Origin of the sequence: Janthinobacterium sp. GMG1 (assembly GCF_034427795.1) — a bacterium.
Lineage (GTDB): Bacteria > Pseudomonadota > Gammaproteobacteria > Burkholderiales > Burkholderiaceae_D > Janthinobacterium.
On the sequence record NZ_JAXQNT010000005.1, the window covers coordinates 344439 to 402109 of the forward strand.

At 64.2% G+C, this 57671-nt stretch carries 49 protein-coding genes; 26 read left to right on the plus strand and 23 right to left on the minus strand.

Annotation, left to right across the window (positions count from 1 at the left end):
• Positions 1–75 precede the first annotated feature (75 nt).
• From phaC to SJI03_RS16300, 4 genes are all read left to right on the plus strand, one after another.
• The gene (gene phaC / locus SJI03_RS16285) at positions 76–1788 is read left to right on the plus strand and encodes a class I poly(R)-hydroxyalkanoic acid synthase (protein ID WP_322427890.1); all 1713 of its coding nucleotides are present in this window, start codon (positions 76–78) and stop codon (positions 1786–1788) included.
• A 225-nt stretch (positions 1789–2013) separates the two neighbouring features.
• The gene (gene phaR / locus SJI03_RS16290; RefSeq protein WP_010399000.1) at positions 2014–2577 is read left to right on the plus strand and encodes a polyhydroxyalkanoate synthesis repressor PhaR; all 564 of its coding nucleotides are present in this window, start codon (positions 2014–2016) and stop codon (positions 2575–2577) included.
• Positions 2578–2771: 194 nt separating this feature from the next.
• Positions 2772–4127, plus strand: coding sequence for a 30S ribosomal protein S12 methylthiotransferase RimO (rimO, locus tag SJI03_RS16295; protein ID WP_322427929.1), 1356 nt, complete (start codon positions 2772–2774; stop codon positions 4125–4127).
• A gap of 189 nt (positions 4128–4316) precedes the next feature.
• Entirely contained in the window at positions 4317–5483 is a 1167-nt protein-coding gene (locus SJI03_RS16300; RefSeq protein WP_322427891.1) for a cystathionine beta-lyase, read from the plus strand.
• Positions 5484–5519: 36 nt separating this feature from the next.
• Here SJI03_RS16300 and SJI03_RS16305 read toward each other — a convergent pair whose 3' ends face one another.
• A complete protein-coding gene (locus SJI03_RS16305) occupies positions 5520–5882 on the minus strand; it encodes a DUF4870 family protein (RefSeq protein WP_099377507.1) in 363 nt (120 codons plus the stop codon).
• Between the two features lie 84 nt (positions 5883–5966).
• Between SJI03_RS16305 and SJI03_RS16310 the strand changes: the two genes are divergently transcribed.
• On the plus strand, positions 5967–7844 hold the full coding sequence (locus SJI03_RS16310; protein ID WP_322427892.1) for a serine hydrolase domain-containing protein: 1878 nt from the start codon (positions 5967–5969) through the stop codon (positions 7842–7844).
• A 4-nt stretch (positions 7845–7848) separates the two neighbouring features.
• On the opposite strand, the gene SJI03_RS16315 is transcribed toward SJI03_RS16310, so the two are convergent.
• The 7 genes from SJI03_RS16315 to SJI03_RS16345 all read right to left on the minus strand — a co-directional run bounded on the left by SJI03_RS16315 (position 7849) and on the right by SJI03_RS16345 (position 16070).
• Complete coding sequence (locus SJI03_RS16315) at positions 7849–8106, minus strand: hypothetical protein (protein WP_322427893.1); 258 nt, start codon at positions 8104–8106, stop codon at positions 7849–7851.
• Entirely contained in the window at positions 8103–8957 is an 855-nt protein-coding gene (locus SJI03_RS16320; protein ID WP_322427894.1) for a DUF692 domain-containing protein, read from the minus strand. Before SJI03_RS16320 ends, SJI03_RS16315 begins: the two co-directional genes overlap by 4 nt.
• The gene (locus SJI03_RS16325; RefSeq protein ID WP_322427895.1) at positions 8947–9873 is read right to left on the minus strand and encodes a TIGR04222 domain-containing membrane protein; all 927 of its coding nucleotides are present in this window, start codon (positions 9871–9873) and stop codon (positions 8947–8949) included. Before SJI03_RS16325 ends, SJI03_RS16320 begins: the two co-directional genes overlap by 11 nt.
• The gene (locus SJI03_RS16330; RefSeq protein ID WP_099377502.1) at positions 9870–10598 is read right to left on the minus strand and encodes a nucleotidyltransferase domain-containing protein; all 729 of its coding nucleotides are present in this window, start codon (positions 10596–10598) and stop codon (positions 9870–9872) included. The genes SJI03_RS16325 and SJI03_RS16330 overlap by 4 nt, the downstream gene beginning before the upstream one ends.
• Before the next feature lie 98 nt (positions 10599–10696).
• Positions 10697–11539: a phosphoserine phosphatase SerB gene (serB, locus tag SJI03_RS16335; RefSeq protein ID WP_099377576.1), complete on the minus strand. Its 843-nt coding sequence runs from the start codon at positions 11537–11539 to the stop codon at positions 10697–10699.
• 55 nt (positions 11540–11594) lie between these two features.
• Complete coding sequence (gene mfd / locus SJI03_RS16340; protein WP_322427896.1) at positions 11595–15038, minus strand: transcription-repair coupling factor; 3444 nt, start codon at positions 15036–15038, stop codon at positions 11595–11597.
• An 87-nt stretch (positions 15039–15125) separates the two neighbouring features.
• A complete protein-coding gene (locus SJI03_RS16345) occupies positions 15126–16070 on the minus strand; it encodes a 5'-nucleotidase (protein WP_099377500.1) in 945 nt (314 codons plus the stop codon).
• A 340-nt stretch (positions 16071–16410) separates the two neighbouring features.
• Here SJI03_RS16345 and SJI03_RS16350 point away from each other — a divergent pair, with 340 nt between their 5' ends.
• From SJI03_RS16350 to SJI03_RS16365, 4 genes are all read left to right on the plus strand, one after another.
• A complete protein-coding gene (locus SJI03_RS16350) occupies positions 16411–18186 on the plus strand; it encodes a methyl-accepting chemotaxis protein (RefSeq protein WP_322427897.1) in 1776 nt (591 codons plus the stop codon).
• Between the two features lie 344 nt (positions 18187–18530).
• On the plus strand, positions 18531–20129 hold the full coding sequence (locus SJI03_RS16355; RefSeq protein WP_322427898.1) for a methyl-accepting chemotaxis protein: 1599 nt from the start codon (positions 18531–18533) through the stop codon (positions 20127–20129).
• The gene (locus tag SJI03_RS16360) at positions 20129–21058 is read left to right on the plus strand and encodes an EAL domain-containing protein (protein ID WP_322427899.1); all 930 of its coding nucleotides are present in this window, start codon (positions 20129–20131) and stop codon (positions 21056–21058) included. Before SJI03_RS16355 ends, SJI03_RS16360 begins: the two co-directional genes overlap by 1 nt.
• Before the next feature lie 51 nt (positions 21059–21109).
• Complete coding sequence (locus tag SJI03_RS16365; RefSeq protein WP_322427900.1) at positions 21110–23887, plus strand: ATP-binding protein; 2778 nt, start codon at positions 21110–21112, stop codon at positions 23885–23887.
• Between the two features lie 3 nt (positions 23888–23890).
• On the opposite strand, the gene SJI03_RS16370 is transcribed toward SJI03_RS16365, so the two are convergent.
• On the minus strand, positions 23891–24811 hold the full coding sequence (locus SJI03_RS16370) for a lipase secretion chaperone (RefSeq protein ID WP_322427901.1): 921 nt from the start codon (positions 24809–24811) through the stop codon (positions 23891–23893).
• 10 nt (positions 24812–24821) lie between these two features.
• Positions 24822–25736, minus strand: coding sequence for a lipase family alpha/beta hydrolase (locus tag SJI03_RS16375; protein WP_099377494.1), 915 nt, complete (start codon positions 25734–25736; stop codon positions 24822–24824).
• Between the two features lie 319 nt (positions 25737–26055).
• Between SJI03_RS16375 and SJI03_RS16380 the strand changes: the two genes are divergently transcribed.
• Positions 26056–26754, plus strand: coding sequence for a TetR/AcrR family transcriptional regulator (locus SJI03_RS16380; RefSeq protein ID WP_099377493.1), 699 nt, complete (start codon positions 26056–26058; stop codon positions 26752–26754).
• Positions 26755–26800: 46 nt separating this feature from the next.
• Here the strand turns inward: SJI03_RS16380 and SJI03_RS16385 are convergent, their stop codons facing one another.
• On the minus strand, positions 26801–29125 hold the full coding sequence (locus SJI03_RS16385; RefSeq protein WP_322427902.1) for a PBP1A family penicillin-binding protein: 2325 nt from the start codon (positions 29123–29125) through the stop codon (positions 26801–26803).
• Positions 29126–29335: 210 nt separating this feature from the next.
• On the opposite strand from SJI03_RS16385, the gene SJI03_RS16390 reads away from it, so the two are divergent.
• Entirely contained in the window at positions 29336–31603 is a 2268-nt protein-coding gene (locus SJI03_RS16390) for an OPT family oligopeptide transporter (protein WP_099377491.1), read from the plus strand.
• A 56-nt stretch (positions 31604–31659) separates the two neighbouring features.
• On the opposite strand, the gene SJI03_RS16395 is transcribed toward SJI03_RS16390, so the two are convergent.
• Both SJI03_RS16395 and SJI03_RS16400 read right to left on the minus strand, forming a co-directional pair.
• A complete protein-coding gene (locus SJI03_RS16395; protein ID WP_322427903.1) occupies positions 31660–32589 on the minus strand; it encodes an AAC(3) family N-acetyltransferase in 930 nt (309 codons plus the stop codon).
• Complete coding sequence (locus tag SJI03_RS16400) at positions 32582–33775, minus strand: hypothetical protein (RefSeq protein ID WP_322427904.1); 1194 nt, start codon at positions 33773–33775, stop codon at positions 32582–32584. The genes SJI03_RS16395 and SJI03_RS16400 overlap by 8 nt, the downstream gene beginning before the upstream one ends.
• A 145-nt stretch (positions 33776–33920) precedes the next feature.
• Between SJI03_RS16400 and SJI03_RS16405 the strand changes: the two genes are divergently transcribed.
• Both SJI03_RS16405 and SJI03_RS16410 read left to right on the plus strand, forming a co-directional pair.
• Positions 33921–34148, plus strand: coding sequence for a hypothetical protein (locus SJI03_RS16405; protein WP_034755374.1), 228 nt, complete (start codon positions 33921–33923; stop codon positions 34146–34148).
• Between the two features lie 98 nt (positions 34149–34246).
• On the plus strand, positions 34247–34768 hold the full coding sequence (locus tag SJI03_RS16410; RefSeq protein WP_176390275.1) for a GNAT family N-acetyltransferase: 522 nt from the start codon (positions 34247–34249) through the stop codon (positions 34766–34768).
• Here the strand turns inward: SJI03_RS16410 and SJI03_RS16415 are convergent.
• From SJI03_RS16415 to SJI03_RS16430, 4 genes are all read right to left on the minus strand, one after another.
• On the minus strand, positions 34755–35135 hold the full coding sequence (locus SJI03_RS16415) for a hypothetical protein (protein WP_322427905.1): 381 nt from the start codon (positions 35133–35135) through the stop codon (positions 34755–34757). The two genes, SJI03_RS16410 and SJI03_RS16415, sit on opposite strands and share 14 nt — an antisense overlap.
• Positions 35136–35148: 13 nt before the next feature.
• Entirely contained in the window at positions 35149–36849 is a 1701-nt protein-coding gene (locus SJI03_RS16420) for a hypothetical protein (RefSeq protein ID WP_322427906.1), read from the minus strand.
• 12 nt (positions 36850–36861) lie between these two features.
• On the minus strand, positions 36862–37548 hold the full coding sequence (locus tag SJI03_RS16425; protein ID WP_322427907.1) for a UPF0149 family protein: 687 nt from the start codon (positions 37546–37548) through the stop codon (positions 36862–36864).
• 131 nt (positions 37549–37679) lie between these two features.
• Entirely contained in the window at positions 37680–39185 is a 1506-nt protein-coding gene (locus tag SJI03_RS16430; protein WP_099377485.1) for a peptide MFS transporter, read from the minus strand.
• A 311-nt stretch (positions 39186–39496) separates the two neighbouring features.
• On the opposite strand from SJI03_RS16430, the gene ppnN reads away from it, so the two are divergent.
• The 11 genes from ppnN to SJI03_RS16485 all read left to right on the plus strand — a co-directional run bounded on the left by ppnN (position 39497) and on the right by SJI03_RS16485 (position 49990).
• Positions 39497–40867, plus strand: a complete 1371-nt coding sequence (gene ppnN / locus SJI03_RS16435) for a nucleotide 5'-monophosphate nucleosidase PpnN (protein ID WP_035819612.1) — start codon at positions 39497–39499, stop codon at positions 40865–40867.
• Positions 40868–41055: 188 nt separating this feature from the next.
• Positions 41056–42105, plus strand: coding sequence for a LacI family DNA-binding transcriptional regulator (locus tag SJI03_RS16440; RefSeq protein ID WP_322427908.1), 1050 nt, complete (start codon positions 41056–41058; stop codon positions 42103–42105).
• A 198-nt stretch (positions 42106–42303) separates the two neighbouring features.
• Complete coding sequence (locus tag SJI03_RS16445) at positions 42304–43110, plus strand: transporter substrate-binding domain-containing protein (protein WP_322427909.1); 807 nt, start codon at positions 42304–42306, stop codon at positions 43108–43110.
• 90 nt (positions 43111–43200) lie between these two features.
• Positions 43201–43893 carry an amino acid ABC transporter permease gene (locus SJI03_RS16450; RefSeq protein ID WP_099377482.1) on the plus strand — a complete coding sequence of 231 codons (693 nt, stop codon included), beginning with the start codon at positions 43201–43203 and terminating at the stop codon, positions 43891–43893.
• A 1-nt stretch (position 43894) separates the two neighbouring features.
• Positions 43895–44545, plus strand: a complete 651-nt coding sequence (locus SJI03_RS16455; protein ID WP_099377481.1) for an amino acid ABC transporter permease — start codon at positions 43895–43897, stop codon at positions 44543–44545.
• Entirely contained in the window at positions 44532–45266 is a 735-nt protein-coding gene (locus tag SJI03_RS16460; RefSeq protein WP_035819604.1) for an amino acid ABC transporter ATP-binding protein, read from the plus strand. Before SJI03_RS16455 ends, SJI03_RS16460 begins: the two co-directional genes overlap by 14 nt.
• The gene (locus tag SJI03_RS16465; protein WP_322427910.1) at positions 45263–46009 is read left to right on the plus strand and encodes a sugar phosphate isomerase/epimerase family protein; all 747 of its coding nucleotides are present in this window, start codon (positions 45263–45265) and stop codon (positions 46007–46009) included. Before SJI03_RS16460 ends, SJI03_RS16465 begins: the two co-directional genes overlap by 4 nt.
• On the plus strand, positions 46006–46947 hold the full coding sequence (locus SJI03_RS16470) for a sugar kinase (RefSeq protein ID WP_322427911.1): 942 nt from the start codon (positions 46006–46008) through the stop codon (positions 46945–46947). The genes SJI03_RS16465 and SJI03_RS16470 overlap by 4 nt, the downstream gene beginning before the upstream one ends.
• 25 nt (positions 46948–46972) lie before the next feature.
• Positions 46973–47932, plus strand: a complete 960-nt coding sequence (locus tag SJI03_RS16475; RefSeq protein ID WP_322427912.1) for a D-glycerate dehydrogenase — start codon at positions 46973–46975, stop codon at positions 47930–47932.
• A 27-nt stretch (positions 47933–47959) separates the two neighbouring features.
• Positions 47960–48976, plus strand: coding sequence for a porin (locus tag SJI03_RS16480; protein ID WP_322427913.1), 1017 nt, complete (start codon positions 47960–47962; stop codon positions 48974–48976).
• Positions 48977–48988: 12 nt separating this feature from the next.
• A complete protein-coding gene (locus SJI03_RS16485; protein WP_322427914.1) occupies positions 48989–49990 on the plus strand; it encodes a Gfo/Idh/MocA family oxidoreductase in 1002 nt (333 codons plus the stop codon).
• Between the two features lie 191 nt (positions 49991–50181).
• On the opposite strand, the gene lysS is transcribed toward SJI03_RS16485, so the two are convergent.
• The 4 genes from lysS to SJI03_RS16505 all read right to left on the minus strand — a co-directional run bounded on the left by lysS (position 50182) and on the right by SJI03_RS16505 (position 53742).
• A complete protein-coding gene (gene lysS, locus SJI03_RS16490) occupies positions 50182–51711 on the minus strand; it encodes a lysine--tRNA ligase (RefSeq protein ID WP_322427915.1) in 1530 nt (509 codons plus the stop codon).
• A gap of 18 nt (positions 51712–51729) precedes the next feature.
• Positions 51730–52431, minus strand: a complete 702-nt coding sequence (locus SJI03_RS16495) for an HAD family phosphatase (RefSeq protein ID WP_322427916.1) — start codon at positions 52429–52431, stop codon at positions 51730–51732.
• A 2-nt stretch (positions 52432–52433) separates the two neighbouring features.
• Positions 52434–53538 (minus strand): peptide chain release factor 2 gene (prfB, locus tag SJI03_RS16500; protein ID WP_138829122.1). Its coding sequence is split into 2 segments (ribosomal slippage): positions 52434–53456 and positions 53458–53538, totalling 1104 coding nucleotides; the frame shifts between segments, so codons are not numbered across the junction.
• Positions 53455–53742 (minus strand): hypothetical protein, encoded by a 288-nt coding sequence (locus tag SJI03_RS16505; protein WP_199534309.1) that lies wholly within the window; start codon positions 53740–53742, stop codon positions 53455–53457. The genes prfB and SJI03_RS16505 overlap by 84 nt, the downstream gene beginning before the upstream one ends.
• Here SJI03_RS16505 and SJI03_RS16510 point away from each other — a divergent pair.
• Positions 53741–55774: a bifunctional 2',3'-cyclic-nucleotide 2'-phosphodiesterase/3'-nucleotidase gene (locus tag SJI03_RS16510; protein ID WP_322427917.1), complete on the plus strand. Its 2034-nt coding sequence runs from the start codon at positions 53741–53743 to the stop codon at positions 55772–55774. The two genes, SJI03_RS16505 and SJI03_RS16510, sit on opposite strands and share 2 nt — an antisense overlap.
• Complete coding sequence (locus SJI03_RS16515; RefSeq protein WP_322427918.1) at positions 55771–56259, plus strand: hypothetical protein; 489 nt, start codon at positions 55771–55773, stop codon at positions 56257–56259. Before SJI03_RS16510 ends, SJI03_RS16515 begins: the two co-directional genes overlap by 4 nt.
• A 12-nt stretch (positions 56260–56271) precedes the next feature.
• On the opposite strand, the gene SJI03_RS16520 is transcribed toward SJI03_RS16515, so the two are convergent.
• Both SJI03_RS16520 and SJI03_RS16525 read right to left on the minus strand, forming a co-directional pair.
• A complete protein-coding gene (locus SJI03_RS16520) occupies positions 56272–56670 on the minus strand; it encodes a hypothetical protein (protein ID WP_322427920.1) in 399 nt (132 codons plus the stop codon).
• Between the two features lie 9 nt (positions 56671–56679).
• Positions 56680–57555 (minus strand): hypothetical protein, encoded by an 876-nt coding sequence (locus SJI03_RS16525; RefSeq protein ID WP_322427921.1) that lies wholly within the window; start codon positions 57553–57555, stop codon positions 56680–56682.
• Between the last annotated feature and the right edge of the window lie 116 nt (positions 57556–57671).

The following is a 57671-nucleotide window of genomic DNA, read 5'->3' on the forward strand; positions in this document are numbered from 1 at the left end:
CAGTAGGTTTTGTTCGGCGCCCCTCAATCTTGAATGGACTTACATACATCTATGAATATGCCCGATCCTCAAGCAATGACCAAAGAATGGATGGCGCAGATCAGCAATCCTGAGCAGTGGAAGACGTGGTTCAACATGGTACCGCAGCCCCAGGGCAATCCGATTGCCGGCATTTTGCAGGATGCGGGTGCCAGCATCAAGCCGGAAGTGATCGAGCAACTGAAAAATGCCTACGTGGCCAAACTGACGGGCTTGTGGGCTGATTTTATAGCCGGCAAGACGCCGGAGCTGAAAGACCGCCGCTTTGCCGCGCCCGCCTGGCACGCCAGCCCCCTGTCGGCCTTCAATGCTGCAGCCTATCTGCTGAACGCGGAGTTTCTCAGCGCCATGGCCGATGCCGTGGAAGCGACGCCGCACCAGAAGCAAAAGATTGCGTTTGCCGTGCAGCAAATCGTCGACGCCATGTCGCCCGCCAATTTTCTTGCGACCAATCCCGACGCCCAGCAAACCCTGATCGAGACCAAGGGCGAGAGCCTGGCCAAGGGCTTGAGCAATATGCTGGCCGACATGCAAAAGGGCCGCATTTCGCAATCCGACGAATCGGCCTTCGAAGTGGGGCGCAACGTGGCCACCACGCCAGGCACGGTGGTGTTCGAGAACGCGCTGTTCCAGCTGATCCAGTACACGCCGACGACCCCCACGGTACACCAGCGGCCGCTGCTGATGGTGCCGCCATGCATCAATAAATTCTATATCCTTGACTTGCAGCCAGAAAACTCGCTCGTGCGCTATGCGGTGGAGCAGGGCAATACCGTGTTCCTGATGTCCTGGCGCAATCCTGACCTGAGCATGCAGCACCTGACGTGGGACGATTACGTCGAGCAAGGCGTGATCGAAGCCATTCAGGTCACGCAGGACATTTCCGGCCAGGACAAGCTCAATATGTTCGGCTTTTGCGTGGGCGGCACCATCGTCTCGACGGCGCTGGCCGTGCTCAAGGCGCGGGGCGAAAATCCGGCCGCCAGCCTGACCTTGTTGACCACCTTCCTCGATTTCTGCGATACGGGCGCGCTCGACGTCTTCATCGACGAGCCGCAAGTGGCGCTGCGCGAGCAGTCCCTGGCCAAGGGCGGCCTGATGTCGGGCCGCGACCTGGGCAGCACTTTCTCCAGCCTGCGGCCGAACGACCTCGTGTGGAACTACGTGCAGTCGAATTACCTGAAAGGCAAGGAGCCGCCCGCGTTCGACTTGCTGTACTGGAATGGCGACGGCACGGGCTTGCCGGGTCCCATGTTCTGCTGGTATCTGCGCAACACTTACCTGGAAAACAGCCTGAAAGTGCCGGGCAAGCTGACGGTGGCCGGCGAAAAGGTCGACCTGAGCAGCATCGACGCGCCCGCTTTCATCTACGGTTCGCGCGAAGACCATATCGTGCCCTGGGGTGCAGCGTATGCCAGCACGGCCTTGCTGAACCCGAAAAAGCCGAAAGCCAACCGCTTCATCCTCGGTGCTTCGGGCCATATCGCCGGCGTGATCAATCCTGCTTCGAAGAAAAAGCGCAGCTACTGGAGTAATGACCAGCCCCGCACGGCCAAATCGAAGCCGCAAAGTGCCGAGCAGTGGATGGAAGGCGCGACCGAGCACGTGGGCAGCTGGTGGCCCGAATGGGCGGCCTTCCTGGCCGAACACGGCGGCGCGCAGGTGAAGGCGCCAGGCAAGCCGGGCAACAAGCGCCACGCAGCAATCGAGCCGGCGCCGGGGCGGTATGTTAAAGTCAGGGCGGACTAGTTTACAAAAGCTTCTCGCCAGGCAAGACCGGCGTAATCCCCGGTCTTGTCAGGAATCTACTTTTAGTTGCGTTGCAATAAATATGGGAATCTACTACCCTGATGTGCAATGGAGCCATTTTCCACTCTATAATGGAAAAAGTAGGCAGGTGCGAAAGCGGACCCACGTTCGCTTTTTTTTCGGATTAACTCTGTACGCGCTGCGGCGCAATAAGTGGAACTTGTGATGAGTAGTGCAAAAAAAAGTATAGACCGCCTGATTAAAAAATATCCCAACCGCCGTCTGTATGACACGCAAACCAGTTCCTACATCACCTTGACGGACGTCAAGCAGCTGGTGTTGGACAATGAGGTGTTTACCGTCGTTGATGCCAAATCCAATGAAGATTTGACGCGCAGCATCTTGCTGCAAATCATTTTGGAAGAGGAAGCGAACGGCGCGCCCATGTTCTCGAGCAGCGTGTTGTCGCAGATCATCCGCTACTATGGCCACGCCATGCAGGGCATGATGGGATCCTACCTGGAAAAGAACGTGCAAGCGTTCACCGATATCCAGCACAAATTCACGGGCACGTCGGCCGGCAGTTTCGAAGGCAAGCCTTTCAGCCCGGAAATGTGGACCCAGTTCATGAATGTCCAGGGCCCGATGATGCAAGGCATGATGAACAACTACATCGACCAGAGCAAGAGCCTGTTCGTGCAGATGCAGGAACAGATGCAGAGCCAGAGCAAGAATCTGTTCGGCACGTTCCCCTTCGTTCCGCCGGTCCCGCCAACGGACAAAAAGTAATCCATGCCACACGCTCACCGGGCGCTTTGATCGCCCGTGAGTTGTATCGGCGTCATCAAAACAGCATAGTTCTGCCAGCAAGGGTCGGCTCGGGGTACAATAGCCGATTCGCCTCACCATTTTACTAGCTGCCAACTATGTCTGAAATTCACCGTATTCCCGTTCCTTCCGCCCAGCCCGAGGCCATGCTGGCCATGCCAGGTGCGGCGCCGAAAGTGGGCTTTGTCTCGCTCGGCTGCCCGAAAGCGCTGGTCGACTCCGAGCAAATCCTGACCCAACTGCGCGCCGAAGGCTACGAAACGGCGAAATCCTACGCTGGCGCCGATCTGGTGATCGTCAACACCTGCGGTTTTATCGATGCTGCCGTGCAAGAGTCGCTCGACGCCATCGGCGAAGCGCTGGCTGAAAACGGCAAAGTGATCGTGACCGGCTGTCTGGGCGCCAAGAAAGATGCTGCCGGCGACGACATCATCATGAAGGTGCACCCGAAAGTGCTGTCCGTCACGGGCCCGCACGCGCTGGCCGAAGTGATGGATTCCGTCCACTTCCATCTGCCGAAACCGCATGCGCCATTCCTCGACCTGGTGCCGCCGCAAGGCGTCAAGCTGACGCCGAAGCACTATGCCTACCTGAAGATTTCCGAAGGCTGCAACCACCGCTGCAGTTTCTGCATCATCCCATCGATGCGTGGCGACCTCGTCTCGCGCCCGATCGGCGAACTGATGATCGAAGCGGAAAACCTGTTCAAGGCTGGCGTCAAGGAATTGCTGGTCATTTCGCAAGATACCTCCGCATATGGCGTGGACGTAAAATTCCGTTCCGGCTTCTGGAATGGCCGTCCCGTGAAAACCCACATGACGCAGCTGACGGAAGCGCTGGGCGAACTGGCCAAGTCCTACGGCGCCTGGGTGCGCTTGCACTATGTGTATCCGTACCCGCACGTGGACCAGATCATCCCGATGATGAGCGGCGGCCACATCCTGCCATACCTCGACATTCCGATGCAGCATGCGCACCCTGACGTGCTCAAACGCATGAAGCGTCCGGCCAGCGGCGAGAAAAACCTCGACCGCATCCAGGCCTGGCGCGCCATCAACCCGGACCTGACGATACGCTCGACCTTCATCGCCGGTTTCCCTGGCGAAACGGAAGAAGAATTCGAATACTTGCTCGACTTCCTCAAGGAAGCGCAGATCGACCGCCTGGGCTGCTTCGCCTATTCGCCTGTCGAAGGTGCGACGGCCAACGCCATCGCCAATCCCGTGCCGGAAGAGCTGCGCGAAGAGCGCCGCGGCCGCGTCATGCTGCTGCAGGAAGAAATTTCCAAGAAACGCCTGCAAGCCAAGGTCGGCAAGACCGTGCGCGTGCTGATCGATGAAGTCACCCGCTCCGGCGGCGTGGGCCGCTCGTCCGCCGACGCGCCGGAAATCGACGGCGTCGTGTATGTGAAGCCGCCATTCGAGCCGCACCGCAAGCTGGCGGTTGGTCAATTCGTCGACGTGACGATCACCTCGGCCGATGCGCACGACCTGTGGGGCGCTGCCGAGTAAAAAACCGCCATGCCGGCGTTGCGCTGCCTTGCCGTACAGTAAGGTACTGTCTTCGGCAGCGCGCCTTGGCCTGAACGTTTTTTATGCAGGTGTAACACTCTGTCAGGTGTACGGCGTGCAGGGCGCAAAGCCCTTACAATCAAGGCGGATCAGCAATTGCTGATCCGCCTTTTTTTATTTCCCGACGCCATGACACAGACCAAATCTCCCCAGACCGCGCTGATCCACAGCGATTACCAGGCGCCGCAAGGCTTTGCCGCGTTTCCGAACGCCATCCATCACGCATCGACCGTGCTGTTCAAGGACGTGGCGGCCATGCGTTCGGGCGACTGGAAAGAGAAAAACGCCTACACCTACGGCTTGCACGGCACGCCCACCACCTTTACCCTGGAAGCGCGGCTGGCCGAGATCGAAAGGGGGAAATACTGCCTGCTGGCGCCGTCGGGCCTGGCGGCCATCGCCATGGCGGATTTTGCCCTGCTGAAAACGGGCGACGACGTTTTATTGCCGGAAAATATCTACAACCCGAACCGCGAACTGGGGCGTTGGCTGGCGCAGGATTTCGGCATCACGGCCCGCTATTACGATCCGCTCATCGGCGCCGGCATCGCCGCCCTGATCCAGCCCAACACCAAACTGATCTGGACGGAAGCACCCGGTTCCGTGACGATGGAAGTGCCGGATTTGCCCGCCATCTGCGCGGCCGCCCATGCGCGCGGCGTGCTGGTGGCTTTGGATAACACCTGGTCGGCGGGCCTGGCCTTGCGCGGTTTCGACCTGGGCGTGGACATCATCATGCAGGCGCTGACGAAATACCAGTCGGGCGGCTCCGACGTGCTGATGGGCGCGCTCATTACGCGCGAGCGGGCGCTGCACGAGCGCCTGGCGCTGGCGCACATGCGTCTGGGCATGGGCGTTGGGGCGGACGACGCCTACCTGGTGCTGCGCGGCTTGCCGACCATGAAGTTGCGTTTCGACGTTCACGATGCGGGCGCGCGCGCGGTGGCTGCCTGGCTCAAGGGAAGAAGCGAGATTGCCACCGTGCTGCATCCGGCTTTCGACGATTGCCCCGGCCACGCCATCTGGCAGCGCGATTTCACGGGCGCGGGCGGCCTGTTTTCCGTACTGTTCGATGCCCGCTACACGGAGGCGCAGACGGACCGCTTCGTCGATGCCTTGCAATTGTTCAAGATTGGTTACAGCTGGGGCGGCGCCAACAGCCTGGTGATGCCGTACCGCATCGCCGCCATGCGCAAGGGCTGGCAGTTGCCGGGCCAGCTGGTGCGCCTGAATGTGGGACTGGAAGATCCGCAGGATTTGATCGCCGATATCGAACGGGCGTTCGCGGCGATGTAGGAAACGGCAAGCCGTTGGCTTGCCGTGAAGCACCTTTTACATGGGCACGGGCTTGTTGTTGTTCAGGTCGAGGAAGCCGCGCAGCAAGCGGTAGGCCTTCCACAGCCAGGCCACGCCCCACACGAGGAACGCCAGCGGAATGCCGATCAGCGTGATCCACAGGATGGCGCCGACGACGATCCAGGCCACATACCACCAGAAGGAACGGATCATCCAGCTGTGATGGCTGTACACGAAGGTCCCGGCCGCCTCGTCCCGCTTCACATAATTGATGATGAGCGGAATGAAGGAAAACGCGCCCAGCGAAAACACAAAGCTGGCGCCATGTATCAGGTACAACCACCAGGCCAGGTTTTTGGTCTGCTGGAGTTGGGTATCCAAAATAATATCTTGTGACATGAAAGCTCCCGTCGTTGCTCAATTTTTAATTGTAACAAGCAAAGCGGCCCGGCAGCGCAGTCCATGCAAAAAGGCAGAATACATTTGAAACGAGATCGCTATCCCACCCTGGCCGCGCGCGCCAGGTCATGGCTGCGTAAGGCCTTGCCGGCCTTGCTGCTGTGCGCCACCGTGGCCCATGCCGCCGGCGCGCCCCTGGAAGCGGAGTTTACCGCCGGCTTGAAGGAAGAGGGCTTGGCGGGCGCCGTCTGGAGTGAAGTCTTGCCTGACGGAACGGTCAAGGTCGGCGCGTCCGGCTTGCGCGATGCCGCCAAGCAGATACCCATGCAGGCGGACACGCGCATGCAGGTGGGGTCCGTGGGCAAGGTGGCGCTGGCGCTGGGCATCTTGCGCCTGGTCAGCGAAGACCGGCTCACGCTCGACACGCCCTTGCAGCAAGTGCTGCCGGAACTGGCGCTGAACAACCCGTGGCAAGCCAGCGACCCCGTGCGCATCCGCCACCTGCTGGCGCACACCTCGGGCCTCGATAATGTGCGCTTCTGGCAGGCGTTCAGCCTGAAGCCGGCACCGGACACGCCGCTGGCCGCCGCCTTTGACGGCGACCGCAATCTGCTGCGCGTGCGCGCCCGGCCCGGCAGCCGCTATGCGTATTCGAACATGGGCTATGGCTTGCTGGGCATGGTGATCGAGAAGGTCACGGGCCAGCCGTACGAGCGTTATCTCGATGCGCAACTGCTGCAGCCGCTGGGCATGGCGGACAGCACGTTTACCTATGTTACGCAAATGAGTACGCAAATGAGCGCGCAGGCGGATCCGCGCCTGGCCATGGGCTACTTCGAGCATGGCGTGGCGCAGCCGGCCGTGCCGCAATACCTGCGTCCGGCCGCGCAATTTACCACCACGGCGGCCGACATGGGCAAGCTGGCGCAGTTTTTGATGGGCGACGGCAAGCTGCAGGGCAAGCGCTTCATCGACCTGGCGCTGATGGGCGCCTTGTCAGAACCGGCCGGCACGGATGCGGCGCAAGCGGGCCTGGCAACGGGCCATGGCCTGGCGCTGGCCGTGCGCGACCGCCACAACGTGGTGGGCGCCTGCCACCCTGGCACGGCCGTGGGGTTCCGCGCCATGCTGTGCCTCTATCCGGAGCAGGACAGCGCCTTCTTCGTGGCCTTCAACACGGATGCCGAGCAGGCCGACTATGAGCGCTTCAATCGCCTGCTGCTGCGCGACCTGGAATTGCCGCTGCGCGCGCCGGCCCCGCGCGGCACGCCCGCGCCCACGGTAGAAAACTGGCAGGGTGTCTATGTGCCGTCGCCCAGTCCCATGGCCAGCATGGCCTGGGTCGACGCCGTCTTCGGCTTTACGCGCCTGAAATGGGATGGCGAATCGCTGTTCCTGATCCCGTTCCAGGGCGAGCCGAAGGAACTGGAACCGGTGGGCGGCCTGCTGTTCCGCGCCAGCGACCGCAGCACGCCGTCGCACGTGCTGATGCAGGAGGATGGCAAGCATGTGCTCAGCGACGGCTTGCGCAGCTATGAGCGCGCGTCGATGCTGCGCATGCTGGTGCTGTGGGGCAGTCTGGCGTTGGGCGCTGCCGGCTTGCTGTATGTGCTGGTGGTGGGTGGGTGGCGCGCCGCGTTGCGCAGCCTGGGGCGGGGCGACCATCTGTTCGCGCCCCTGCTGTCGATGCTGGCGCTGCTCTTGCCGCTGCCGTTTTTCTATTTTCAGTCCTATCTGCGCCTGGGCGACATCACCATCGCCAGCGTGCTGCTGGCGCTGGTCACGGGGGCGCTGCCGCTGGCGACGGCGTTCGGTCTGGCGCGCTGCTGGCGCAGCCGCGGCACGGCGGCCGAGGTGGGCTCGTGGGCGAAATGGGATTGGGTCGCCTTGCTGGCGGCCTTGCAGCTGCTGCTGGTGCTGGCCTGGTGGGGACTGCTGCCGCTGCGGTTGTGGCACCTGTAGGCTGTCAGGTCCAGGCAGCCAGCAGCCGGCGCCACCACGGTTGCGCCGGCGTGGCCCTGCTACCGTGCGCGGACCGCTTGGCGCGATAGCTGGCCGCCGCCATTTGCAGGCCGACGCGATCCATCGCCGCCATCGCCTCCGCGTCCTGCAGCGACAAACCATGCAGCAAGGCTTGCGCATGGGGATCAAGCAGGAAGGCGGCACGCAGGGCGTCGTCCGTGTACAACTTTGCCAGGTAGGTTTCCAGTGCGGGGGAACTCATGTGTTTCGCCCCGCACGCAAGGCCGCACGCGCCAGCTCCAGCTGGCCCAGCACATGCTCGAACGACGGGTAATTGCCGTCGCGTTCGACGATCACCGTCAGAGGCTGGGGCGCCTGGCGCGCCAGCACCGTCAATAAAGCGAAGACTTCGGGCGGCACGTCGTGCAGGTGGTCGTCCAGCAGTCGCTGGCCGCCGCCCGGCGCGGCTATCCAGTGGCCGCCGCTCAGGTGCACGGCGCCGACCCTGTCCAGCGGCAGGCGCAGCAGCAGTTCCTGCGGCGATTCGCCGGCATTGACGGCATTCGCATACAGATTGTGCAGGTCGAGCAGCAGCGGCACTTGCGCACCGTGGATAATCTGCGCCACCCACTCGGCTTCGTCCATCGTGCTGGCGGGCGGCTGGAGCAGGGTGGCGATGTTTTCCATGAGCGGCGCGCTGCCGACGATGCGCGTGGCCAGCGCGATATTGGCGATCGCCCCGGCGGCGCTGCGTAGTGTGCGCGGCGGCGCCGCCAGGTGGCCGATTTCCACGCCGCCGGCGCGCACGAAACTCAGGTGCTCGGACCACGATTCCGCCTGCACTACTTTCATCAGGCGCGCCATCGCATGCAGGCGGCGCGGGTCGGCGGGAATCGTCGAGGCCAGCCCCATGCCCACGCCGTGCAGGCTGACCGGCACCTGGCGCGCCAGGCTGCACAGGGCCGCGATGCCGGTACGCGAGGCGCGGTAATAATCGTCGGCGATCACTTCCAGCACGTCGATGTGCGCCAGGTTGGACACGATGCCGGCGGCCAGTTCGCCGCGCCAGCCCAGACCGACGCGGTCGCGCGTGGCGCCCTGGCTAGCTGCCACAGCCACCGCCACCGCCGCAACCGCCACAGCCGCTGCCGCCGCCGCCATCTCCGCCGCCGCCATCGCCCCCACCCGATGACGAGTCGCCCGTGCCGCCGGACGAGGAGTCGCCGCCCGTGTTTGGCCGGGGTACGGGGAACAGCTCGGCGACATACGCGTACACGGACAAGGGCAGGGCGCCGAGGCCGAAGATGGCGGCCAGCAGAGCCATGTCGGCGCTGCTGCTGCCTGCATTCAGGCGCGACGAGCGCATGTTCAGGCGGCCAAACAGCATGCGCAAGTCGGTCAGCAGCCGCTGCGCGCTCCAGCTGGTCGCCTGGGTGCGCAAGCCGCGCAGCATGAGCAGGAAGATCGCCAGCAGCAGCGCCAGGAACAGCAGGTTGTAGTGCTGGCGGCTGATGGCAATGACGGCCTTGACGGCGGCCACCGTCAGCAGCAAATAGTGCGCGGGCCAGGTGATGCGTTCGCGCCGGCGCAACAGCGGCGGGCCGACCAGCAATTCCTGCTGCGTCAAGGTCTCCTGGTAGGCGCGGCATGACGGCAGCATCTCCGCCTGCTCGGCCAGTTCCTTGCTGTGACCCTGGCGGCCCAGATACAGCCGCAGCACGTCGCGTTCGATGTCGTGACTGGCAAAGCGCAGGCTGTCGGCGCTGGCCGTTTCCAGCAGCGGGCCATCGGCGCGCAGCAAGCCGCGGTCGACCAGCACGATGGCGGCGATTTTCACGGCTTCGAGGGCGCCGCCGCGCAGGAAGGCGATGCGGTAGGGATCATCGGCCAGCGAGAGCTGGGCGTGCGGATTGCGCAATTCCATGCGTATCAGCAGTTCGCGCGCGAGGTAGTACACGAACGTGCCGAAGATCAGGTAGGCGAACAGGAACCAGGGCCCGCTCCAGTCAAAGGGATTGAAGCCGTTCACCGCATCTGCTCCGCGTGTTCGCGCAAGTGTCCGGTAATCGTCATCAAGCCCGTAAAGGCGGGCAGGGCCTGCCCCGGCGCCAGGCGCGCCGTTTCGCGCGCCGCCGACATGGCTTGCAGGGCCGTGTGCAGGGCCGGCTCGCCCAGCTGGTCGACAAACGCTTCGAGCGCCTGCTTGCCGGACAGCCCAGGCTTGCCCTCCAGCTGCGCCAGGGACGCTGCGGCCGAGCGCAGCGGGCCGGCCGCGTCGGCGATGGCGCCGGCCAGCTGTTCTTCATTCAGGCTCAATAGCATATACCGTTCGCGCATGCGCACCTGCTGGTTCAGCAGCACTTGCCGCAAGCGCCGCAGTACGGCGTCACGGCTGGTGTGCAGACTGGCAAAAGGGTCAGCGCCATGCAGCACCTTGTGGCGCGCGATGATGTCGGCGAACTTGACGGCGAAGGCGTCGGCGGCCTGCGTCAATTCGCTCTCGAGCAGGAACATTACCTGCAGATCGATGGCGGCGTGCGCCAGGCGCAAGGGTCCGCGCAGCGCATCGGCCGCCTGCGGCGTAAAGCGCTTGAGCAGCAACAGCAGGTTGACGTCGGAGGTGGCGCGCACCTGGCCATCGGCGGCCGAGCCAAACAGCACGGCGGCGGCAAGGTCGTCACCAAACGCGCCTTGCGCGGCGGCGACAAACACATCCAGGTGGCGTTGTATCTCTTCTGGCAGCGGTGGCGGCATGCGGTGCACTTTCACGGTGGGTTGGCGGAATGATCATAAGTTTGCAATATAGCAAAAATATGCATCCCTGCGCGCACCGTCCGCCAGAGAGAGTCAACTCAGGTCAATACATTGAGCAAGCCATCGAGTCCCACGAAGTTCAGCGCCACGTCGGCCTGCGAGCGCACCACGGGCTTGGCGCGGAAGGCCACGGACAGGCCGGCGATGCCCATCATTTTCAAGTCGTTGGCGCCGTCGCCCATGACGATGGCCTCGGATGGGGAAATTCCCAGCTCCGCACACACGCGCTCCACCGTGCGCTGCTTTTCCTCGGCGTCGACGATACCGCCGATGACTTTGCCCGTCAGCTTGCCGTCGACGATTTCCAGTTCGTTCGCATGCGTGTAGTCGAGGCCCAGGCGCTGTTTCAGGCGCTCGGTGAAGAAGGTAAAGCCGCCCGACACCAGCAGGGTTTTCAGGCCGGCTTTCTGCACGGCCGCCAGCATGGCTTCCGCGCCCGGCGACAGTTTTAAACGCTCGTCGTAGACGCGCTGCAGGGCCGACGCATCGAGGCCTTCGAGCAGGGCCACGCGCTGCTTCAGGCTGGCGGCAAAATCGAGTTCGCCGCGCATGGCCGCTTCCGTGATGGCCGCCACTTGCGGTTTCAAGCCCTGCATGTCGGCGATTTCATCGATGCACTCGATGGTGATCAGGGTCGAATCCATGTCCATCGCCACGAGCTTGAATTCGGCGAGTTCGCGCTGGCCCATCATGTAGGTGGCGTCCAGCTGCGCCGCCTGGGCCGCCACTTCGATGGTGGGGCGCAGCGCGGGCGAGTAGGCGATCTGTTCGCAGCGCACGGCGTTCGGACCCAGGCGCGTGATGGACGTCGGCGCGGCCAGCGCGGCGATGCGCTCGAGGCGTGCGCTATCGCCGTCCAGGCCCTGCAGGATCAGATTCATGGTGATGGTCTTGGTATTGGTCATGGGTCAGCCCTGCATAAAAGATAGAAATAGTCTAAACCGTCAATTGCTTGATGGTGGTCTTGATCTGCGTCACGCGCGCGGCCAGGTCCGGCATGGCGGCCGTGATTTTCAGCTTGTCCTGGCCATGCAGCTTGATATGGCGGTTCTTCTGGATCAAGTCGATGATGCGCATCGGGTCGATCGGCGGCTTGGCCATGAATTGCAGGGTAGCCGCCTCGCCATGCACGTCGATCTTGACGATGCCCACGGTTTTCGCCGCGATGCGCAAACGGTGCGTCTCGACCAGGGCCTTGACGGCGTCGGGCAGCTTGCCGAAGCGGTCGATCAGCTCTTCCTGGATGTCGTCGATCTTTTCCTGCGTGGCGCAGTTGGCCAGGCGCTTGTAGATTGACAGGCGCTCGTGCACGTCGCCGCAGAAATCGGCCGGCAGCAGGGCCGGCACGTGCAGGTTGATCTCGGTGGTCGAGGCCAGCGGTGCCGCCAGGTCAGGCTCCTTGCCCGCCTTCAGCGAGCGCACGGCTTCGTTGAGCATGTCCGAATACAGCTGGAAGCCGATTTCCGTCATCTCGCCGGACTGGCTCTCGCCCAGCACCTCGCCGGCGCCGCGGATTTCCAGGTCGTGCATGGCCAGGTAAAAGCCGCTGCCCAGTTCTTCCATCTGCTGGATGGCGTCAAGGCGGCGCTGCGCCAGCTTCGTCAGACCCTGCACGTCGTGCACCAGCAGGTAGGCGTAGGCCTGGTGATGCGAGCGTCCGACGCGGCCGCGCAACTGGTGCAGCTGCGCCAGGCCGAACTTGTCGGCGCGGTGCATGATGATGGTGTTCGCCGTCGGCACGTCGATGCCGGTTTCAATGATGGTCGTGCACAGCAAAATATTGAAACGCTGGGCGACGAAGTCGCGCATGACCTTTTCCAGGTCGCGCTCGTGCATCTGGCCGTGCGCGACGGCGATGCGCGCCTCGGGCAGCAATTCGGTCAGCATGGCCAGGCGGTTCTGGATGGTTTCCACCTCGTTGTGCAGGAAGTAGATCTGGCCGCCCCGTTTGAGTTCGCGCAAGCACGCTTCGCGGATGATGGCTTCGCCCTCGCTGCGCACGAACGTCTTGATGGCCAGGCGCTTTTGCGGCGCCGTGGCGATGATGGAAAAGTCGCGCAAGCCTTCCAGCGCCATGCCCAGGGTGCGCGGGATCGGCGTGGCCGTCAGGGTCAGCACGTCCACTTCCGCGCGCAAGGCTTTCAGGGCTTCCTTCTGGCGCACGCCGAACCTGTGTTCTTCGTCGATGATGACGAGGCCCAAACGGGTAAACTTGACGTCGTCGGACAGCAGCTTGTGCGTGCCGATGACGATGTCGATGGTGCCGTCGGCCATGCCCTTGAACGCCTGCGTGATCTCCTTGCCGCTGCGGAAGCGCGACAATTCCGCGATGCGCACTGGCCAGTCGGCGAAGCGGTCGGCGAAGGTCTGTGCATGCTGCTCCGCCAGCAGGGTGGTGGGCGCCAGGATGGCTACCTGCTTGCCGCCCATGACGGCGATGAAGGCGGCGCGCAGCGCCACTTCCGTCTTGCCGAAGCCGACGTCGCCGCACACGAGGCGGTCCATCGGTTTGCCGGAAGTCATGTCCTTGATGACGTTGTGGATGGCCTCGGCCTGGTCCGGCGTCTCGTCGAAGCCGAAGCTGTCGGCGAAGCGCTGGTAGTCGTGCGACGAGAATTCGAACGAGTGGCCCTGGCGCAGGGCCCGGCGCGCATACAGGTTGAGCAGCTCGGCGGCCGTGTCGCGCACCTGTTCGGCCGCGCGCTTTTTCGCTTTTTCCCACTGGCCCGAGCCGAGCGAATGCAGCGGCGCGTCTTCCGGCGAAGCGCCCGAATAGCGCGAGATCACGTGCAATTGCGACACGGGCACGTACAGTTTCGTGTCTTTCGCGTATTCGAGGTGCAGGAACTCCGTTTCGCCTTCGCCCAGGTCCATGCTGGCCAGGCCCATGTAGCGCCCGATGCCGTGGTTGATGTGCACCACGGGGTCGCCGATTTTCAGCTCCGACAGGTCGCGCACCATCGACTCGACCTGCGTCACGCCTTCCTGTTTCTTGGTGCCGACCCTGCGGCCGGAACCGGCATACAGTTCCGTCTCGGTGATGAAGGATAAATTACCTTCCGGCGTAAACAGTTCGAAGCCCGCGTGCAGCGGCGCCACGCCCAGCATCAGCTTGGCGTCGGACTGCAGGAAGCCGTCACTGCCTTCCACCGGCGTCAGGTGCAGATCGTATTCGGTGAAGTACTGCTGCAAGGTTTCGCGGCGGCCGTTCGATTCGGCGCAGATCATCACGCGGCGGCCCGATTGCAGCAGGTAGCTGCGCAGGTTGGCCAGCGGGTCGTCGGCGCGGCGGTTGACGGCGATGTTCGGCACGGGAGCCGACAGTTCGGACGCCAGCGCATCGTTCGATTTGGCGATCGCCAGGCGCGGATACGGCTTGGCCAGGCCGAAGAACTGCTCGTCGGACAGGAACAGCGATTCCGGCGGCAAAATCGGCCGTTCGCGGTCCGCTTTTAAAAAGCGATAGCGCGACTGGGTATCGGTCCAGAAGCGACCGATGGCCGCATCGATCTCGCCCACCAGGGCCAGCGAGGCGTCTTCTGGCAGATAGTCGAACAAGGTGGCCGTCTGCTCGAAGAACAGGGGCAGATAGTATTCGATGCCAGCCGAGGCGATGCCGCTGCTGATGTCCTTGTAGACGACTGAGCGCGATGGATCGCCTTCGAACTGCTCGCGCCAGCGGTTGCGGAAGGTGGTGCGGGCCGCTTCGTCCATGGGGAATTCACGCCCCGGCAGCAGCCGCACTTCGTGCACGGGGTACAGCGAGCGCTGGGTATCGGCGTCAAACGTGCGGATGGTCTCGATGGTGTCACCGAACAGGTCGAGCCGGTAGGGCAGGGCCGAACCCATGGGGAACAGGTCGAGCAAGCCGCCACGCACCGAGTATTCGCCGGGCGACATCACCTGCGACACATGGCTGTAGCCGGCCAGGGTCAGCTGCGACTTCAGGCGCGCTTCGTCGAGTTTTTCACCCTTCTTGAAGAAGAAGGTGTAGGCGGCCAAAAAGGACGGCGGCGCCAGGCGCACCAGCGCCGTGGTGGCCGGCACGATCAGCACGTCGCACTGGCGCGTCTGGATTTCGCGCAGGGTGGCGAGGCGCTCGGAGACCAGGTCCTGGTGCGGCGAAAAGGCGTCGTAGGGCAGGGTTTCCCAGTCCGGCAGCAGATGGCAGCGCAGTTCCTTGCCGCCAAACCACGGGATTTCATCGAGCAGGCGCTGGCCGTCGCTGGCCTGCGCCACCACCACGGCCAGCATCTGGCCCCGCGCTTTCAAGGCCAAAGCGGCCAGCGCCAGGGCATAGGCGTCGGATGAACCATACAGGGCGGGCAGCGCGTAGCGGTTGCCGGGCTTGGGGAGGGCTTTTTTTAAGTCTAAGGACATGCAGGCGATGACACTAGTGGCAGAGGCAGTTGAGTGGGACAGCTGTGATGCGCGCCGCGCCGCCAGTGACGGCGCTGACAGGCGAGATTATAGACCATCGCCCGCGCGCATATTCGCAATGCCGAACGGTATATGCACCATCGGGATGGTGCCGCCCGCCGATTTGAGGTGGCTCAGCTGGTCGTCGAAGAAGATATGCGGCTTGAACACGGCCAGCACGCGCGATTTGTCCATGCCGCCGAGGAAAAACGTCTCGTCGGCCGCCACGCCCCAGCTTTTCAGGGTCGTCACGACCCGCTCGTGCGAGGGCGCGTTGCGCGCCGTGATGATGGCGATGCGCAGGATCTTTTTATAGCCGGGGTCGCGCCGCTGGGCCCTTTCTTCCAGGCGCTGCATCGTGGCCAGCTTCTGGAACAGGCCGGCCAGCGGTCCCGGGCGGTGCGGCGTGCCCACGTTCAGGGTTTCATGGGCGTGGAATTCATCGACGTCATTGTTGCGCTTGAATACGGTTTCCGCTTCGTCGTCGGCGATCACGCCGTCGAAATCGAAGGCCACGCGCAGTTCCTCGTCGTTTTCATCGTCTTCCGTGCGCGACGGCAGCACCAGGCCGGCCGGATAGTCGCAGGCCAGGGCGCTGCGCACGTCGCCTTCATTCGCGCTGAGGAACAGCGACGCGTTGAAGGCGGGCAGGTAGGGGTAGGGCGACTTGCCCGTCATGAAGGCGGCGCGCGAGATATCCAGGCCGTAGTGGGCGATCGAATGCATGACGCGCAAGCCCGTTTCCGGCGAATTGCGCGAAAACAGCACCACTTCCACGGGCGACTGGCGCGGGTAGTGCTTGTTGATGTTCAGGAAGCGGCGGATGAAGGGGAAGGCCACGCCGCGCGGCAAGACCGTGTCGATATGCGTTTCCTGGTATTTGCGGTATTCCTCGGGGCCACTGTCGAGGTAGATCTGATGCGATTCGGCCAGGTCGAACAGGGCGCTGGAAGCGACCCCGATCACCAGTTTGTGTTCGATAGGATAAGCCATGCTGTACCTGTGGTGTGCGTGTTGACCATCTTATACGACTATTAACTGCGTAGCCAATAGCGATACGCGGGGATTTTTTGCACCAAAGCAGGGCGCAGACCAGCTTTTTGATGCCACTGTGCAAGGCGCGCCACAGTCAGGAAATAAATATTGATTTGTATCAAGTATGTAGCAGTCAGCGCAGCCATTTTCCACTATGCTTCCTATTATAAAATCTCGCCAATTGTAACGAAGCGTACGCCCCATCCCCGCCACCTTTATACAAGTGTCAGCTGTTTTACTCGAACATGCCAGCCTCAACCTCGCCAGCAAAAATCGTGACTTTATAAAGGGCCTAGCCATGTTTAAGAATTTACTGATCAAATGGAAGTTGGCGACCCTGGTCGCCGTGATGATGGCGGCCTTGCTGGTGGTGGGCATCAGCGGCTACACGGGCATCGCCACCGTGGGCCGCGCCGTCAATGAAATCGGCGTGGTGCGCCTGCCGTCGATCCAGGGCTTGATGATGATCAGCGAAGGGCAGACGGCCGTTGCCGCCGCCACCCTGACGGCCGCCATCTATGAAAACAATTACCAGGCACAGGACAAGTTCGCGGAAGCGCTGCAGCTGCGCACCAAGGCCTGGAATAATATCGAGGCGGGCCGCAAGCTGTACGAGCCGCTGCCGCAAACGCCCGAGGAAACCGTGTTGTGGCAGCGCTTCCAGGGCGAGTGGACGGCCTGGAAGGCAGATGACGACAAGGTGCGCGCCATCTTGCGCCAGCTGGCCGACAACCGCGATGAGGCGCGGCAGAAAGAGTTGTTCGTGACTTTCTATAAACAGTATCAGGATTCGCGCGCGCTGTTCGGCAAGGCCGAAGGCACGCTCAACGAGATCATCAAGCTCAATAACGGCGTGGCCGACGCCAGCGTCAAGGACGGCAGCGCGGCCGTGATCCGCTCGGAAAGCCTGATGGTCATCCTCGGCTTGCTGGCCTCCGCGCTGGGCATCGCCTGCGCCGCCTACATCACGCGCGCCATCACCCAGCCAATCAATTCGGCCGTGAAAGTGGCGCAAACGGTGGCTTCGGGCGACCTGACGAGCAATATCGAGGTGCACACGACGGAAGAAACGGGCCAGCTGCTGCAGGCGCTGAAAGACATGAATTCCAGCCTGGTCAGCATCGTCGGCCAGGTGCGCAGCGGCACGGAGACCATCGCCACGGCCTCGTCGGAAATTGCCAGCGGCAACCTGGACCTGTCTTCGCGCACGGAAGAGCAAGCCAGTTCGCTGGAAGAGACGGCGTCGTCGATGGAAGAACTGACGTCCACCGTGCGGCAGAATGCCGACAATGCCCAGCAGGCGAACCAGCTGGCGCTGAGCGCATCGGGCGTGGCCGTGAAGGGCGGTGAAGTGGTGGGCAAGGTGGTCGAGACCATGGACGCCATCAACGATTCCTCGCGCAAGATCGTCGACATCATTTCCGTCATCGACGGCATCGCCTTCCAGACGAATATCCTGGCCTTGAATGCGGCCGTGGAAGCGGCGCGCGCGGGCGAGCAGGGACGCGGTTTCGCCGTCGTGGCGACGGAAGTGCGCAACCTCGCGCAGCGTTCGGCGGCGGCGGCCAAGGAAATCAAGACCCTGATCGGCGACTCCGTGGTGGCCGTCGACGCGGGCAGCAAGCTGGTGGCCGAGGCGGGCAGCACGATGGCCGAAATCGTCTCCAGCGTGCAGCGCGTGACGGACATCATGGCGGAAATCAGCCTGGCCACGCAGGAGCAAAGCTCGGGCATCGACCAGATCAACCAGGCCATCGGCCAGATGGACCAGGTGACGCAGCAAAATGCGGCCCTGGTGGAAGAGGCGGCCGCCGCTGCCGAATCCCTGCAGGAGCAATCGGGCCAGCTGGCCGAGGTGGTCAGCGTCTTCAAGCTCGATGGCGGACAGGCGCCTGCCGCCCGCGCGAAGCCTGCGGCGCCGCGCGCCGTGGTGGCCAGCGTGGCGCCGAAGCGTCCGGCGCCGGGTCAGGCATCGCGTCCCGCCTCACGCCCTACGGCGGGCCGCCCGGCCTTGCACGCCGTGCCATCCCCGCAGCGCGGCGCGCCGCGCGACGACGAGTGGGAAGTGTTCTGACGGATTGACGGCGCCAGCATGCGCTAACGGACGGCCGCCTTGCGCGGCCGTTTTTGCATGCGCGCACAGTGTCGCACTGCGGTTACTACTTATTAAAAAAACAGCGTTATAAGAATAGCTGTTTTGCCATCTAAGCAAATCTTTGCAAAACTTAACGCGACATTGCTTGTGAGATAACTCACACTGCCTGCCGTACCACCCTTGTTCCCGCCTCGGCCACATCCCGGCTGACCCCTCCGCCTGCTGCGTCCAGCCATTCGTGGCAGGCGACAGCCATTGCCGTCAGCCTTGCATGCGAGCCCGGCGCGATGACCGATGCACCACACTGAAGGATGCGAATGAAGATGGCAAATATGAAAATCGGCACGCGCCTGCGCTGCTCCTTTGCGTTGTTGACCTTGCTGCTGCTGGCGACCGCCATGCTGGGCATGCTGCGCCTGTCCAGCCTGGAACTGCGCATGCGCGACGTGATCGATGACAAATATCCGAAAACCGTGCTGGCCAACGACATCATCAAGAATGTCAACATCATCGCGCGCTCTTCGCGCAACCTGCTCCTGATGACGGAGCCGCAGCAGCTGGCGCAGGAACGCGCCACCATCGCCAGGGCGGGCGGCGAAACGGAAAAGGGCCTGGCGCAGCTGGACAAGGTGGTGCTGTCGCCGCAGGGTCGCCAGCAGATGGCGGCCGTGACGCAGGCGCGCGCCACGTTCAACGCCGGGCGCGACAAGGTGCTGGCCCTGCTGGAAGAAGGGGCGCGCGACGAAGCGACGAATTTGCTGCTCGGCACCGTGCGCGGCGAGCAGCTGCGCTACATGGCGGCGCTGGAAAGCCTCATCTCGCACCAGCATGACCTGATGGAGGAGGCGGGCGCCCAGGTGCGCCACGAATACGCCACGGCGCGCAACATGATGCTGGCACTGAGCGCCCTGGCCGTGCTCTTTTCACTCGTCACCGCCTGGCTGGTCACGCGCAGCATCGTCCTTCCGCTGCGCCATGCCCTGACGGTGGCGCAGACCGTGGCCGCCGGCGACCTGACATCGACCTTCGGCCGCCACGGCGGCGATGAAACGGGCAAGCTGCTCGATGCGCTGTGCATCATGAACGGCAACCTGCTCGACATCGTGCAGCAAGTGCGCAGCGGCACCGACACCATCGCCACGGCCTCGTCGCAAATCGCGGCCGGCAATATCGACCTGTCGTCGCGCACCGAGGAGCAGGCCAGCGCGCTCGAACAGACGGCGTCGGCCATGGAAGAACTCAGCTCCACCGTGCAGCAGAACGCGGACAATGCCCGCCTTGCCAGCGTGCTGGCCGTCGAGGCGGCGAATATCGCCGGCGCTGGCGGGCAAGCCGTGGGGCAGGTGATCCATACGATGGACGCCATCAGCGCGTCCTCGGCGCAGATCGCCGACATCATCGGCGTGATCGACATGCTGGCCTTCCAGACGAATATCCTGGCCTTGAACGCAGCCGTGGAAGCGGCGCGCGCGGGCGAGCAGGGGCGCGGCTTTGCCGTCGTGGCGACGGAAGTGCGCAACCTGGCGCAGCGCAGCGCGGCGGCGGCGCGCGACATCCGCGCCCTGATCGCCAACTCCACGCAGCAGGTGGACGCCGGTGCGGCCCTCGTGGCGCGGGCCGGCGCCACGATGCAGGACGTGGTGGCGGCCGTGGGCCGTGTCAGCCAGATGGTGGCCGACATCACGGCCGCCAGCGCCGAGCAAAGCACGGGCATCGGCCAGGTCAGCCAGGCGGTGCTGCAGATGGATGAAGTGACGCAGCAGAACGCCGCCCTGGTGGAGGAGGCGGCGGCCGCCTCGCAATCGCTGGAGGGCGAGGCGGCGAAGCTGCTGCAGGTGGTCAGCGTGTTTCGCCTGCAGCAGGGACCGGCGCACACCTTGTTGCGCCGCAGCGCGCCGGCCGTGCCGCGCCTGCTGGCCTAGTGGCGCGCCTGGCAAGGTTCTGGCTCGGCGCGCTGGCGCTGTTATGCCGGGCGCAGGAGGGGGCGGGTGGCAAGCCCGGTGCTTCGGCGCGCAGCCGGGAGTTGCAGGCGCGCCTTGACAGCGCCATCGCTGACGGCGAATTCTGCTTTCACTACCAGGGCAAGTTCGATACGGCGCAATTGCGCCTGGTCGGCCTGGAAGCGCTGCTGCGCTGGGAGCATCCGCGCCACGGCCTGATTTACCCGAACGAATTCATCGGCCTGGCCGAGCAGACTGACGCCATTGCCGCGCTGGGCAACTGGGGCATCGATGCGGCCTGCCGCCAACTGGCGCAGTGGCGCGCGCAGGGCTTGCCTCTGGTGCCGGTCGCGGTGAATATCTCGGCGCGCCAGCTATGCCAGCCGCAGTTGCCGGCGCAGTTACCCGATTTCGTGCTGGGCTGCCTGCGGCGCCACGCCATTCCTGCCGGCCTGCTGGAGCTGGAAGTGACGGAAAGCTGCTGCATCGACGACATGGCGCAGGCGGCGCAGGGCTTGCGCCGCCTGCGCGCGCTGGGCCTGGCCATTTCGCTCGACGATTACGGCACCGGCCATTCGGGCTTGAGCCATGTCCGGATGCTGCCGATTCACACCATCAAGATCGACCGCTCCTTCATCCGCGACTTGGGCAGCGGTGGCAGCGCTGATTGTGACACTGTGATCGTCGCCTCGACCCTTGCGCTGGCGCGCGGCCTGGGCTTGCAGGCGCTGGCCGAAGGCGTGGAAAACGGTGAACAATTGGCGCAGCTGCGGCGGCTGGACTGCCCGCAGGTACAGGGCTTTTATCTGCACCGCCCGGCGCCCGCGGCCGAGGTGGCTGCGCTGCTGTCCGCCGGCCTTGTAACAGTGGCGAAACATGGCGCCATGCGGCATGGCGCGGATGCTCAGTAGAATATGGCCACTGCAAGCCGCGTGCTTTAACACCTTCTCCCCCACGCAAGAATGATAAACAGTCCCGTCCCGGCCTATGTCTTCGGCCCGTTTCGCCTTTTGCCGCTGGAGCGCCTGCTGTTCGAGGGCGACCGCGCGCTGCGCCTGGGCAGCAGGGCCATGGACTTGCTGCTGGCCCTGCTGGAGCGCGCCGGCGACATCGTCGACAAGCATGAACTGGTGGCCATCGTCTGGCCCAATGCCGTGGTCGACGACGCGACCTTGCGCGTGCATCTGGCGGCGCTGCGCAAGGCGCTAGGCGACGGCCGCGATGGCCAGCGCTACATCACCACCATCCCCGGACGCGGCTACGGCTTCCTGGCGCCGCTGGCGCACACGGGCCGGCCGGCGTCCGGTGCGGCGGGCGCCGAGCCGCGTCACAATCTGCCCGTCATGCTGACGCGCATGCTGGGCCGCGCCGAGGTGCTGCAAACGATGGCCAACCAGCTGCTGCAATTGCGCCTGCTGTGCATTGCCGGTCCGGGCGGCATCGGCAAGACCACGCTGGCCGTGGGCCTGGCCACGCGCGTGCTGCGCCGCTATGCCGATGGCGTGTGTTTCGTCGACTTGTCGCCGCTGGACGAGGGCCGCCTGGTGCCGCTGGCGCTGGCCACGGCGCTGGGAGTGGCGGTGCCGGCCGGCGATGCCATGCCGGTCCTGCTGGCCTACCTGCGACCGCGCCACATGCTGCTCGTGCTCGATAACTGCGAGCACGTGATCGGCGCGGCCGCCACGCTGGCCGACGCCTTGCTCAAGGGCGCGCCGCTGCTGCACCTGCTGGCCACCAGCCGCGAGCCGCTGCGCCTCAGCAGCGAACAGCTGCAGCGCCTGCCCGCGCTGGAATTGCCGCCGGCCGACGCCGTGCCCGATGCCGCCGCCGCCCGGCATTTCTCCGCGGTGCAGCTGTTTTGCGAACGCTGCGCGGCCGTCGACGATGCCTTCGTGCTGGCCGACGCCGACGTGCCCGTGGTGGTGGACATCTGCCGGCGCCTCGACGGCATCCCGCTGGCGCTGGAGCTGGCGGCCGGGCGCATCGGCCATTTCGGCCTGCACGAATTGCGCCGCCAGCTCGACGACCGCTTTCGCCTGCTCACGCGCGGCGCGCGCAACATGCCCTTGCGCCACCAGACCCTGCGCGCCACGCTGGACTGGAGCTACGGCCTGCTCGACGCGCAAGAGCGCCAGGTGCTGCAGGTGCTGAGCGTGTTCAGGAGCCGCTTCCGCCTCGAGTCGGCCAGCGCCGTGGCGGGCTGCGACGTGTTCGACACGCTGGCGGACCTGGCCGCCAAGTCCCTCGTCAGCATCGAGTTTTGCTGCCAGCACGTGTATTACCGGCTGCTCGACACCACGCGCGCGTATGCTGGCGCGCAGCTGTCGGCGGGCGGGGATGCGGGCGCCGTGCTGCTGCGCCATGCGCGCCATTGTCTGGGCCTGGCCGGGCGCATCGCCGCCGACTGGACAAGCATGCCGCCGGCGCACTGGAGCGCGCGCTACGGCCGCCATGTCGACGACCTGCGCGCCGCCATCGACTGGGCCTTCGGCGAGGAGGGCGACGTGGCGCTGGGCGTGGCCCTGACCCTGGCCGCGCAAACCCTGTTCTACCAGCTGTCGCTGATGGATGAATACCGCGCGCGCGTCGAGCGGGCGCTCGAGCACATGGCCGCGCATGCCGTGGATGACCCGGACAGCGAGATGCAGCTGCATGCCTCGCAGGCGCATCTGCTGCTGCATACGCAGGGCATCACCGGCACCATGCTGCGTTCATTCCAGCGCGGCTATGCGCTGGCCATGCGCACGGACGATGGCAGCCGCCGCGCCGAAGCGATCTGCGGCATGTGGGTTTGCAGCCTGAAGCTGGCCGATTTCCAGCGCGCCGACAGCTACGTCACCGAGCTTGCAGTCCTGTGCGCCACGCGCGACGACACGGCGATGCGCCTGGTGCTGGCGCGCATGCGTTCCGTGGGCGAGTATGTGCAGGGACGCTACGCGCAGTCGGCGGCGCTGGCGCGCATGGTGCTCGCGCATCCCGAGGGGGCCGCGCAGCTCGGCTTTAACAATGCCCTGCTGGCCGATCACCAGGTGTGCCTGCGCGGCACGCTGGCGCGTTGCCTGTGGATGCAGGGCCACCCCGACGACGCCCTGGCGCTGGCGCGCGAGGCGGTTGCGGTGGGCTTCGAGCACAATGGCGTCACGCTGTGCGTGGCACTGGCCGTCAATGCCATTCCCGTCGCCCTGTGGTGCGGGCAGCGGGAACTGGCGCATGCGTGGATTTGCCTGCTGTGCGAGCATGCGGCCCGCTATGGCTTGCTGTACTGGAGCGCCTGGGGCGCCGCCTACCAGCGCCTGCTCGACGGGGGCGAGGCGATGACACAGTTCCCCTGGCCTTCGGTGCGCAGCTGGCCGATACAGGTCGATTTGATGGCCACCCTGCACGACGCGGCCGCCGATAGCCAGGCGCTGCGGCGCGCACGCACGGGCCTGGCGCCGTGGAGCGCGCCGGAAGTGCTGCGCCGCGACGCGCACCACCGCTGGCGCGCGCTGGCGCAAGATGATGCGGCCGGCCTGGAAGCGGTGCGGGCGCAGCTGGAAGAAGCGCTGCAGCTGGCCAGGGGCCAGCAGGCGCCGGGCTGGGAGCTGCGCTGCGCCACCAGTCTGGCGGCCGTGCTGCAGGCGCAAGGCCGCGGTGCCGCCGCGCGTGCCGTGCTGGCCCCTGTGCATGGCGGCTACCGGCAGGGGCGCGACACTTCGGACGTGATGGCGGCGGCGGCTTTGCTGGTGCAGCTGGCCTGAGCGCTATTCGTAGGCGCCCAGCCGGCGCTGTTCCTCCGGTGTGAAACTGGCATCGCGCAGCTGCTGCAGGGCTGCCGCATCCTGCGCGCCGCCGGGAAGGCTGGCCTGCTGTGCCTTGGCAGCCTGGTACGCGATGATGCGCTGCTGCCACTGCGATTCCTCGCGGTCCAGCTCCGCCAGGCGCGCCGCCGCCGCCGGCGTAAACGTGCTGGCGCGCAGGCGATAGACTTCATTTTCGCCGCCGCCCTGTGCCCGCAAGGCCTTGACGGAGGCGTCCAGCTGCGCCACCTGCAGCGGCGCATCGCGCGCGGCGCGCTGGGCCGGCGACATGTTCTGGTCCAGCGCGGCCAGTTGCGCCTGGCGCTGCGCCTCGTCGAGCGAGCTGTCGCCGAGTATCGCCATGCGCGCCACGGCGTCGTCGTCATACGCGTCGCTGGCGCCGAACAGGCCCGCGCTTTCCTCGGCTGTAAAGTAATTGCCGCGCAAGGTGCGCATGGCTTGCAGGCGCGCGCGCGCCGCCACGGCGGGATCGGCTTGCGCCGGCAAGGCCTGTTCCGCGCCGGCCAGCGCCTGCTTGTAAGCCAGGTACGCGCCCAGCAGGCGTTTCGCTTCGCGGGCGGGCACGGGCGCCAGGCGCTTGTCGAGTTCCGCCTCGATCTGGCTGCGGATGGCGGCCAGCGGCTTTTCACCGAGGCCCGCCAGATAGTAGTCGAACAGGTGGCCCAGTTCCGCGTCGACCACCAGCTTGTCGCCGGCGGCCACCGTCACGTTGCCGTCGGGCCGCGTGCCTTCCATCGAGCTCACGAACGCGAACAGGTCCGGTTCCGCCTTTTCCGGCGGCGGGGCGGGCGCCTCGCCCGGGCGCAGCACCAGGTACAAGGCCAGGGCCGCCAGGCTGCCGCCGATGATCCATTTCGCGTGCATGCGCTTCTCCTTACAGTCCCAGGCCTTGCAGGCGGTTGGCTTGCTGGCGGAAGACCGTGACGGGGCTCGTCTCGAACAGGTTGACGATACCGACGAACTGGTTGACTTCATCGAGGTGGTTCATGGCGTAGTCGTCGCGGATCACCTTGCCCAGGTGGCTGGAGCAGCTGCTCACCAGGCCATCGTTCTTGACGCCGCCGAAGGCCAGGCTGATGGCTGCCAGTGCCGGGTCGCCCACGTCGAGCACATTTGTGTACGGTTGCGCGCCGCTCCACGAAAAGTAGTGCACGCCTTGCACCTGGTAGGCGCCTTCGCCGCAGGCGGAGGTGGGTACGCCTTGCGGGTGGCGGCTATTGAACGCCAGCGAGCCGGCCGTGGACAGCGACGCCAGCGAGGCGCCCGCGTTTTGCGGCAAGCCCTTGTTGCCCGACAAAATGCCGATCAGGGAGGCAAGCGCGTTGCCCAGCGCGTTGCTGGTGTTGGGAATGGCGCCGCTGAGGATATCGGCCACCTTGGAACCCTTGTTTACGCCCGCCACGCTGGTGACGGACGCCACCAGGTCGGGGCGCACGGAGGCGACATAGCGGGCCGTGGGGCCGCCGTGGCTATGGCCGATCAGATTGACCTTGGCCGCGCCCGTGGCGGCGAGAATTTGCCGCACCTGCGACAGCAACTGCTCGCCGCGCACTTCCGTGCTGTTGGCGGCCGACACGGTGGTCACATACACTTGCGCGCCCCCGCTGCGCAGGGCGGCGGGGACGCCATAAAAATATTCGACCGGACCGAGCTTGTCAAAGCCGAACAGGCCGTGCACGAGCACGATCGGGTACTTCGTTTGCGTGTAGCCGGCGGCGCTGGCGCTGCCGGGCAGGATGGCGAGGGAAAACAGCAGGGTGGATAGCAATTGCCAGAAGCGAGTCTTCATTTTGTCTCCGTTATTTGAATAATATGGAAATGTCGATGCTGTAGCGGTGAACCGTGTGCTCCTTACATTCTCGATGCATTAAAAATAGCGAGCGCTCGGTTTTTTGAATGTAGCACTGCTGGATTTAAATTGCATTTGAATTGCATGATGCAGCGCAATAACTGTGGGAATTTGGCGTTGCTTATGCACCCATTGCATAGTTGAAAAGTCAAATAGTTGTTTTCCTGAGCTATAATCGGCCCGGCATCCGCCGTCCCGCCGTCTTGCCATGCCGCGTACCTGCATGGCATGGATATCGCTCCTCCACCGTTACTTGGGAATGCACTTGTCGACCCATTTTAATTTTGAACAGTTTCAGCAGATGACGCCGTTAAATGGCGAAAACATCTGGGAATATATTCTTGACCGCCACGCGGAGCGCATCGGCGTCAAACGCCGCAAGCCGGCGCTGGAAAATCTTGAACGCATCTTCGTCGCCACCTTCCGCCTGGCCAATGACGTGGGCTTCCGCGCCATGAGCTTGCGCGATTTGTGCCGCGAGACCGGGCTGTCGATGGGCGGCCTGTATGGCTATATCACCAGCAAGGATCAACTGGCCGAAATGATCGAGGACGTGGTGCGCCACGCCACGCAAGCCTTGCCGCTGCTGTTTGCGGACGTGAAGTCGCCGCTGGACCGCCTGGAAGCGATGATACGCTCGTCGATCTACCTGTCCGAAGTGCTGCAGCCGTGGTTTTATTTTGTCTTCATGGATTCGCGCGTGCTGCAGGTGGAGCAGCGCAGCATGGCGAAAAATTCGGAACTGTATGTGCAGACCCTGATCGCCGCCACCATCGGGGAAATCGAACCGAAGCCGCAGGGCGATCCCACCTTGCTGGCCGCACACTGCCTGGCCCTGTTCCAGGACTGGTACGTGAAACGCTGGAAGTACCGCGCGGCGAAGGTCAATGTCGACGATTTTGCCGACAGCGTCGTCAGTACGGTGCGCGGGTATTTGAGCATGGTCAAAGCGGCGTAAAAAACGCGGCCGAAAAAAAAGCCAGGATCGCTCCTGGCTTTTTCATCTAGTTCGTTTCCACCGGCACCGTCTCCGGCACGGCCGCGGGATCCGTCGGCGTCTCCACGTCCATATCCAGCGTCTTGACGCCATTCATGTCGATGAATTCGTCGTACAGCCACTCGCCGTCGACCTGACTCAGGCCCGCCGGCACGGCGCGCGTGACTTGCGGGCGCGTCGACAGGGCCGTGCGCATGTAGTCGATCCAGATCGGCATGGCCAGCGAGGAGCCGAATTCGCGCCCGCCCAGGGATTTGGGTTCGTCATAGCCCATCCACGCCACCGCCACGATGCCGCCGCCATAGCCGGCGAACCAGCCGTCGACGGCGTCGCTGGTGGTGCCCGTCTTGCCCGCGATGTCGCCGCGCCCCAGTTTTTTCGTCGCCGCCGCGCCCGTGCCGGTGCGCGTGACTTCGCGCAGCATGCTGTCCATCACGAAGGCGTTGCGCGGGTCTAGCGCCAGGGTCTTGTCATCGTTCGGCGCGGGCGGTTTGGTCTGCATCAGCACCGTGCCCTTGGCGTCGACGATGCGGTCGATCAAATACGGTTCCACCTGGTGGCCGCCGTTGGCGAACAGGGCGTAGGCACCCGCCATCTGCACGGGCGTGACGGAACCCGTGCCCAGCGCCATCGTCAGATTGCTGGGCTGGCGCGCCGGGTCGAAACCGAATTTTTCCATGAAGTCGTGCGTGTACGACACGCCCAGCGCGCGCAGGATGCGCACCGAGGCCACGTTCTTCGATTGCGCCAGCGCGTAGCGCATGGTGATCGGGCCGTCGAACTTGAAGTCGTCATTCTGCGGCGCCCACACCTTGCCGCCCGCCTGCATTTCCAGGGGCACGTCGTTGATCAGGGTGGCCGGCGAAAAGCCTTTTTCCAGCGCCGCCGAATACACGAAGGGCTTCATGGCCGAACCGGGCTGGCGCCAGGCTTGCGTGACGTGGTTGAACTTTTGCAGGTTGTAGTCGAAGCCGCCCACCATGGCGTGGTAGGCGCCCGTTTCCGCATCGAGCGAGACGAAGGCGGCGGCCACCAGCGGCACTTGCGTGATGGCCCAGTTGCCCTTGCCATCCTTGCTGATGCGGATCACGGCGCCCGGGCGCAGCTTGATGCCAGCGCTGGCCTTGGCGGACAGGGCCGGGGCGGCAAAGCGCAGGCCTTCGCCCGTGATGGTCTTGGCGTCGCCGTCGCCCGTGTCGGCCACCACCTTGCCGCTAACCACTTCCGTGACGACGGCGGCGATCAGGCCGTCGCTGTCCGGGCGTTTTTGCAGTGCAGCATCGATGGCGTCGTCGCGCTGCTCGGCCTCAAGCGGCATGTCGATGAAGGTTTCCGGGCCGCGGTAGCCGTGGCGCTGGTCGTAGGCGATGACGTTGCGGCGCGTCGAGGCGTAGGCCGCGTCCTGGTCCGCTTTCAGGATCGTCGTGTAGACGCTGATGCCCTTGGTGTAGCTGTCCTCCTTGTACTGGGCATACACGGCCTGGCGCGCCAGTTCGGCCACGTATTCGGCGTGCGTGTCGAAACCCTGCTTGCCGCGGGTATTGATATGCAGCGGCTGGGCCAGCGCCTGCTGGTACTGGCCTTCGCTGATGTAATCGAGTTCGCGCATGCGTTTCAAGACCAGTTGCTGGCGCGCGTGCGCCTTTTTGGGATTGCTGATCGGGTTATGGCGCGACGGGTTTTGCGGCAGGCCGGCCAGCATGGCCATTTCCGCGATCGACAGTTCATTCAGCGGTTTGCCGAAGTAGGTCTGCGCCGCGCTGCCGAAGCCGAACGAGCGCTGGCCCAGGTACATCTGGTTCATGTACAGCTCGAGAATCTGGTCTTTTGACAGGGCAGCCTCGATTTTCAGGGCCAGCATGATTTCATTGAGCTTGCGCGAGGCGACTTTTTCGCGCGTCAGGAAGAAGTTGCGCGCCACCTGCATGGTGATGGTGGAACCGCCGCCGTGGCCGAAGCCGTGGCGCAGGTTCGACAGCACGGCGCCGCCGGCGCGCACGAAGTCGATGCCGTGGTGTTCGTAGAAGCGGCCATCCTCGATGGCCAGCAAGGCCTTTTTCATCATTTCCGGCACTTGCGCGATCGGCACGAAGTCGCGGTGTTCTTCGCCGAATTCGCCGATCAGCACATTGTCGGCCGTGTACACGCGCAGCGGTATCTTCGGCTGGTAGTCGGTGATGACGTCCAGCTCGGGCAGGCGCGGGCGCACATACAGGAACAGGTAGGCGGCCAGCAGCACGGCGGCGGCCAGCGCAGCGCAGCCGGCGATGATGAAGCCGCGCACGGTGGCGCGGCGGGAAGGCCAGGGGAATCCGGTTCGTTTGGCAGTCAAGGCAGTCTCACGTGAGCGTGCAAGGCACGGTGGCAGCGATTATAGACCAATGCGCCAGCGCCTCCCGTGCGGGCGGGCGCCGGGCCAGGCGCCGGGACCGGGAGCAAAAAACCTTTTCATCGAAACGCGGCTGTGCGATAGTCTCGGCTTCAAGAAAATAGCCCGGGCGTCAATCCGGGCTGTTTATTTTTAAAAATTAAGGAAATATCCATGGCAAAAGATGCAACACCGAGCGTCGTGAAGCCCTATATCCCGGCCGATGCGAAGCTGCCCGAGATGACCTTCCGCGCGCTGTTCATGGGCGTCATCCTGGGGATGGTCTTTGGCGCCTCCTCGCTGTACCTGGTGCTGAAAGTGGGCCTGACCGTCAGCGCCTCGATTCCCGTCGCCGTGATCGCCATCACCCTGTTCGGCCTGGCCAAGAAGGTGGGCGGCAAGGATTCGTCGATCCTGGAAAACAGCATCACGCAAACGGCCGGTTCGGCCGGCGAATCGCTGGCCTTCGGCCTGGGCGTGACCATGCCCGCCATCCTGATCCTCGGCTTCGACCTGGAAATCTCGCGGGTCATGCTGGTCGGTATCCTCGGCGGCCTGCTGGGCATCCTGATGATGATCCCCATGCGCCGCACCATGATCGTCGACCAGCACAAGGAACTCAAATTCCCCGAAGGCACGGCTTGCGCCGAAGTACTCAAGGCGGCCGCCACGGAAGAATCGCGCATCGCCGCCGGCGAAAGCATCGAAAAGGATTCGGCTGCCGCGCTGGACGCCAAGCGCCGCGCGAAGATCATCTTCGGCGGCTTTGCCGTCGGCTTGCTGTATAAAGTCTTCAATATCTCGTTCAAGGGCTGGCGGGATACGCCGGGCGTGGAATTTGCCGCGCCGCTGAAGGGCGGCTCCATCGGCGCCGAGATTTCCCCTGAATTGCTGGGCGTGGGCTACATCATCGGCCCGCGCATCGCCGCCACCATGGCGGCCGGCGGCGTGCTCTCGTATCTGCTCTTGATCCCGATGATCAAGTTCTTCGGCGACAGCCTGACCACCGTGCTCTCGCCGGGCACCAAGTTGATCAGCGAAATGGGCGCGGATGACGTGCGCAGCGCCTACGTGCTGTATATCGGCGCGGGCGCCGTGGCCGCCGGCGGCCTGATTTCGCTGGTGCGCGCCATGCCCATGATCTGGCGCAGCCTGTCGGCCGGCCTGAAAGGCATCGGCAAGGGCGTCAAGAGCAATTCCACCCTGCGCACGGACCAGGATATCCCACTGAAATGGGTCATCATCGGCTGCCTGTCCATCATCGCCGTGATCACCTTCGCCACGCCGCTGCACATGAACTTCCTCGGCGCGCTGCTGATCCTCGTCTTCGGCTTTTTGTTCGCCACCGTGTCGTCGCGCCTGACGGGCGAAATCGGCTCGTCGTCGAACCCGATTTCCGGCATGGCCGTGGCCACCTTGCTGTTCACTTGCCTGATCTTCCTGATCATGGGCTGGACGGGCGGGCGTTACTATGTGACTGCCCTGTCGGTGGGCGCCATCGTGTGCATCGCCGCCAGCAATGCGGGCACCACCTCGCAAGACTTGAAAACCGGCTACCTGGTGGGCGCCACGCCGCGCCTGCAGCAGTACGCGATTCTGGCGGGTGCCTTGTCGTCGGCGCTGATCCTCGGTCCGATTTTGCTGAAACTGAACGAAGCGAGCACCGTTTACGTGCCGGCCGCGCAAGTGGCGCCTGGCCTGACGGTCGATGCGTCGAAGCTGACGGTGACGGGCGAACTGCATGGCCCGCAAGCCGATACGGACCACAACACGTATAAAGTCTGGCAAAAGACGGACACCGTGGGCGGCCCGGCCGGCAAGTATTTCGTCAAGGAAGATGGCCAGCTGGCCTACCTGGTCGATCCGGGCATCAATGGCCATTACAGCAAGCGTCCGGACGGCTCGGAAGTGAAGAAATACGATGCGCCGAAGGCCGTGCTGATGTCCTACATCATCAAGGGCATCCTCGACCAGCAGCTGCCGTGGACCCTGGTGCTGTTCGGCGTGATGATCGCCGTGGTGCTGGAAATGGCCGGCATCCCGTCGCTGGCGTTTTCCGTTGGCGTGTACTTGCCGCTGTCGTCCACCTTGCCGATTTTCGTCGGTGGCCTGGTGCGCTGGCTGGCGGACCGCCGCAACAACAAGCTGGAACACAATGCAAAGCTGAACGAGGAAGAACGCCAGCTGGCGGGCGACCGCAGTTCGGGCGTGCTGCTGGCCTCCGGCTACATCGCCGGCGGCGCGCTGGCCGGCATCATCATCGCCATTACGGCCGGCGTGCTGACGCACTTCGACCAGATGATGGCCGACTGGGCCGAGCATGGCAATCCGTTCTACGCGGGCCTGCATTCGGATGCGCTGTCGCTGCTGCCGTATGCGGCCATCATCGTGCTGCTGTATATCGTCGCAAGAGAGAAGAAGGCGGACCGCCCGCAGGCTTGATGTTGTAGCCAACCCAAGTAAAACCGCCCGGTGTCATGACGATCCGGGCGGTTTTTTCATGCGCGTCCGATGGGCCGGGCCGCCAGCTGCGCCGCGCTGGCGTAGATCGTCACGTGTTCGGACGCCAGCCGGTGCAGGTGCGCATAAAACGCCTGCGCGGGAATGCACCACGACGCCGCATCGCCAACCTGGCCCTTCACGCGCAGGCCGGCGGCGTCGAATTCGCGCGCAAAATAATCGCGCAAGTCGTCCCGGCTTGCATGGTCGATGCGGCGCTGGGCGACTGCCGGATCGAAAGGGCGCACGGGCACGTCCCAGCGCCGGCCAGCATGGTCCAGGCAAGCCAGCAGCTTTGTATTGTCTTCCCAGACGGGCACGGGAAAGGCGTCGCCCATGGCGTCTTCCAGCGCGTGATAGAACGTCACCGGCCCCATGGAAATACCCAGGCCCAACACCTTCGCGTGCTCGCAGCCGATGAAGCGCTGCCAGGGCGAGCCCATGCCGAAGATCGAGGGCGCGCGGTGGTGCGCCTCGGTCAGATCGGCGGCATGGCGGCCCCACGCGGACACGGAGTGAGTAGGGTGGATGCTGCGGTGGATATTGCCGCTTGCCAGAAACGCTTCGGGCAACCGTCCCATGTGCGTGCCATGGCGGCGCGGGTCGAATACATAGTCCGGCATGGCGCAGGTGGCGCGCACGGAGCCGCCGGGCAGATAGTAGGTGGGCAGCAGCAGGGTGCCTTGCGGGCCGACGGCGTCTTGCAGGGCACTTATCACGGCCACTGCGCCGCCTTCGACATAGCCCAGGCTTTTCAGCGAGGAATGCACGAACAGCGTATCGCCTGGCGCCACGCCGAGCCGCGCCAGGCCGGACGCCAGCGTGGCGCGCGTCACGTGGGGCCTGCTCTGGCGCACGTGACTGGCGCTGGCGGCGCGGCGCCACGCTTCCAGCGCGGCCCTGGCGGCGCGTTTGGCCCGTTCAAGCATCGCCGATTTCCAGTTCCAGCAGGTTCGCATCGATGCAGAACTTGGCGGCCCAGTTCAGGTAAGCCCAGGTGCCGTAATCGCCATCGACGGGAAACGAACCCTTGACGCCGCCGCGCGCGTGCAAGGGGCCGTCGATGCTGACGGAGCGCCGCACGAACCTGTTCAGGCGGCGCCCTGCGTCGAGGTAGCGCCGCTCGCCCGTGAGCTGGTACAGCAGGAACAGACAATGCGCGTTTTGCGCGGAGCCCGTGAGGCAGGCGTAGCAGGCCCCCGGCTGGAAGTCCGGACCGAGGCGGCCCGCCAGGTAGCCGTCGGCCGCCACGGCCCTGGCGATGCTCGTGCCGGTGCGCGCGGCGGCGTCCAGCAGGTCGGCGCGCGCCGAAAAACGGTGCGCTTCGAGCAGGCCGCGCAAGGCATAGCCGATGGTATGGGTCAGGGGCAGGAGCGGATTGTCGAGGCAGTTCGAAGCGAACCAGCCATTGAGACGCTGTTTGCTCAGCGCCCAGTCGACCTGGCGCAGGCCGGCCGCGCCATAGCCGTGTCCCGGCGCGATGCGGTCCGCTTCGAACAGGCCCCACGCCACATGCGTTTCGTAGGCCTTGTCGCCCGCGCTGGCGAACGGCGTCGGATGCCTGCGCCAGCAGCCGTCGGCATCCTGGCTGTCGCGCAGCCAGCTTGCCGCGCGCTGCATGCCGTCCCGGTAGGCTTCGCCGTATGCTGCCACGCCGGCGGCCAGGCCAAGCAGGATCTGGCCCGTGTTGAAGGTGACGGGCACGCGCGGGGTGGAGTCGATCTTCCCGCCCTGGAAGCCGCCTTGCGGGAACTGGATGGCCACGCACCAATCGAGCATGCGCCGCGCGCGCCCGTGCAGTGCATCACCCCCACCATGATCGCCCGTGCGCTGCGCCAGGGCGATGACGGTGGGGATGATGTAGCCGGTGGTCTCCGGGTAGGAACTCGACCAGCCTGTCAGCAAATTGTAGTCGCGCGCGACGCCGCCGTCGTTTGAGCTGGAATGGTCCTGCGCCGCGCATAGCCAGGCCGTGCAGGCCTTGACGACGGCTTGCGGGCCGGGATCGAAGAAGGGCAGGCCGCGCCGGTCCGACGTCCGCTCCATGCGCGCCGCCGCCGGCAGGCCCGCCTGCGGCGCCAGTGTGTTGCGGATCTTCGTGAGCAAGGTGCGCATGGCAGTAGTGTTTGGTGGTGGACTCTGCCTACTGTAGCGCTGGCGGCCGGCAGGGCTATTGACTTGCCGCAAGGAGCAGCCGCCGCGTCGCTGCCGCCGGAATTGACGCATAATGGATGCCTCACCACCGTTGACGAGGCCCGCCATGAACAATGTCACGCTTGAGTACTCGGTCGTCACCAATCCCGACTCCTTTGTCGGCTTCAAGTATTACGTCAAGGCGGGGCAGGCATTCGATGCCGACGATTTCGCCTATTCCTACAAGCTGAAACGCTCGGACCTGGACCCGGACAGCGTGCTGGCCACCCGCGAGGCGGCGGCGAATCTGCAGCCGGGCGAGTGGCTGACGGTGTCGCATTCGATTGCGGCGTAGCGCTATGGCTGCGCGTTTCCACTTTAACTTTACCGGCCCGCCAGGGACATATGCATCCGAATCTTTCAGCATTTCCTGATATTTCCATTGTTCCAACCTTGCCTGAACACGCGCAAGCGCTGGCCACCCTGGTGGCGCAAAACCGTGAGCACCTGCAAGCTTATTTGCCTGCCGTGGTGCAGCTGGACTCGTTCGGCGAGGCGCAGGCCTATCTGCAGGCCGCTTGCGCGCGCGCAGCCAGCGGTGACGTCCTGGAGTGGCATGTTTTCTCCGCTACGGCCTTGTGCGGCAGCATCCGCCTGAAAGACATCGACGCAGCGGAGCGCAATGCCCGGATCGGTTATTACCTCGGAAGCCAGTTCCAGGGCCGGGGCATCGCCAGTGCCGCGGTGCGCGCCGTCCTCGCGCATGCGTTTGGCGCGCTGCAGTTGCACCGCATCGAATTGCAGTGCGCTGCCGGCAATCACGCCAGCATGGCGCTGGCAGAGCGGCTGGGGTTTGCGCACGAGGGCGTGCTGCGGCAAGGGGAGCTGTTAAATGGCGTGTTTGTCGACCTGCACGTCTTTGGTTTGCTGCAGCCCGATTTTGTGCCGGAGGGTGTGGCCTTTAGCCAGGCATGAACCACGCCCGCAGTTCATCCTCGGCCCTTTGCGCCGTTGCCTGCGTCAAGGTCAGCACGATGATCTTTTCCTGCGCCGGGCGGTGCCCGTTGGGGCCGGCCAGCTCGATGGCTTGCTCGAAGCTCGTGTAGTCGTGGCCGAATTCATGCGGGCATTGCTGCACGATGCGCGCCGCCTTGCCGGCGTTGCGGTCCGCCAGGTTGACGATGGGATTGCCGTCATAGAATGGCTGGCCATTGGCAAACGCCGTGCGCAGATACGGCGCGCACTGCCCCTCGAAGAAGGCCAGGCGTGCCTGCCAGTAGGCCTCTGCCGCCGCATACGTGGCATGGTCCTCGAGAAAGTCGGCAAACAGGAAGTCGTTCATAGGGTTGCTCCGGCTAGATGCCGAACACTTTCAATATGGCGTCGGTGAACCCCTCGAACCAGCTGCCTACCTTGCCCGGCTGCTTGCCGTGGCGCGGGGTTTCTTCGTACAGGTAGACGCCGTTGTCGCCGTCGAAGCGGTCGTTGAGCAGCGCCTGCTGGCCGCGCAGGTAGGGGATGAAGGTTTCGCTGCGCAAGGTCGAATACAGCACGTCGGTGGTAAAGCCCAGGGTGGCGGACTGGCTGATGGAGCGCCCCTGGCCGGCCCGTTCCAGGCGCACGCCGCGGCAGCCGCGCACGATCAGGGTGACGGGGCCGCGAAAGACGATGAAGCGCAGCTGCAAGGTGAGCCAGGCGTGCAGGCTGCCCAGGCACCAGTGGCTCGATATCGCCAGCGGTTGATTCGCGTCGCAGACCAGGCCGACCAGTCCCCGTGGCTGGAACACGAGGGCGCTGCCGGCCGGCAGGTGGACGATGGCCACTTCCAGCAGCGGGTCGTCGCTGGCGGAAATCGTCACGGATGCTGTGGTTTCGCTTTCCAGCCGCGTCAGTGCCACCATGCCGGCGGCCAGGCTGGTAAATGGAAAGCGCCAGTCCAGCAGCCACTGCGTGCGTTTATGCGTACTGACGGGCGACGATTGCAGGTACTCGGGATGGATCAGCATCCGCTGGCCAGGCTGCAGCAGCAAGCCCTGCGAGACGGCGGAAATGCGCGATTTGCCCTGCGGCGGCAGGGGCAGACTGGCGGCGTTGAGCTGCAATGTGCGCGCGATCGACAGCGGCGGCAAACGGGATGCGACGGGCGCCAGCACGAAGTAAAAGAAGGCCTTGATGGCGGCGGGCAGCAACATGGCCGACAGCATCAGCAGGGCGGCGGTGGGCGCCACGTCCATGACGGGCGCGCGCCAGCGGGCGATCCAGTTGCGCGCCAGCTGTCCTTCGCCGGCCGTAATCGCCGCCTGCACGGGCGCCAGCGCGCCGCTCAAGGTTTGCTCGTCGATGGCAAATGGGGCGGGGCGGGCGGAGTGAGTGGCGCTGGTGCGTGTGCGCTGCGTTGCCCAGGCCTGATACGCTTGCAGGTTGATCTCGCGCAAACGCTGATCCTGCGCTTCAAGCTGCGACAGCTGCGCATAGGCGTCGCTGCCGGGCAGGCGTGCCGCCAGCGGATGCTGCGCTTCCAGTTCACGGCGCTGGCGCAGATTATTTTGCAGTGCCGCATACGCGCGCACGTGGTCCGCGTGCAGGCGCGCCAGCGTCTGGCGTGCATCTTCGCCACTGATCGCCGCCTGCAGGGCCGTCAGATAACGGGCTTCCTGTACCAGCACTTCGATCTCCACGCGGCGCGCCGCTTCGTCTTGCGCGTGCAGGGCCAGGGTGTTCGTGTCGGGCAGGGGGAGGCTGAACAGCGACGGCTGCTGCCGCGCGCGCAAGGCGGCCAATTGCGCCTGCACTTGCGCCAGGCGCGCGGCGATGCTTGCTTGTGGCGCTTGCCGCAGGGCGTTGATGCGGTCCGTGGCGGCAGCGGCCAGGCCGGCGCCATGATGATCGGCGCCGCCGGCGGCCAGCCTGAGCGCGGTGACGGCTTCGCTGCCAGCGCTGTAGGCGCGCCATTCGGCCAGCAGCAGGCGTCCGGCCAGCAGGATGGCGATGAACAGGGCGAACTGCAGCGCATGGCGCAGCAGGAAGCGCAGGATGGCCGTCAGCAGCTGGCGCAAGGAGATAGCGTCTCAGGTGGCCGCGCTATCGGCGTCGGCGCAGCATTTCTTGTACTTCTTGCCGCTGCCGCAGTGGCACGGGTCGTTGCGGCCCGTCTTCGGCAGTTCGCGCAGCACGGTGGCGCCGGGCTGGCTTTGTGCCTGGCTTTTCAGGTGGCGCTGGCGCGCCCAGGCCGCGTTGATGGCGATCACGCAAGGAATCACGCCATCCATGGCCGTTTCGGCCGCATCGTCATCGAGCTCGCTGGCCGTGGCCAGGTGCTGGAACGGTGCCAGGTACTCCGGGTGGCTGACGGCCAGGGCCGCCCACTGGGGCTTGTCCAGGCTCGTGCCAAGCACAAAACCGGCGCACCAGGCAGGCACGCTCCATTCGGGGCCGCACACATAGATGGGTTCGAAGCTGTCCGGGTCCTTCGCCAGCCATTCGACCATGTAGGCATGGTGGCGCCGGGCCAAGCTGGCTGCCCGTTCGCTGTCAGCATCTGGCGCGGGCGCCGCAGTGCCGGTCGCCTTGTCCCAGACCCACGGCAACCATTGCTCAACTGCAATTTGCTTCGGGCTCAGGGCGACGGCCGTGAGAAAACCTTCCAGCATCGATACGTCCATGGCGGCTCCGGCCAGGGCAGGCGCGGCCAGCAGGGTGTCAAGTTCGGCGTATTCGTCGTCGGAGAGGGGCGTGGTGGTGGAGATGCTGGACATAATATTCTTTGGTGATGTGAGTGGAGTGGCCGGTGGCCCTGGCCGTATTGTACCGTCCGGCAAGGGGAAAACCGGCGCGGCCATGAAAAACGGCGGCCCGCAGGCCGCCGTTTTGATCTAGCGCAAGACGCTTACTTCACGCCGTGCATCAGTTTGTTGATCAGCGGTGCGATCAGGAACAGGATCACGCCGGCGCCCAGCAGGGACCAGAAGCCGAAGGTGTAGCCGGACAGGGCCGATTGCACCGACATGCCGCTTTCGCCGCTGACGTGGCTGGCGAAGATGCCCGACAGGTTGTTGCCGATACCGGTCGACAGGAACCAGCCGCCCATGCCCAGGCCGACCAGGCGCACTGGCGCCAGCTTGGTGACCATCGACAGGCCGATAGGCGACAGGCACAGCTCGCCGATCGATTGCAGCACGTACACGGTGGTCAAGGTCCAGAACGGGATCTTGTTATCGGCGCCAACCAGGCTCGACAGAGCGAAGATCAGCAGGCCGAAGGCGACCGCATTGCCCAGCAAGCCCAGGCCGAATTTGCGCGGGATCGAAGGATTGACGTTGTGGCGCGCCAGGAAGACCCAGATGGCGGCGATGATCGGCGCGAAGACGATGATGGCGACCGAATTGACGGTCTGGAAGTAGGCGGTCGGGAAGATCCAGAAGCCCAGGTCGCGGTTGACGATCTTGTCAGCCAGGAAGGTGAACGAGCTGCCTGCCTGTTCGAAGAACATCCAGAACAGGATGTTGAAGACAAAGATCAGCAGCATGGCGATGACACGGTCACGCGCAACTTTACCGTTGCGTATGCCTTCGATCATCAGCATCACGGCCAGGCCGATGAACAGCGCGGTCAGGACGATTTGCAGCTTTTCAGCGCCGACGGTCAGCAGGAAGTAGACGAGCGGGATCACGCACAGGGAACCGACGGCCACCCAGAGGACGCGCATCGGGTTGCCGGAACCGGCTTCCGGTGCGCCGATGCCCTTCAGGGCGCGGCGGCCAATGGCGAACCATACTAGACTGATCAGCATGCCGAAACCGGAAGCCATGAAGACCATCTTGTACGATGGCATGGCGCTGGTGCCGAAGATCGACTCGGCCAACCACTGGGTGAAGACAGGGGCAACCATGGCGCCCATGTTGATACCCATGTAGAAGATCGTGAAGCCACTGTCGCGGCGCGGGTCGGCTGTCGTGTACAGCTTGCCGACCATGGTCGAGATGTTCGGTTTGAACATGCCGTTACCGACGATCATGGTGGCCAGGCCCAGGTTGAAGATGTCCTGGTTCGGTACCGAGATGCAGAACAGGCCTGCAGCCATGAAGACGGCGCCCAGCAGGATGGAGCGCTGGTAACCGATGACCCGGTCGGCGATGTAGCCGCCGAACAGGGCGCCGGCGTACACCAGCGCGAGGAAGGAACCGTAGGTAAGGTTGGCCGCTGCCTGTCCCGAACCGTCGCCGCCATGGAACTGGGCAACGATGTACAGTACCAGCGCCCAGCGAACTCCGTAGAACGCGAAGCGTTCCCAGAATTCAGTCATGAACAACATCCACAATGGGCTTGGATGGCCCATAATCTGCTTGAACTCGGGAATAACGGCTTCCTTGTTGGGCGTAGTCGCACCGCTCATGCGGTTCCTCCTGAAAAATTATTATAGTCAATCGATACAACGAACTTATGGAAGCCTGCGGGCGGCGGGGACTCTCATGAAGAACCTCACGCACGGGAATTCCAATAGGCTGGCATTCTAATCTACAAATTGCGCTGAGCGAAGATTTCGATTCGCATTAGCAAGAATGACTGTTTCATATTAGTCAAACCGGTTTGCAGGCAAGGGCGGCCCCGGCGATTTTGCGGCGGCACAGCACAACTTGCCTGACTTGTCGTATATTAAGGTTGCATGACCTTCGAGCATCGATTTTTAAAGGAATTTTTCGCATTATGGAACACGACGTTATCGATACTCTGGTTTCACCGGAAGGCCGCCTGGACGTGCTCTCCAAGACTGAAGTCAACAAACTGCTCGACACCAGCCAGGGCGGCCTGTACAACACTTTCCGCCGCTGCGCGCTGGCGGTCTTGAATTGCGGCAGCACCATCGACGATGGCCGCGCCCTGCTGGAGCGCTACCAGTCGTTTGAAATCTCCATCATCCAGCGCGAGCGCGGCATCAAGCTCGACATCAAGGGTGCGCCAGCCATCGCCTTTGTCGACGGCAAGATGATCAAGGGCATCCACGAGCACCTGTTTGCGGTGTTGCGCGACATCATCTTCGTCAGCGATGAAGTGACGGGCAACCCGAAATTCGACTTGCAGAGCACGGAAGGCGTGACGGACGCCGTCTTCCACATCCTGCGCAACGCCAACGTGCTGCAAACCCAGCTCAACCCGAATCTGGTCGTTTGCTGGGGTGGCCACTCGATCAACCGCGCCGAATACAATTATTCGAAGGAAGTGGGCTACCAGCTGGGCTTGCGCGGCCTCGACATCTGCACCGGTTGCGGCCCGGGCGCCATGAAGGGCCCCATGAAGGGCGCCACCATCGGTCACGCCAAGCAGCGCCTGCACAATGGCCGTTACCTGGGCATCACCGAGCCGGGCATCATCGCCGCCGAGTCGCCGAACCCCATCGTCAATGACCTGGTCATCATGCCGGACATCGAAAAACGCCTGGAAGCGTTCGTGCGCGCCGGCCACGGCATCGTCGTGTTCCCTGGCGGCGCGGGCACGGCCGAAGAGATTTTGTATATCCTCGGCATCCTGCTGCACCCGGATAATGCGGAGATTCCCTTCCCGCTGATCTTCACGGGGCCAGAAACGTCGCGCGAGTATTTCGTGCAGATCAACCAGTTCATCCACGACACCCTGGGCCCGGAAGCACAGCAGCGTTATAAAATCATCATCGACGACCCGGAACTGGTGGCGCGCGAGATGCTCGAAGGCATACGCCAGGTGCGCGAATTCCGCAAGGCGCACAGCGATGCGTATTACTTCAATTGGCTCTTGAAGATCGACCACGAATTCCAGAAGCCGTTCCACCCCACGCATGAAAACATGCGCAACCTGAGCCTGCACAAGAACCAGCCCACGCACTTGCTGGCGGCCCAGCTGCGCCGCGCGTTTTCCGGCGTGGTGGCGGGCAACGTCAAGGATGACGGCATCCGCTCAATCGAAGAGCACGGCAACTTCGAGATCCACGGCGACAAATCCATCGCCGGCCCGATGGATGCGCTGCTCGCCTCGTTCGTGGCGCAGCACCGCATGAAACTGGCAGGCACGGCATACGTGCCTTGCTACACCGTCGTCCAGTAATTTTTCAGCCCGCACCGCCCGCCCTCTGCGTTTGCCGGGGACGGGCGGCGCTTTTCCATTGATGCTCCCATCGTGTTCCTTCGCCGCCACAGGCAATCAAATCGCTTGCATCATCGATTCGTGGGTGCTATCTTTGGAACCGGTTCCAAAATAAAAATATGCAGGTCAACAGGTAGTGGAGAACAAGCTTGGATTCAGTACGCGGCAGCAAAAAAACCCTCTCCGGCGCGCCGGCACGGCCCGTGACCATTGCCCAGGTGGCGCGCGAGGCGGGCGTGTCGAAGACGAGCGTGTCGCGCTTTCTCGGCGGCGAGCTCGATGCCCTGTCCGAGAATATCCGCCAGCAGATCACCAGCACCATCGCGCGCCTCGGCTACCAGCCGAACCAGATGGCGCGCGGCCTCAAGCGGGGACGCACGCGCCTGATCGGCATGGTAGTGGCAGACATGCTCAATCCTTACACGGTGGCCGTGCTGCAAGGCGTGGAGGCGGCTTGCCAGCAGCATGGCTATACCTTGATCTTGTGTAATACCGGGAATGACGAACAGCGCGAACGCCAGTCGCTTGCCGCGCTGCGCTCGTACAGCGTGGAAGGGCTGATCGTCAACACGCAGGGACGCAATATCGAGTCGTCCGACTTGCAGCAGGCGGGCATGCCTATCGTGCTGGTCGATCGCCGCATCGAGGGCGCCGATTTCGATCTGGTGGGCCTGGACAATGTGCAGGCGGGCCGGCTGGCCACCGCGCACCTGATCGAGCAGGGTTTCGACGCCATCGCCTTTATCGCGCCGCCCTTGACGGGCGTCAGTTCGCGCCTGATGCGCGCCGACGGTTTCCAGTCCGTGATGGCCGAGCATCCCGGTTGCGTGGGCGAAGTGCTGGCGGTGGACCTGGACGACCGGCCTTCCATCGACGCGCAGGTGCGGCAATGCCTGGCGCAGTGGCGCGGCCGCCGCGTGGCGCTGCTGGCCTCGAACGGCATGGTCGCGCTGGAACTGGCGCTGATGCTGCAACGCCTGGCCTTGCGCATGCCGCAGGACGTGGGCTTGTTGGGCTTTGACGAATTGCCATGGTCGCCGCTGGCGGGCCTGAGCACGATCGAGCAGCAGACCTATGAAATCGGCTTTTCGGCGATGACGTGCATGCTGTCGCGCCTGCAGGGCGAGCAATGCCCGCCGCGCGAAGTGCTGTTGCCGGGCAAGCTGATCGTGCGCAATTCCACCCGGGGCGGAGACTGACGGGGAAGAGGGCGTCGCCCTTTTTTTTGGAAAAGTTATGGAACCGGTTTCATAGATTGTATTCACACTGGAAAGGGGCGTGGATAGTCAAGCGTAGTAAAGGTGGAAAACGGCAAGAGACGAAATAAATCGTCCATTTGACAATATTCCCGGAAGCGCCTCGACGAGGCCGGTACCGGGATCACAGGAGACTGAAGCATGAAGATGACGACACTGTTTTACGCAAAAATCGTGGCTTGCGCGCTGGCAGCAACGTGCGCCCTGGGCGCGGCGGCCGACGCCGGCGCTCAGACGCTTGGCGACCTGATCAAGAAGGGCAAGCTGACCATTGGCGTGGTCAGCGGCACGCCGCCGTTTGGCAGCATCGACGCCAAGGGCGTGCCCGTCGGCTATGACGTCGACGTGGCCAACCTGATCGGTAAATACCTGAACCTGCCCGTGGAAGTGGTGCCCCTGACGGCGCCGTCGCGCGTGCCGTCGCTGGAATCGGGCAAGGTCGACTTCCTCGTGGCGACCCTGGCGCCCACGCCGGAACGGGCCAAGACCCTGATGTTCACCATGCCCTACAGCGCGTTCGAACTGGCCATCGTCGCGCCGGTCGGCGGCAAATTCAAGGCCCTGGCCGACCTGAAGGGCAAGAAGGTGGGCGTGACGCGCGGCACCACGAATGACACGGCGCTGAGCCGCATGGCGCCGGCCGGCACCAGCATCGTGCGTTTCGAGGATGACGCCACCGTCACCCAGGCTTTGCTCAGCAAGCAGGTCGACGCCGTCTCGATCCCCAGCACGATGGCGCTCGACATCATCAAGACGCGCGGCGCCGGCAAGATCGAGGTGCGCTTCGCCTATTCGCTGCAGCCGAACTCGATGGCCGTCCGCCGCGGCGACTTCGAGCTGCACCAGTGGCTTAACAACTTCATCTACTACGTCAAGCTGAACGGCGAACTCGACGCCATCGCGCGCAAGTGGAGCGGCGCGCCGCTGCCAGTGCTGCCGACCTTCTGATACCGCCACCCGCAGAGCGATAGTGCTTGTCCGCACGGCGCGCCGCCATGGTGGCGCGGCCGGGGATGCGCACGTAGAAAGGAGTTGAGTATGCCGTATGAATTTCATTTTGAACTCGTCATGCAATCGCTGGACCGCCTGTTGTGGGGCGCGGCGCTGACGATACGCCTGAGCGCCTTATCGATGGTGCTGGGGCTGGCGGTGGGCGTGTGCGCCGCCGTCATCCTGAAGAACGGTCCCGCCTATGCCCGCGCGGCGGTGCGCGCGTATGTCGAAGTGATCCGCAGCACGCCGTTCCTGGTGCAGCTGTTCATCATCTACTTTGGCTTGCCGTCGCTGGGCCTGCAGCTTGACGCCAACGGTGCCGCGCTCGTCGCCATGACGGTCAACCTCGGTGCTTATGCTGCCGAGATCGTGCGCGCCGGTATCGGCGCCGTGCATCCCTCGCAGCTGGAAGCGGCCCAAGCTCTGGGCATGACGCGCTGGCAGGTGATGCGCCACGTGGTGCTGCTGCCGGCGCTGGAAAAAGTGTATCCGGCGCTGGCCAGCCAGTTCACCTTGATGATGCTGGCATCGAGCGTGGTGTCGGCCATTTCCGCCGAAGAGCTGACGGCCGCCGCGCACCTGCTCGACTCGGAAACCTTCCGCAGCTTCGAGATCTACATCGTCGTGATGGTGCTGTACATCCTGCTGGCCCTGCTGTTCCGCTTCAGCTTCTGGGTGCTGGGCCAGATCGTCTTCAAACGCCGCCGCCGTCTGGGCGCGGCGCGCATGGGAGCATGACATGATCAGTGATTTTTCCTGGGATAACCTGCAATTTCTGCTCGAGGCCACGCGCTGGACCATCGGCCTGTCGCTGATCGTCTTCATCACGGGCGGCATCGCCGGCTTCGCGGTGGCGCTGCTGCGCACGGCGCGCAGCCCGGTACTGCGTAGCATCAGCGCCCTGTACATCCAGCTGGTCCAGGGCACACCGGTGCTGATCGTGCTGTTTTTGAGCTATTACGGCCTGGCCCTGTTTGGCTACAAGCTGTCGCCGATCATCGCGGCCGGCGCGGCGATGACGATCTTTGCCAGCGCCTACCTGGGCGAGATCTGGCGCGGCTGCATCGAAGGCGTGCAGCGGCAGCAGTGGGAAGCATCGGCCGCGCTGGCGCTGAACCGCTACCAGCAGCTGCGCTACGTCATCCTGCCGCAGGCGCTGCGCCATTCGCTGCCGCCGACCGTGGGCTTCATGGTGCAGATCATCAAGAACACGTCGATCACCTCGATCATCGGCGTGGTGGAACTGACGCGGGCAGGGCAACTGGTCAGCAATGCGACCTTCCTGCCTTTCATCGTCTTCCCCATCGTCGCCCTGATCTACTTCGCGATGTGCTATCCGCTGTCGCGCTACAGCCATTCACTGGAAAGGAAATTCCATGCCCATCGTTGACATCGACAATATCAGCAAGAGCTTCGGCGCCAATCACGTGCTCAAGGGCGTGTCGTTCGCCGTCGAACGGGGCCAGGTGATCGCCGTGATCGGCCGCAGCGGCTCCGGCAAGAGCACCATGCTGCGCTGTATCAACGGCCTGGAAACCATCGACAGCGGCAGCATCGTCGTGGCCGGCCATACGCTGACGGCGCGCCAGGAACACCTGCTCGACTTGCGCAAGGACGTCGGCATGGTCTTCCAGAGCTACAACCTGTTCCCCCACCTGACCGTGGAAGAAAACGTCATGCTGGCGCCGCGCATCGTCAAGAAGGTGCCCGATGCCCAGGGCCGCGCCACGGCGCTGCGCGTGCTCAAGCAGGTGGGCCTGGACCACAAGCGCGAAGCCTATCCCGAGCAGCTGTCGGGTGGCCAGCAGCAGCGCGTGGCGATCGCCCGCTCGCTGGCGATGGAACCGCAGGTGATGCTGTTCGACGAAGTGACGTCGGCGCTCGACCCGGAACTGACGCAGGAAGTGCTGAAGGTGATGGAAGAGCTGGCGCAGGCGGGCATGACGATGCTCTTGGTGACGCACGAGATGGAGTTCGCGCGGCGCATGGCCGACGTCACCGTCTTCATGCACCAGGGATTGGTGTGGGAAAGCGGGCCGTCGGAAGCCTTTTTCAGCAATCCGCAAACGCCTGAAGCGCGCCAGTTCGTCGGCGCGGGAGCGATCAAATGAGCCCCGTCCTGGTGGCGGCGTCGGCCTATGGCGCAAGCAGGGTAAGGCAGCTGGGGCAAAGCCATTTCATCGACGTGGTGGCCGATGCGGGCGGTGCCGGCATCGAAATCCGCCGCGAATTGTTCACCTCCGACTTGCCGGATCTGGCGCACATGGGTGCTGCGGTGGCCGCGCGCGGCCTGTACTGCGTGTATTCCACGCCCATCGAATTGTGGGGCGCGGACGGATTGCTGCGGCACGCACTGCTGCAGCAGATGCTGGACGAGGCGGCGCGCCTGGGCGCGCGCTACCTGAAGGTGTCGCTGGGCCATTACCCCGCCGCGCCGGACTTGCCGGCCTTGAAGGCCCAGCTGGCGGCGGCACCCGTGGCGCTGCTGGTGGAAAACGACCAGACGGCCCATGGCGGCAAGCTTGCGCCGATGGCGCGCTTCCTGGTGGCGGCGCGCGAGCTCGGACTGCCGGTGGGGCTGACCTTCGACATCGGCAACTGGCGCTGGGTGGGCGAGGATGCGCAGCAGGCGGCGCGCCTGCTGGCGCCGTACGTGAGTTATGTGCACTGCAAAGCTGTCGCGGATGACGGCGGGCGGCTGTCCGCCTGCGCCGTCTCCGAAGCCGATCCGGCCTGGCGCGCCGTCTTCGCGCACTTTGCGCCGGGCGTGCAGCGGGCCATCGAATTCCCGCTCGAGGGCGCCGACCTGGTGGCCGAAACGGGCCGCTACATTCAGATACTGGAGGCAGCATGATGAAGCTCGACGTTGTTACCTACGGCGAGGCGATGGCGATGTTTGTTGCCGAGCAAACGGGCGACTTGGCGGCCGTGGCGCATTTCACCCGCCGCCTGGCCGGCGCCGAGACGAATGTCGCCATCGGCCTGGCGCGCCTGGGCTTGAAAGTCGGCTGGCTGAGCCGGGTGGGCGACGACTCGTTCGGCCGCTTCATCCGTGCCAGCGTGCAGGCCGAGGGCGTCGATTGCAGCCGGGTCGTCGCCGTGGCCGGCCAGTCCAGCGGTTTCCTGCTCAAGGAAAAGGCCGAGAACGGCGCCGATCCGCTGGTCGAATACTTCCGCAAGGGTTCCGCCGCCAGCCGGCTGGCGCCCGAGCACTTCGACCCCACCTATTTCCTGTCCGCGCGCCACCTGCACGCCACGGGCGTGGCCGCGGCGCTGTCCGAGACCAGCCTGGCGTTCGCCGGCCAGGCGCTCGACTTCATGCGCGCGAATGGCCGCAGCGTGTCGTTCGATCCGAACCTGCGGCCCTCGCTGTGGCCGTCGCAAGCGGTCATGGTCGAACAGATCAACCGCCTCGCCGCCAAGGCCGACTGGGTGCTGCCCGGCCTGGGGGAAGGAAAAATTCTCACCGGCCACGACCTGCCGCACGACGTCGCCGGCTTTTATTTGCAGCAGGGCGCGCGGCTGGTGGTCGTCAAGCTGGGCGCCGAGGGCGCCTATTACCGCACGGCCGATGGCGACAGCGGCATGGTGGCGGGCGAGCGCGTGGCCAACGTAGTCGACACGGTGGGCGCCGGAGACGGCTTCGCTGCTGGCCTGGTCAGCGCCTTGCTGGAGGGCTTGCCGCTGGCACAGGCAGTAGGGCGCGGCAACCGGGTCGGCGCCTTCGCCATCCAGGTGGCGGGCGACATGGAAGGCTTGCCGACCCGCGCCCAGCTCGACGCGCTGGGCTAATCTCGAACCGAACAGGGGAAAACTCGTGAAAAAACATGTGGTTGTCTATAAAAAGCTGGCCGAGCCGCTGCTGGCGCGCTTGCGCTCCGAATGCGAGGTGACGTATTTCGAGGCGATCGATGCGGGCAACCGCGCCGCATTCGCCGCCGCCATCCGCGGCGCGCACGGCTTGCTGGGCGCCAGCGTGCGCCTGGACCGCGAACTGCTGGACCCGGCCGCCAACCTGCACATCATTTCCACCATTTCCGTGGGCGTCGACCAGTTCGACGTCGATTACCTGCGCGAACGGGGCATCTTGCTGGCCAATACGCCGGACGTGCTGACGGAAACGACAGCCGACACGATCTTCGCGCTGATCCTCGCCAGCGCGCGAAGGGTCGTCGAACTGGCCGAATTCGTCAAGGCCGGACGCTGGACGCGCAGCGTGGGCGAAAGCCAGTACGGCGTCAATGTGCACGGTAAAACCATCGGCATGCTGGGCATGGGCCGCATCGGCCGCGCCGTCGCCCGCCGCGCCGCGCTGGGCTTCGGCATGCAGGTGCTGTACGTGAACGGCGAGGCGGTTCCCGAGGAGGAAGCGGCGCTGGGCGCGCGCCAGGTGGCGCTTGACGACTTGCTGGCCGGTTCCGATTTCGTCTGCGTCGTGCTGCCGCTGACGGCGCAGACGGAACGCATGATGGGCCGGCGCGAGTTCGCGCTGATGCGCCCCGGCGCCATCTTCATCAACGGTTCGCGCGGGCGCATCGTCGACGAGGCGGCGCTGATCGAGGCGCTGCAGCAGGGCGCCATCCACGGCGCCGGTCTCGACGTGTTCGAGCGCGAACCGCTGGCGCCGGACAATCCGCTGCCGCACATGGCCAACGTGGTGGCGCTGCCGCATATCGGCTCGGCCACGCACGAAACGCGCTACGCCATGGCGCAGCAAGCGGTGGACAACCTGCTGGCCGGCCTGCGGGGCGAGCGTCCGCGCCATCTGGTGAACTAAGTGCAGCATCCACAGACAGGGAAAGAGATGAAGAAGAAGGTAGTAGGGGCAATGATCATTGGCGCCGGCAGTGGCCTGTGTTACGCGCAGTCGAACGTGGCCGTGTACGGCATCATGGACATGGGTGTCGTGTCCGAGAGCGGTGGCCTAGGGGGCAGGGTGCTCAAGGTGACCAGCGGCATCGCCAACGGCTCGCGGCTCGGTTTCAAGGGCAGCGAAGACCTGGGCGGCGGCATGACGGCGCTGTTTACGATGGATGCGGGCATCCTGGCCGACACGGGCGCTTCGGCCCAGGGCGGCCTGCTGTTCGGACGGCAGGCCTTCGCAGGCCTCGCCGGCGCGGCGGGCACCTTGCGCCTGGGCCGCCAGTACACGTTCATCGATAGCAGCCTGGGGGCGCTGGACCCGTTTTACCTGGGTTTTGCGGGCAGGATGAGCAACGTCTTCACGGCCGGCTACATCAGCCGCGTCGACAACAGCATCACCTACAGCTCGCCCGTGCGCGGGGGACTCTCCGGCGAACTGGCGTACGGCTTCGGCGAAGTGCCCGGCGATGCGTCGGCCAAACGCTACGCGGGCGCGGCGGCCACCTATGCCAGCGGGCCGCTGTATGTGCGCATGGCGCACCAGGACGCCAATACGCTGTCGACCGCGCTGGTGGCAGGCAGGGCGCGCAACACGGTGCTGGGCGCCACCTGGGACTTCGGCGTGGTCAAGGCGCATGGCGCGGTCGCCGTCAGCAAGAGCACGGCGGGCGCCGCCACGACGGTCGACAGCGCGGACCTGATGCTGGGCGCCACCATCCCGGTGGGCCCGCACCGCGTCCTGTTCTCGTACGTGCGGCGCGACGACCGGCGCGCCGCCAACGGCGACGCTTCCCAGGTCGGCATCGGCTACACCTATGCACTGTCGAAACGCAGCACCTTGTATGCGGCCTACGCGCATATCGACAACCGCAACGGCGCCGCCTATGTGGTGGGCAACGCCACCGACAACGGCAGCGGCAACCAGGCCTGGAACCTCGGCCTGCGCCACACTTTTTAAGGGGAGAATCGAATGAAAAAAATCGGATGGATACTGGTCGGCGCCAGCACCGTGGCGCGCGAATGGATGGTCGACGCAATCGGCCAGCAGGGCGACGCGGAAGTGCTGGCCGTGGTCAGCCGGGACGCGGCGCGTGGCGCCGCCTTTGCCGAGCAGTTCGGCATCGCCGCCAGCTACACGGACCTCGATGCGGCGCTCGCGCATCCGGGTGCGGATGCCGTGTACATCAGCACCACCAACGAATGGCATATGGCGCAGACCTTGCAGGCGGCGCGCGCCGGCAAGCACGTGCTGTGCGAAAAGCCGCTGGCGCTGAACCTGGACGACGCCCGCCGCATGGTGGACGGCTGCGCCGAAGCGGGCGTGGTGCTGGGGATTAATCACCACCTGCGCAACGCGGCCAGCCACGGCAAGGTGCGCGAACTGATACGCGCCGGCGAGATTGGCCAGCCCCTGTATGGCCGCGTGCTGCACGCGAATAACCTGCCGCAGCACCTGCGCGGCTGGCGCCTGGACGCGCCGGAGTCGGGCGGCGTCACGCTCGACATGTTCGTGCACGATGTCGACACCCTGCGCTTCCTGCTCGACTCGGAGCCGCGCCATGTCACCGCCTGCGCCACCAGCGGCGGCATGACGGTGGCCGGGCTGGAAGAGGGTCTGATGGCCGTCATCGAATTCGACAACGGCACGCTGGTGCAGGTGCATGACGCGTTCAACGCGCCGTATTCGCTGTCCGGCGTGGAAATCATCGGCACCAAGGGCACCATCTTCGCCACCGGCGTGATGACGCAGCGCCCCGTCGGCACCATCAGCCTGACGCGCGAGGGCGGCAGCATCGATATCCCCGTCGAGCATGAAAACCTGTACGTGCGCTCGGTGCGCGCCTTCCAGCGCGCCATGCGCGGCGAAGGGCAGCCGGCCGCCACGGGCGACGACGGCATGCGCGCGCTGGCCACGGCGCTGGCGGCGCAGCAGGCCAGCCGCAGCCACCAGCGCGTGACCCTGGCCGGCTGACGGCAGGCCGCATAAGAAAAAAAAGCCGCCTGATCGCAAAATCAGGCGGCTTTTTTTACCATGAAGCATCGAACGCCTGAAAAATCGTAGCGAGCGGATGGGAGTTGCGGCTAAGAAGCGCAACTGTGCTATAGCACAGTGAGCATCGCAGGCCGCAAATCGCGACGCGCAGTAGATTTTTCAGGTGTTCATCATTCTTCGCGGCGCAGGTGGGGGAACAGCAGGACGTCGCGGATGTTCGGCGAATCCGTGATGATCATCATCAGGCGGTCGATGCCGATGCCGCAGCCACCGGCTGGCGGCATGCCGTATTCCAGCGCGCGGATGTAGTCGGCGTCGTAGAACATTGCCTCTTCATCGCCGGCATCCTTGGCGGCCACTTGCGCCAGGAAGCGGGCCGACTGGTCTTCCGCATCGTTCAATTCGGAGAAGCCGTTGGCGATTTCGCGGCCCACCATGAACAATTCAAAACGTTCGGTGATGCCGGCCACCGTGTCGGAAGCGCGCGCCAGCGGCGACACTTCGACTGGATAGTCGATGATGTAGGTCGGTTCCCACAGCTGCGCTTCAGCCGTTTCTTCGAACAGCGCCAGTTGCAGCGCGCCCAGGCCGGCCGTGGCGAACGGCTTGACGCCGAACTTCTTCAGCTCTTCCTTGATGAATTCCGCATCATTCAACTGCTCCGGCGTGTAGCCCGGCGCGTATTTGTTGATCGCTTCGACGATGGTCAGGCGGTGGAACGGTTTTGCCAGGTCCAGCTCGCGGCCGCCGTAGGTCAGGGTGGCGGTGCCGTGCGCGTCGATGGCGGCCTGGCGGATGACGGCTTCCGTAAAATCCATCAGCCATTTGTAGTCGGTGTAGGCCGCGTAGAATTCCATCATCGTAAATTCTGGATTGTGACGGATCGACACGCCTTCGTTGCGGAAGTTGCGGTTGATCTCGAACACGCGGTCAAAGCCGCCCACGACCAGGCGCTTCAGGTACAGCTCGGGCGCGATACGCAGATACATTTCCATGTCGAGCGCATTGTGGTGCGTGACGAATGGCTTGGCCGCCGCGCCGCCGGGGATCGTGTGCAGCATCGGCGTTTCCACTTCCATGAATTCGTTCTTTTCCATGAAGCGGCGGATCGACGAGATGGCGGCGGTACGCGCCTTGAAGGTGCGGCGCGTCTCTTCGTTCATGATCAGGTCGACGTAGCGCTGGCGGTACTTCGTTTCCTGGTCGGCCAGGCCGTGGAATTTGTCCGGCAGCGGGCGCAGCGACTTGGTGATCAAACGCAGTTGCGTGACCTTGATGGTCAGTTCGTCCGTCTTGGTCTTGAACAGCGTGCCCGTTACGCCCAGGATATCGCCCAGATCATAGTGGTGCAGGGCGGCCATGGCCGCTTCGCCGGTGAGGTCCAGGGTGGCGTAGATCTGGATGCGGCCGTCGGCTTTCGGGCCGGAAGCGTCTTGCAGGGTGGCGAAAGCGGCTTTCTTGCCCGCTTCGCGCTTGAGCATCATGCGGCCGGCCAGCACCACGGTGACAGGTTCGGCTTCCAGCTCTTCGCGCGTCTTGCTGCCGTATTGCGCGTGCAGATCGGCCGCCTTGTGCTCGGGGCGGAAATCGTTCGGGAAGGCGATGCCTTGTTCGCGCAGTGCTGCCAGCTTGACGCGGCGCTCGGCGATGATCTTGTTTTCATCGGGGGCGGCGGCTTGTTCTTGGATATCCGTAGTCATGGTGTTCTTCGTTGGTGATTATTGATGATGTGGCGCCAGCGCTGGCGCCACGCTGGCAAACAGTGCGTCGACGTCGAGTGCGGAGAAATCCGGCACGATGGCAATGACGTTGTCGAAGGCGGCAAACGCTTCGGCAGGCAGGGTGGTGGTGAGCACCACGACGCGCATGCCGGCACGGCGCGCCGCTTCCACGCCCAGGGGCGCGTCCTCAAAGACGATGCAGTCATGCGGCAACGCGCCGGCCAGCAGCGCGCCTTTCAGGAAAACGTCCGGGTGCGGCTTGCCCCGTTCCACGTCGGCTGCGCCGACGATGGCGTCGAAGCGGTGGCGCAGGTCCAGGCCGTCGAGCGTGAACGCGATGTTCTCGGCCGGTGCGGCCGTGCCCACCACCAGCCCGACGCCGGCCTGGCGCGCGCTGGCGATCAGCTGGTCGAAACCGGCAACTGTCGCCAAGTGCGGGCCATACAGTTCGCGGTAGACGACTTCCTTTTCAGCCAGCAGGGTGACGTGGTCGGCATCCTCGCCCAGGTACTTGGCGATGATTTCATGTCCTTGCCGTCCTGCCGTGTCGCGGAAAAAGGCGTCCGCGTCCAGCGCATGGCCGTGGCGTTCAAAGAACGCCAGCCACGATGCCGTGTGGAAGGCCATGTTGTCGACGATCGTGCCATCCATGTCGAACAGGAAGGCGCGCTGCGTCAATGCCGGAGCGGATGCGTTCATCCTTATACGCCTTGCTTGAGCGAGGCGGAAATGAACTCGTCGATGTCGCCATCGAGCACGCCCTTGGTATTGCCCGTCTCGAAACCGGTGCGCAAGTCCTTGATGCGGGACTGGTCCAGCACGTAGGAGCGGATCTGGTGACCCCAGCCCACGTCCGTTTTCGAGTCTTCCAGCTTTTGCTGTTCGCTCATGCGCTTGCGCAGTTCATGTTCGTACAGTTTCGCTTTCAGCATTTCCATCGCTTCGGCGCGGTTGCGGTGCTGCGAACGGTCGTTCTGGCACTGCACCACGATACCGGTCGGCGCATGGGTCATGCGGACGGCGGAGTCGGTCTTGTTGATGTGCTGACCACCGGCGCCTGACGCGCGGTAGGTATCGACGCGGATATCGGCCGGGTTGACGTCGATCTCGATCGAATCGTCGACTTCCGGATACACGAACAGCGACGTAAACGAGGTATGGCGGCCGTTGGCCGAGTCGAATGGCGACTTGCGCACCAGGCGGTGCACGCCCGTTTCCGTGCGCAGGAAGCCGTAGGCGTGATCGCCCTCGACCTTCAGGGTGGCCGTCTTGATGCCGGCGACCTCGCCGTCCGACTGTTCCAGGATTTCGACCTTGAAGCCCTTGCGTTCGCAATAGCGCAGGTACTGACGCAGCAGCATCGAGGCCCAGTCCTGGGCTTCCGTACCGCCGGCGCCGGCCTGGATGTCGATGAAGCAGTTGTTCGGGTCCATCGGATTGTTGAACATCCGGCGGAATTCCATGCTTTCGATGACCTTGCGGATTTCCTGCACGTCCTGCTCGATCGCTTCGAGCGTATCGTCGTCGCCTTCTTCGCGGGCCATGTCGAACAGGTCGCGGGTGTCGCGCAGGTCGGCATCGGCCTTGGCCAGGGTGAAGACGATGGCTTCCAGCGCCTTCTTCTCCTTACCGAGGTCCTGGGCGCGCTTGGGATCGTTCCAGACGGTGGGGTCTTCCAGTTCTTCGTTGACTTGCTCTAGTTTCTCCGACTTGACAGTGAAGTCAAAGATACCTCCGAAGTTCGGCTTCGCGGACCGTCAGGTCGTTGAGCAGGGCGGAGATGATATTGATGCGTTCGGCTTCCATAATGTTCTGGTCTTCTATGGTGAAATCAAACCTTGAATTATACGCGAGCGCGGCGCGTTTCCGCTGCCGCCGCGGCGCAATTGCTGCTGCACGGGGCAATAAAATGACGATTTTGCTGTATTTACGACAATATTTTTGCCTTGATAGGGGCTGCCGTGCTGCGTATGATGCTGGCGATATTGTCTTTCCACAGGAATACATCATGTTTCAATTTCCCCGTCTTGCCCTGTTACCGCTGCTGCTGGCCGGCTGCGGCGCCTTGCCGCCCGCCGCCACGGGACCCGTCCGCGCGCCATCGGCCGCGCCGGCCGGCAGCAGCGCCACCCTGGCCCTGCTGGAGACGACGGACTTGCACGCGAATGTGCTCAGTTATGATTACTACAAGCTGCAGGCGGAGCCGTCGATCGGCCTGGAACGCACGGCGGCGCTGATCGCCCAGGCGCGCGCGCAGTATCCGAACAACCTTTTGCTCGACAACGGCGACACCATCCAGGGCACGGCGCTGGCCGACTACCAGGCATTGGTAAAACCGCTGGCCTGCGACCAGACCCTGGCCATCTACAAGGCCATGAATTTGCTGAAAGTGGATGGCGGCGGCATCGGCAACCACGAATTCAACTACGGCCTGGCGTTTTTGAGCCAGGTGACGGGCAACCAGTTTGACGTCGACAGCGTCGACGCCAGCAAGCCGCGCTGCGCCGGCCCCGCGTTCCCGCAAGTGCTGGCCAACGTCTACAGCGTCAAGACGGGCAAGCCCCTGTTTGCGCCGTACCACATCATAGCCAAGCAGATCACGGCTACCGGCCCCGATGGCAGGGCAATCACCTCCACCGTGAAGGTCGGCATCATCAGCTTTGCGCCGCCGACCATCATGGCCTGGGACAAGCGCTGGCTGGAAGGCCGCGTCTACACGCAGGGCGTGCGCGAGACGGCGGAAAAATTCATCCCCGAGATGCGCGCCAAAGGCGCCGAACTGGTGGTGGCGATCTCGCACGGCGGCTTAGATGACAGTCCGTATTCGCCGAGCATGGAAAACGGTAATTACTACCTGTCGCAAGTGCCGGGCGTGGACGCCATGCTGATCGGCCACTCGCACCAGCTGTTCCCGAACGCCGCCAGCACGGTGCCGCAGTTTAATTTGCCCGGCGTCGACAAGGCCCGTGGCCTGGTCAATGGCGTGCCGACCGTGATGGCCAACTTGTGGGGCAAGCACCTGGGTGTGATCGGCCTCTCCCTGCGCCATGACGGCAAGCGGTGGGTGGTCGACAAGAGCGCCACCACGGTGGAAGCGCGCGGCATCCAGAACGCGGACAAGAGTTACGTGCAGCCTGACCCGGCGATCGCCAGGCTGGTTGCGGAAGAACACGCGGCGACGATCGCCTACGTGCAGACGCCGGTCGGCGCCACCGACTTCCGCATGTCGACGTATTTCGCCGATGTGGGCGATGTCAGCGCCATCGAAGTGGTGAACCAGGCGCAGTCGGCCTACCTGGCCGCGTATGTGAAGGCAAACCTGCCGCAGTTTGCGCACTTGCCCGTGCTGTCGATGTCGTCGCCGTTCAAGAGCGGCTCGGCCGGCGTGTCCGACTACACGGACGTCAAGGCGGGCAATGTGGCGCTGAATAACGCGGCTGATCTGTATTTGTATCCAAACGCCCTGTACGGCGTGAAGATGAATGGCGCGGAACTGAAAGCCTGGCTGGAACAGTCGGCGCAGCGTTTCAATACCCTCGACCCGCACAAGCTGGAAGCGCAGGAACTGGTCAACACGGCCCATCCGAGCTACAACTTCGATGCGATCACCAGCGCCGACGTGCGCTACCAGATCGACGTCACGCAAAAGCCCGGCCAGCGCATCCAGGGGCTGACGTACAAGGGCAAGCCGGTGGACGCCAGCCAGGAATTCTTGATCGCGACAAATAACTACCGCGCCAGCGGCGGCGGCAATTTCCCCGGCCTCGATGGCAGCAAGACGGTGGTGGCCTCGCCCGACAACAACCGCGAACTCCTGATCGCTTACGTGACCAAGGAAAAAAACCTGACGCGCGCGAAAAACGGCTCGGCGCGCAGCTGGCGCTTTGCCAAGGTGGCCACGAAAGGCCCCGTGGTGTTCCATTCCGCGCCGAACGTGATCGATCTGGCCAAGGCGGCCGGCATCGACAACGTCACGCAGCTGAAGCTTGATGATGGCGCGGGCAAAGGCTTTGCCCTGTACCAGCTCGATTTGTCGAAATGATGCTGGCAAACTTGCTGCTGGCCGCTGCCCTGGCGTCGCCCGTTGTGGCGGCGTCCGATGCCACGGCCCAGGCCAAGGTCTTGATGCGCGCCGGTGGGGCGAGCCAGCCGCAGGCACGCGCCCTGTTCGAGCAGGCGGCGGGGCAGGGTGGCGGGCCCGCCGCGTATTACCTGGGCTTGATGTTCAAGAACGGCATGGGCGGCCCGCAGGATGGCGCCGCCGCGCTGCGCTGGCTGGAACTGGCCGCGCAACGCGGCGTGGCGCCGGCCATGTTCATCGTCGCGAACATGCTGCTCGATAGCGACGAAGCCAGGGCACGCTACTGGCTCGACGCTGCCTGCGACCAGAACTACCCGGAAGCGCTGCAGCAGAAATCCGTGGCCCTGGCCGAAGGTCGGATGGGTTATGCGCACAACGAGGAGCAGTCCTTCCTGTACCTGAAGATGGCCACGCACGCGATGGGGCACAGGGCCGCAGAGCCGTGATTGCCCTCCTGGTCAGGTCCGCAGGCTGTTCGCCGCCTCGGCAATGGCCAGCGGGTTGCGCGACAGCAGGGCGGCAGCCAGGTCCAACAGGCCTGCCGCTGCCTTGACGGCCGCGTGCGTGTGCTCGATGTCTGCCACTGTTTTCCTGCCTTGTTCGATGGCCGTGTTCACATTGGCCAATGCCTGCTGCGCGCCCTGGTTGATCAGGTAGATGCCATGGGCGCGGAAAAAGGACACCATCTGGTCCAGGTGGCTTTCATATTGCTTGAGATCATGCAGCACGGCTGCCGGTGTTGGCGGCGTGCGGTCTGTCAGCGCGATGCGCAGCTCCAGTACCTGGTTCGAGGCCTGTGCCAGCTTGTCGGCGATTTCCGTGGTTTGTTTTTCATCGAGTGCGATAGCGTTGCCCATGTCAGACTCCTACCAGGGGGATGGTGAATAATTGGCGGCCTGCTTTTGCAGGGTATCGACTTGCTTGGCAAATATGTCCAGTTGACGCTCCAATGCCGGGTCTTTCATGGACTTGGCGCGCAAGGTGCTGAGACTGTTCTGCAATTCGGTCATGGCGGCAATATAGGCGTCGATGACCTTGCCACGCTCTTGCAGTTGCCGCCCGTCCAGGTAGAGCTTGGCCTTCAGATAGTTGCTGGCAACGGGTTCCCTGGCGGCGGCATTGTCGAGCGAGCGATTCAGGGAGGCCAGCGTCAGGCCCTCGTCGTGCAGATTGGCCTGGTAGTTTTGCTGCGCATATTTTTTCAGCGCATTGCTGATGATATAAATATCTTCTTCGCGCGCCAGCAGTTCGTTGATCCCCGACTGCTGTCGTTGCTGCGTGACGATCTGGCTGATCAGCGTGCTCAGGCGCGTGACTTTGTCCAGTTGGCCGGCGTCGAGCACCGGCGTCATGCCATGGGACTGCTGCAGTGCGTCCAGCGAACCGCCAAGGGCGCCGATCTCGTCCTTGTAGTTCGCCAGCTTGTCGTTTGCCAGCGCGGCAAGGACTTCCGCGTAGCGTTTCAATACATCGTTCAGTTCGGCTGTACCGGCCAATTGCGTCGCGTAGGCCTGGCAGCGCCGGATCAGGTCCTGTTCCGTTTCCTGCGCAAGGTAGGGGCGGTCGGTGATGATGCTGTTGCGCCGTACATTATTGGTGCAACTGTTCATGGAGTGCGTCAGCATGGGTTTGAATACTTCCGTTATCGCCACCGTCTGTCCCGCGAACTTGTCGACCGGCGTGAAGTTCTTGCAGGCGCTACTCATGCCGCCGATCAGCAGGCAGGCGCAGATGGTTGTCATGGGCTGGCGCATAGGGTCTCCATGGTAAGGATGGGGTTGCCGCCATGGCCGGTTGACCCTGGTTCTGTGACCATATCAGCATTGCATCGCCATACTTTTGACATAGATCAGACACC

What these genes read in the sequence shown, in the direction of transcription:
- phaC (WP_322427890.1), top strand. Translation starts at nt 76, where the DNA reads ATGACCAAAGAATGGATGGCGCAGATCAGCAATCCTGAGCAGTGGAAG.
- phaR (WP_010399000.1), top strand. Translation starts at nt 2,014, where the DNA reads ATGAGTAGTGCAAAAAAAAGTATAGACCGCCTGATTAAAAAATATCCC.
- rimO (WP_322427929.1), top strand. Translation starts at nt 2,772, where the DNA reads ATGCCAGGTGCGGCGCCGAAAGTGGGCTTTGTCTCGCTCGGCTGCCCG.
- SJI03_RS16300 (WP_322427891.1), top strand. Translation starts at nt 4,317, where the DNA reads ATGACACAGACCAAATCTCCCCAGACCGCGCTGATCCACAGCGATTAC.
- SJI03_RS16305 (WP_099377507.1), bottom strand. Translation starts at nt 5,882, where the DNA reads ATGTCACAAGATATTATTTTGGATACCCAACTCCAGCAGACCAAAAAC.
- SJI03_RS16315 (WP_322427893.1), bottom strand. Translation starts at nt 8,106, where the DNA reads ATGAGTTCCCCCGCACTGGAAACCTACCTGGCAAAGTTGTACACGGAC.
- SJI03_RS16330 (WP_099377502.1), bottom strand. Translation starts at nt 10,598, where the DNA reads ATGCCGCCACCGCTGCCAGAAGAGATACAACGCCACCTGGATGTGTTT.
- serB (WP_099377576.1), bottom strand. Translation starts at nt 11,539, where the DNA reads ATGAATCTGATCCTGCAGGGCCTGGACGGCGATAGCGCACGCCTCGAG.
- mfd (WP_322427896.1), bottom strand. Translation starts at nt 15,038, where the DNA reads ATGTCCTTAGACTTAAAAAAAGCCCTCCCCAAGCCCGGCAACCGCTAC.
- SJI03_RS16345 (WP_099377500.1), bottom strand. Translation starts at nt 16,070, where the DNA reads ATGGCTTATCCTATCGAACACAAACTGGTGATCGGGGTCGCTTCCAGC.
- SJI03_RS16350 (WP_322427897.1), top strand. Translation starts at nt 16,411, where the DNA reads ATGTTTAAGAATTTACTGATCAAATGGAAGTTGGCGACCCTGGTCGCC.
- SJI03_RS16355 (WP_322427898.1), top strand. Translation starts at nt 18,531, where the DNA reads ATGGCAAATATGAAAATCGGCACGCGCCTGCGCTGCTCCTTTGCGTTG.
- SJI03_RS16365 (WP_322427900.1), top strand. Translation starts at nt 21,110, where the DNA reads ATGATAAACAGTCCCGTCCCGGCCTATGTCTTCGGCCCGTTTCGCCTT.
- SJI03_RS16370 (WP_322427901.1), bottom strand. Translation starts at nt 24,811, where the DNA reads ATGCACGCGAAATGGATCATCGGCGGCAGCCTGGCGGCCCTGGCCTTG.
- SJI03_RS16375 (WP_099377494.1), bottom strand. Translation starts at nt 25,736, where the DNA reads ATGAAGACTCGCTTCTGGCAATTGCTATCCACCCTGCTGTTTTCCCTC.
- SJI03_RS16380 (WP_099377493.1), top strand. Translation starts at nt 26,056, where the DNA reads ATGCACTTGTCGACCCATTTTAATTTTGAACAGTTTCAGCAGATGACG.
- SJI03_RS16390 (WP_099377491.1), top strand. Translation starts at nt 29,336, where the DNA reads ATGGCAAAAGATGCAACACCGAGCGTCGTGAAGCCCTATATCCCGGCC.
- SJI03_RS16395 (WP_322427903.1), bottom strand. Translation starts at nt 32,589, where the DNA reads ATGCTTGAACGGGCCAAACGCGCCGCCAGGGCCGCGCTGGAAGCGTGG.
- SJI03_RS16400 (WP_322427904.1), bottom strand. Translation starts at nt 33,775, where the DNA reads ATGCGCACCTTGCTCACGAAGATCCGCAACACACTGGCGCCGCAGGCG.
- SJI03_RS16405 (WP_034755374.1), top strand. Translation starts at nt 33,921, where the DNA reads ATGAACAATGTCACGCTTGAGTACTCGGTCGTCACCAATCCCGACTCC.
- SJI03_RS16415 (WP_322427905.1), bottom strand. Translation starts at nt 35,135, where the DNA reads ATGAACGACTTCCTGTTTGCCGACTTTCTCGAGGACCATGCCACGTAT.
- SJI03_RS16425 (WP_322427907.1), bottom strand. Translation starts at nt 37,548, where the DNA reads ATGTCCAGCATCTCCACCACCACGCCCCTCTCCGACGACGAATACGCC.
- SJI03_RS16430 (WP_099377485.1), bottom strand. Translation starts at nt 39,185, where the DNA reads ATGAGCGGTGCGACTACGCCCAACAAGGAAGCCGTTATTCCCGAGTTC.
- ppnN (WP_035819612.1), top strand. Translation starts at nt 39,497, where the DNA reads ATGGAACACGACGTTATCGATACTCTGGTTTCACCGGAAGGCCGCCTG.
- SJI03_RS16445 (WP_322427909.1), top strand. Translation starts at nt 42,304, where the DNA reads ATGAAGATGACGACACTGTTTTACGCAAAAATCGTGGCTTGCGCGCTG.
- SJI03_RS16450 (WP_099377482.1), top strand. Translation starts at nt 43,201, where the DNA reads ATGCCGTATGAATTTCATTTTGAACTCGTCATGCAATCGCTGGACCGC.
- SJI03_RS16455 (WP_099377481.1), top strand. Translation starts at nt 43,895, where the DNA reads ATGATCAGTGATTTTTCCTGGGATAACCTGCAATTTCTGCTCGAGGCC.
- SJI03_RS16460 (WP_035819604.1), top strand. Translation starts at nt 44,532, where the DNA reads ATGCCCATCGTTGACATCGACAATATCAGCAAGAGCTTCGGCGCCAAT.
- SJI03_RS16465 (WP_322427910.1), top strand. Translation starts at nt 45,263, where the DNA reads ATGAGCCCCGTCCTGGTGGCGGCGTCGGCCTATGGCGCAAGCAGGGTA.
- SJI03_RS16470 (WP_322427911.1), top strand. Translation starts at nt 46,006, where the DNA reads ATGATGAAGCTCGACGTTGTTACCTACGGCGAGGCGATGGCGATGTTT.
- SJI03_RS16480 (WP_322427913.1), top strand. Translation starts at nt 47,960, where the DNA reads ATGAAGAAGAAGGTAGTAGGGGCAATGATCATTGGCGCCGGCAGTGGC.
- SJI03_RS16485 (WP_322427914.1), top strand. Translation starts at nt 48,989, where the DNA reads ATGAAAAAAATCGGATGGATACTGGTCGGCGCCAGCACCGTGGCGCGC.
- lysS (WP_322427915.1), bottom strand. Translation starts at nt 51,711, where the DNA reads ATGACTACGGATATCCAAGAACAAGCCGCCGCCCCCGATGAAAACAAG.
- SJI03_RS16495 (WP_322427916.1), bottom strand. Translation starts at nt 52,431, where the DNA reads ATGAACGCATCCGCTCCGGCATTGACGCAGCGCGCCTTCCTGTTCGAC.
- SJI03_RS16510 (WP_322427917.1), top strand. Translation starts at nt 53,741, where the DNA reads ATGTTTCAATTTCCCCGTCTTGCCCTGTTACCGCTGCTGCTGGCCGGC.
- SJI03_RS16505 (WP_199534309.1), bottom strand. Translation starts at nt 53,742, where the DNA reads ATGATGTATTCCTGTGGAAAGACAATATCGCCAGCATCATACGCAGCA.
- SJI03_RS16515 (WP_322427918.1), top strand. Translation starts at nt 55,771, where the DNA reads ATGATGCTGGCAAACTTGCTGCTGGCCGCTGCCCTGGCGTCGCCCGTT.
- SJI03_RS16520 (WP_322427920.1), bottom strand. Translation starts at nt 56,670, where the DNA reads ATGGGCAACGCTATCGCACTCGATGAAAAACAAACCACGGAAATCGCC.
- SJI03_RS16525 (WP_322427921.1), bottom strand. Translation starts at nt 57,555, where the DNA reads ATGACAACCATCTGCGCCTGCCTGCTGATCGGCGGCATGAGTAGCGCC.